Raw genomic sequence first — 57,671 nt, forward strand, 5'->3', positions numbered from 1 at the left:
AGGTACTTCCCGGATGAACCAGCGATTCGCTATTTTTTCGCTATTTTTTGGCGAAACCAACCGCAGTTATTCGCACACATGTGTGTAAAAGCGGAGGAACGCCAAACGCGGCTTGGTGCCTTTGACCGGCTCATCTTACAGAGGAAAACGCCCGAATGGACGCTTTTAAAGAGATGGTGGGCAGGAATGGATTCGAACCATTGAAGGCGTAAGCCAGCGGATTTACAGTCCGCCCCGTTTGGCCACTTCGGTACCTACCCTCCTTTTGGAAAAGGGACGTGTCTTATACGATCCTAAGCCTTCCGGCACAAGGATTTTTCGGCATTACTTTAAAAAAGTCTGCGGAAAAGTTTTCCAACCCGGCCGGGCTTCGGGTCGCCCTGGGTCGCAGCTTCTCTCGGGACGATCTGAACGGACTCCAGCACAACCCGGGTCACGGGGGCGTCGTTGGTGTCGGTGTCTCCCCGACTGATGCTCTCCAAGGCGTCCAGTCCCTCGATGACGCGCCCAAAGACGGTGTACTGGCCGTCCAGGGATGGCGAGGGGTTCAGGGTGATGTAGAACTGGCTGCCGTTGGAACGGCGCGCGGGGTTGATCCGGTCGGGCAGACGCGCGGCGGCTACGGCTCCGGCGATGTGCTTGCACCTGGGTTCCAGCGGAAGGGTGTAGCCCGGGCCGCCGGTGCCGATGGCCGGGTTCCCTGCCTTTCGGCTCAGCGGATCGCCCATCTGGACCATTTGCCCCGGGAAGATCCGGTGGACGGCGGTGCCGTTGTAGAAGTGCGAGCAGGCCAGTTTTTTGAAGTTCTCGACGGTGACGGGGGCCGCTTGCGGGTAAAACTCGAAGACGACCCGCTTGAGCTGGCCGGCGCTGCGGAAGTGCAGGACGGCTACGTCGTCGGCGCGAACGGTTCCGGCGCTTCCGGCAAAGGCCAGCGCGGCGCAGAGGGCAAGGAGGCAGGTTTTCATGGGAAACAATGGGGGTGAGGCGTGGGGAGCCAGTGGCGGCTACGGGTTGTAGCGCTTCATGACGACGGAGAAGTCGAGGTCGGCCCAGCCTTTTTCGATCCCCTCCTCCATGGCGGTGGCGGTGGCTTGGGTGACGGGGACGTCGAGTTTGAGCTCGGTGGCGTTCTCCAGGCCGAAGTGGACGTCCTTGAGCATGTGCTTCAAGGAGAAGTGGGTGTCCTCAAAGTCACCCTGCAGGAGCTTGGGGAACTTCAGGTCGGTCATGCCACTGCGGGCACCGTGGTGCTCCAGGGCTTTGACCATGATCTCGGGGTCCATGCCCTCGGCTTTGACGATGGCGAGGGTCTCGGCCAGCACTTCGATGGTGGCGGCTGAGATGACGTTGGTGAGCACTTTGACGAGCGCGGCCTGGCCGATGTCGCCGATGCGCACGATGGCTTTGCTGACGGGCTCCAGGATCGGCTTGACGGCCTCAAACGTGGCGTCGTCGCCGCCGATGAAGTAGACGAGCTGGCCTTTGTCGGCGGCCCCCTTGGTGCCGGTAAACGGGGTGTCGAGGAAGCGGGCGCCGCGGGCCTGGACGATTTCGGCGGCCTTGAGGGTGGCCTCGCGCCCGATGGTGGAGCTACAGACGACAATGTGCCGCGCGGTCAGCGAATCGCCCATGGCTTCGAGGACTTCGAAGACGGCCTTGGGGTCGGCCACGAAGAGCTGGATGACGTCGCTGGCCTGGGCCACCTCGGCAGGCGAGCCGAGGAAATTCGGTTCAGTCTTGGGGGTGCGGTTCCAGACGGCAACAGGGAACCCGGCTTCGCGGAGGTGGGCCGCGATGCGCGAGCCGATGATGCCCAGGCCGAGAAGGCCAACTCTGATGCGTTGTTTTCCAAACATAATGAATTCTCCTTTTCTAAAAAAGGTGCGGGCGAGCGCGGGGAGGCGCTACTGCACAAACTCCAGCTCGACGGGCGCGGGGATGATCCCGGCCTCGGCGGCGCGTTTGAGGAAGAGCGCGATGGCTTTGCGGCCCGAGTCGCCGTAGTCGAGGGTGTAGTCGTTGACGTACATCCCGATGAACTGGTCGGCGAGGGTCGAGTCCATGTCGCGGGCGTGGGGCATGGCGTGCTCCACTCCGGCTTTGCGGTGTTCCAGGCCATAGCGAACGCTGGCTTCGAGGATGTCGGAGACTTCCTTGCGGACGGCGGGCGGGATGTCTTTGCGGATGACGTTGCCGCCGAGCGGGAGAGGCAGGCCGGTGTCGGCTTTCCACCATTCGCCGAAGTCGCGGATCTTGGTAAAGCCGTCGCGGGCGTAGGTGAGCTGGCCTTCGTGGATGATGAGGCCAACGGGGCTCTCGCCGCGGCGAACGTGGTCAAAAATTTCGTCGAAGGGAACGACGACGGTCTCGACGTCGCCCAGGTAAAGGCGCAGGGCGAGGTAGGCGCTGGTCATTTTGCCGGGGACGGCGATGCGCTTGCCCTTGAGCCAGGCGCGGATTTCGTCATCGGAGGCGTTTTCGGGGAGGCCATCGCGGTTGGTGGCGATCAGCATGGGGCCGTAGCCGTCGCCCATGCTGGCGCCGCTGGGAAGGAGCGCGTATTTATCGAGCACGTAGGCGTAGGCGTGGATGGAGATGGCGGTGATGTGGAGTTCGCCGCGCGTGGCCCGCTGGTTGAGGGTCTCGATGTCCTGGAGCGTATGCTCGAATTTGTAACCGTGGGTGTCGATCTTGCCCTGGGCAAGGGCGTAGAACATGAAAGCGTCGTCGGGGTCAGGCGAATGGCCGAGCGTAAAGGTCTCCGGAATGGACATAAGGGGTACAGGATAATCCAAAGGCGGCGCGGGTGGCAATGCCGGACTCAAAACCACGCCGCCAAGCCTGCCTAAAGGAAATGTTTGCGCACACCGCCGGGCTTCGTGGTATTTTACCGGCTCCGTGGCTCTGTCTTTGATTGATTTGGTAGCCCAAACACCACCGATTGCCGCCAAGTTGCGCGCTCTCGGCCGGGGGAGTGTTGTCTTTGATCACGTGGACGAGGCGGCCCAGCCGTTCGTGGCGGGGCTGGTGGCAGCCCATGCAAAACCGGCTCGCAAAGGCGGCAACTGCCGGGTCTGGATCGTGACGCCCGGGGTGCGCGCCCAGGAACGGGTCCACAACGAGCTTTCCAACTGGCTCGAGGAGGTGACGTTCCTGCCGGAAATGGAGATCGCGCTGGCGGAGAACGCTCTGCCCGATCCCGAAATGGCCGCCGACCGGCTCCAGGCGCTGGAGCAGATCCGGGGGGCAAAATCAGGGGCCATTGTGCTGACCGCAACGGGGCTCGCCGACTCAGCCCCCTCTCCGGACGGCCTCAAAAAGCTGACACTAGAGCTGAAAAAAGGGGAAGCCCTCGGGCTAGAGCCGCTGGTCGAGCGTCTGGCCGCCGCCGGGTACGAACGGGTGGCGCAGGTAGCGCTGCGGGGGCAGTTCGCGGTGCGCGGGGGGATTGTGGACGTTTATTCGTGGCAACACACGCTGCCGCTGCGCGTGGAGTTTTTCGGCGAGGAGATCGACTCACTCCGGTTCTTCGACCTCGATCAGCAGACGGCCGTGGAGCCGGTGGACGAGGCCAGCCTCCTATTGGGGGAGGCCTCGGAGACGCGCCAGTGTACGGTGCGGGATTATTTCAAGCCCGGGGACCTGCTGGTGGATCTGCAAACCGGGCTGGACGATGCCGAGGTGCTGATTACGGCCGACGCCGCACCGGGGGGCCGGGTGGAGGATTTCGAGGGGGCGTTTTTCGATCACGGCCTGGGCGAATTCGAGGCGGGCGACCTGGTGGTGGAGGCCGGGAAGAAGGATCAATTCCTGCGGCAGCTCGGCACCTGGCTCGCCGACGGCTGGCAAGTGGCCATCTATTGTAATAATGAGGGGGAGGTGGAGCGCTTCCGCGACCTGCTCCCGGAAACGGAGCTGGACCACCCCGCGATGTCGCTCGTCATCGGGTCGATCGCGCGCGGGTTCACCTGCCCGGCGGCAAAGGTGGCGGTGCTTTCGGACGCGGAACTCTTTGGTCGCTACCGCAATACGCGGGCCCGGCGGCTGGCCCTGCGGCGCGCGCGCGATGCGGCCAATCGGTCGCAAATTGACTTTTCGGATCTCAACGACGGCGACTACGTGGTCCACCTGGAGCACGGCATCGCGCTCTACTGCGGGCTGGAGAAATTCGCCAAAAACGACGGCACCGAGGAAGAAGTGCTGGTTCTGGAGTTCGCCAACGGGGCCCGGCTTTACGCGCCGCTGGAGCAGAGCTACCTGGTCTCGCGCTACGTGGGCGTGGGCAAGCGCAACCCGCAGCTCAGCGAGCTGGGCGACGCTAAGTGGGCCCGGGCCAAGTCGCAAGCGCAGCGGGCGGTCTTCGACTACGCCGCCAAGCTGCTCACGCTTCACGCCGAACGCGAGACGGCGGTGGGCTTCGCCTTCCCGCCGGACAACAAGTGGCAGAACGAATTCGAGCGTTCGTTCGTCTACAAGGAAACGCCCGACCAGATCACCGCGATTGCCTCCACGAAGGTCGATATGGAGACCGAACGCCCGATGGACCGGCTCATCTGCGGCGACGTCGGCTTTGGCAAAACCGAGGTGGCCATCCGCGCGGCCTTCAAGGCGGTGATGGGCGGCAAACAGGTCGCGATCCTCGCGCCGACAACGGTGCTCGCCCAGCAACATTTCCAGACGTTCCGCGAGCGGATGAGCGATTACCCCGTCACGGTCGAATCACTAAGCCGCTTCCGCACCGCGCAGGAGCAGCGCAAGGTGGTCGATGGGCTGCGCGAGGGCTCGGTGGATATCGTCATCGGCACGCACCGCTTGATCTCGCGCGACGTGGCCTTCAAGCGCCTCGGTCTGGTGGTGATCGACGAGGAGCAGCGCTTCGGCGTGTTGCACAAAGAAAAATTTAAAGAGCTCTTCAAGCTGGTGGACGTCCTAACGCTCTCCGCCACACCGATCCCGCGCACGCTCTACCTTTCGCTGATGGGCGCGAAGGATATGTCGATCCTGGAAACCCCGCCGCAGAACCGCATCCCGACGGAAACGGTGGTCTGCGGCTACGATGAGCGAATCATACGTGATGCGATCCAGCGGGAGATGGCGCGCCAGGGGCAGGTCTATTTCCTGCACAACCGGGTCGGCACCATCGAGTCGATGGCAGCAAAGCTGAAGAAGCTGATCCCGAAAGCGCGCGTGCTGGTCGGCCACGGGCAGATGCCGGAGCACGAGCTGGAGGACGTCATGCAGAAATTCGTCGCGGGCGAGGCCGACGTACTACTTTCCACAACGATCATCGAGAGCGGCCTCGACATCCCCAACGCCAACACGATCATCATCGACCGCGCCGACCGCTTCGGGCTGGCGGATCTCTACCAGCTCCGGGGCCGCGTGGGGCGAGCCCAGCAGAAAGCCTACGCGTACCTCATGATCCCGCGCGACATGATGCGCACAGAGGCGCGCAAACGGATCAACGCCATCCGGCAATACTCCTCGCTCGGAGCCGGGTTCAAGATCGCCATGCGGGACCTGGAAATCCGCGGCGCGGGAAACATTCTCGGCACCCAGCAGAGCGGGCACATCGTCGCCGTCGGCTTCGATCTTTACTGCCAGCTCCTCAAACAAGCGGTGGCGAAATTGAAGGGGCAAAAATTCCAACCCCGCGTGGAGTTGCCCATCAGCCTCGACTTTGCGGCGACCAACGAGGCGGAGTGGTTCAAGGAACCGGAAACGACCGCGCCCGCCTTCCTGCCCACGAGCTACATCTCCGAGCCGCAAACGCGCATCCAAGCCTACCGCGCCCTGGCGGAGGCAACGACCCAGGAACAGCTCGATCAACTGCGCGCCACGTGGCGAGACCGCTTCGGACGCCTGCCAGACGCAGTGGACAACCTCCTCGCCCTTGGATCGGCGAAACTGGCTGCTGCGGCCCGAAAAATCACGCGGGTCGAAGTGCGCGACCGCAAGCTGATGCTAACGCGCGGTGGCGATTACGTCCTCATCGGTGGGAAATTCCCCCGGCTCGCGGCCAAGAACCCGACCGAAATGCTCCGCGAACTGCTCACGCTGCTGCGGAAGTTTTAGCCAGCGTCACGCCAGACTGAGGCTGAACCCACTACCCGCTGCCGCGCAATAACCTTTATCACTTGACCCGGGACAAAATCTCCCGCAAAGGTACATCTACATTTTAATTTTAACTGCGTAGGCAGATTGGGCATCCCTAAACCTGAGAATTTTAGACACCAATCGCTGCTTTCTACGCCGAAGAATCGGCGCGGTCTGTTGCGTATTGGTGTCGGGCTTCTCAGGGCCTAGGGACGCTACGCGGCATGGCCGCGCCCCTTTTTTTGCCCACGGCCCAAGGAAGTTCAATGTATACGATCATCTGCGCATGGTGCGGCAAAATCCTGAGAAACAGCGGCGAAGGAAGCCCCGTTACCTATTTGATCTGCACCCCCTGTTTCGATCGGGAAATGCAAAGCGAGAAAATCTCAAAACCCCGCTTTTTTCCGCCCAATATGTCTCCCGAGACAACGACCGCCAACAATACCCCTCATTGCGAATCTCATGATTCGTAACGAGGATTCCAAAACGGAAACTGCCCGAGGCGGCGCGCGTAAGCCGACGCTATCGCGCGGTAGCGCGAGGAAGTCCAGCGCTTGCGCTGGTTAGGTGGGCTTCACGAACACGCCCAAGAGCGGGCGGCGCGACGGGGTCGGAGACTCGAAGTCACTTACAAAACCCTCCGCAGTGCGGATTTCCACATGGCCCGCTCCCGGCCCGCCATAAACAATGACCGAGCCGACCGGTGCCTTGAAGGGATCTTGGATCGCCAGGCGGCGGAAGCCGTGGCGGTTGATCAATTCATCGCCCGCCTGCTTGGCAAGGGCGGTCTGCGGATAAGTATCAACCACGTTTGCAGCCAAAAGCGCTTCCTTCACATAACGCCAGCAAGCGCGAACCGAATGGGCCCGGGCACGGGTTTCGGCGATCTGCGCCGCCTGGATCATGCGGGCATCGTAGCGAACGCCGTCGGCTTTCGGGCCGAACCATTTCGAGAAAACAGAAGGAGATTCCTGAGCCGTGCGACGGTCGTAAAGCGAGGATTCGCCTGCGGGAATTGCATCAACAGCCCGCGTCGAAAGCCGAGCCGATGCGATGGCCTTGGAGCTGGTAATCACCGTTGGCTCCGCGTTCACCAGCAGCTTTTCTGCCGTCTTGGCGCGGGCGGAGTGACGAATCTTGGTGGGTTCCTCAGTCTTTGGCGCACTGACTTCGGCAATTTTCGCGGAAGCAGCCTTGGAAGCCCGGGATGCGCTGGGTTTTTTATGCCGCGTGCCCGATTCGGCGGACGCCGACGCGGACACGGAGGAGCGGTGATGCCGCTTTTTGCCTCCGGACGTGGTAGATTCTGCCTGCGCCGCAAGCGGCAAAAGCAAAACAAGGGCTAAGATGGCACGTCGGGAAAGCATGGGAGACGAAGTTGGGTAGAAAAGCGCATTGCGTGCCAAGCGTCAACTCGAAACCGCCCGAGGAGCGCATTTCCCCGGGAGGCCCCAGGGAAACCCGGAAAGCCCCCCGAGCCCCCCCCGGATTGCGAAAGTCCTTGTTCCCCCGATGCAATTCTCAGATGATTCTCGATTCTGACGAGCCACCTTGGGCCGACCCTCCACGTCCGCGCGTGCCGTCACTCTTCGGAATGAAAAACGCACAACCCATTCTTTCACTCGCGGGCCTGGAACTGGTCCGTGACGGCACCTCCATCCTCCGCGGCATCGATTGGAGGGTCGAACCCGGCGAACATTGGACCATTCTCGGCGCCAACGGCTCCGGCAAAACTTCGCTGCTCTCGGCCATGACCGGCTACGTCACCCCGAGCGCCGGGGAAATCGAGGTCCTGGGCCAGCGCTACGGCGCGTCAAACTGGCCCGAACTGCGCAAACAGATCGGCATCGTCAGCTCATCCGTGCGCCACCAGATGGCAAACGACGAACCGGTACTCCTGAGTGTGATCAGTGGAAAGTACGCAATGATCGACTACTGGGGCCGCGTCAAGACCGCCGACAAGGAGGAAGCCCGGGAAATCCTGCGCAAGATCGATGCCGAGCACCTGGCTGACCGCCCCTGGCGCGTCCTCTCGCAGGGCGAACGCCAGCGGGTGCTGATCGGCCGCGCGCTGATGGCCCGCCCGAAGCTCCTCATCCTGGACGAACCGTGCACGGGCCTCGACCCGGTGGCCCGCGAACATTTCATGGCCTTTATCAACCGACTGGCCGCCGCGCCCTCCATTTCGCTGGGCAGCATGGGCCGCATGGCCGCGCCGACGCTAATTTTGGTCACGCACCACGTGGAGGAAATCGTCTCCGGCTTCAGCCACGTCTTGGCGCTCAAGGCGGGCAAGGTGCTGGCCTCGGGCCCCCGCGCCGGGCTGCTAACCAGCGAGCTGCTCTCGGAGGTTTTCGGCGAACCGGTCCGCCTCGTGGAGCAAAATGGACGCGCCATGCTGATCGTGGAGCCCTCCGTCCGCCGGATCTTCCACGCCCGCAAGCAGAAGTAGCGCCCCTCGGCGGCGGGGCCCCGAGTTGACATTATCAGCAGCTTGGCTGTGTTTTTCGGTGACAGCCAGACGGAATCTCCGCATATATAGAAGACAGTTCGCCCCAGACCGGCCCTCAATGGCAGCAAACCCCAGAGGAATTATAAAAAAAGCGCCCTCTCCGCAAGCGCATGGAGGACCGCTCAACCGATTTGCCAAAGCCTTCCTATGAACCACAGAACCCTTGACGACGGAAATCTCGGCGCGCTCCTGGGCGCGTATCACGGCGACCCTTTCGCGGTACTCGGCCTGCATCCCGACGGCGACGGCATGGTAGTGCGCATCCTGCGCCCCGACGCGCGCGAAGTCGTGATCGAACCGGTAAACGACCCGGCCCACACCTATTCCGCCGTGCGGTTCCACGAAGCGGGCGGCTATTTCGAAGCGCTCATCGGCGATACCAAGGAACCTTTTGCCTACAACCTCCACTTCACCGGCCACAACAACGCCGAGTGGACCATTCGCGACCCGTATTCCTTCGGCCAGGTGCTGGGCGAGCTCGACATGCACCTCTTTGCGGAGGGCAACCACTGGGAGCTCTACGAAAAGCTCGGCGCGCACCTCATGGAGATCGACGGCGTCTGGGGCTGCCACTTCGCCGTTTGGGCCCCCAATGCCCAGCGCGTCAGCGTCGTGGGCGACTGGAATAACTGGGACGGCCGCATCCACCCGATGCGCAAGCACCCCGGCGTGGGCGTCTGGGAAATCTTCATCCCCGGCCTGGAAGAAGGGAGCCATTACAAGTTCGAGATCAAAGGCTTTCACGGCAACGTTTTTCTCAAAGGCGACCCCTTTGCCTTCTACGCGCAGCACGGCGAGGCCACGGCCAGCATCGTCTTCAACCTTGGCCGCTACCGCTGGGACGACGAGGCGTGGATGGTCTCCCGCCGCAACAAAGAATGGCAACGCGAACCGGTCAGCATCTACGAGGTACACCTCGGCTCCTGGGCCCGCATCCCGGAGGAGGGCAACCGGTCGCTTTCCTACCTCGAATTTTCCACCCGCCTCCTGGATTACGTCTGCGACATGGGCTACACCCACATCGAGCTGATGCCCGTGGCAGAGCATCCCTTCGACGGCTCCTGGGGCTACCAGGTGACCGGGTACTACGCCCCCACAAGCCGCTTCGGCAATCCGGACGAATTCAGGCATTTCGTCGACAAGTGCCACCAGCGGGGCATCGGCGTCATCCTCGACTGGGTCCCCGGCCACTTTCCGAAAGACGCCTTCGGCCTCGCAGAGTTCGACGGCACCAAGCTCTACGAACACGCCGACCCGCGCCAAGGCGAACATGCAGACTGGGGCACGCTCATTTTCAACTACGGCCGCAACGAAGTCCGTAACTTCCTCATCGCCAACGCCCTTTTCTGGCTGGAGCGCTACCACATCGACGGCCTGCGAGTGGACGCTGTCGCCTCCATGCTTTACCTCGATTACTCCCGCCAGCCCGGCGAGTGGATCCCCAACTGTTTCGGAGGTCGCGAGAACCTGGAAGCCATCGCGTTCCTCAAACAATTCAACGAAGTCAGCTACGGGCGCTGCCCGGGCATCGTCACCATCGCCGAGGAATCAACCGCTTGGCCGGGCGTCTCGCGCCCCACCTACCTGGGCGGCCTCGGCTTCGGGCTTAAGTGGAACATGGGCTGGATGCACGACTTCCTGGTCTACATGAGCCACGAGCCGATCCACCGGCGCTACCACCAGGGCGACGTCACCTTCTCGCTGCTTTACGCTTTCCACGAACAGTTTGTCCTGGTCTTAAGCCACGACGAAGTCGTACACGGCAAACGCTCCCTGCTGGACAAAATGCCCGGCGACGTTTGGCAGAAATTTGCCAACCTGCGCATGTTCTACGCCTGGATGTACGCGCACCCGGGCAAAAAACTGCTCTTCCAGGGCGGCGAATTCGGCCAGTGGAACGAGTGGAACTACAACCAGAGCCTCGACTGGCACCTCCTGCAATATCCCCAGCACGACGGCGTGCGCCGCCTCATCCAGCACCTCAACTACCTCTACAAGAAGGAACCGGCCTTCTGGAGCCAGGACGACAGCTATGAAGGCTTCGAGTGGGTCGACTTCCACGACGCCGACGATTCCGTCCTCTCCTTCGTGCGCAAGGGCTCCGATGGCAGCGCCATCCTCTTCGTGATCAATGCCACCCCGGTCGTCCGTCACGACTACCGCGTCGGCGCCCCCGGCGAAGGCTGGTACGAGGAGATCCTCAACACCGACGCCGAAACCTACGGCGGCAGCAACGTCGGCAACTATGGGGGCCAGGATGCGCAACCCGTTTGGTGGCAAGGGCATAGCCACTCGCTCACCCTCAGCCTCCCTCCCCTTTCAGTGAGCGGTTTTAAGCGGCATTCCTACCCCCCCACCCAAAATTCCGACATCGCGGAAATTGCCGAGAGCGAAGCGCAGGATAACGAGTGATATAAGGGGTTAAATTACCTCTCAAAAAAAATATTATTCCGATGAAAAATCCCGTTGCCAAAAACAAAGTCTGCGTTAACGTTCACGACGTAGCAGCATCTCTTCAAACTATGAAACTTCCCCGTCCCCCCAAGGGCTTCACCCTGGTTGAACTCCTCGTTGTGATCACCATTATCGCCGTACTCGCCGGCTTTGCGGTACCCGCTGTCACCAGCGCGATTACCAAAGGCCAGTTGATTCAGGCGGTGAACAACGCGCGACAAATCCACATCGCCACGATGTCCATGGCAAACGATGGCGCGGCAAACAGCGATTCCACGCTCGGCTGGCCGGGAGACACGGGGGTCACAGATCTCAATACTTTCGTCGCCTTCCTCTGCGGCTACGACTACCTCAAACCGAGCGACCTGAAAGTCTTCTCGGCGGCGGGCGTCACCGCCTATACGAGCGGCACGGTTAGCACCTCGGGGAGCACCCCGACGCTTTCGCCGTCCTTCAGCTATGCGACCAACTCGGCCTTCAACGTCTACAAGGTTGCGGACAACGACGCGGGCAACACGGTTTTCCTTACCACGAAAAACTACGACCGCACAGCCTCTGCCCTGAGCGATACCACCAAGCCTTTTGGCGAAAAGGGTTTTGTGGTGTGCCGCAAGGGTGGCGACGTTTCCATGTATAAGAAACAGCAGGTCAGCAACACCAACATGATTGGTGCCGTCACCACCGGTTCGACGACGGGCTATCTGCAATAAGCACTGCAGTCATTTTAAGCAAAACGCAGGTCTCCTCGTGAGACCTGCGTTTTTTTTGCACCCATCGCATCCCCAGGTGCCCAGAATACAAAAAACCCCAGGCCGAGCAGCGCACAGCCTGGGGTATCGGGTATCGGGTGGAGAAAACTACACCGGCACGGGAGTGCCGAAATCAGGGAAGCCGTCGAGGGTCCATCCAAAGGGCTGGACGCGCACATTGCGGTCGTTCCAGCCGTGGGTGCGCTGGGTCTTGGCGTGGTAGAAAATCAAATCGCCCACGCCCGGCTGCTGGGCAAAGCAACAGTGGCCGACGCCCCAGACCCGATCCGTGCGGGAAAATACCGGGCCGCGCTTGCGCCATGAACGAGGGTCCAGCAGCTTGCCGTCGTCGTTGCTCAGCAGGCCGAGGCAGTAGTCGGGCGTCCAGGAACCGCTCGCCGAGTAGATCACAAATGTGCGCGAGCCTTTTCTCAGAATTTGAGGGCCCTCGCAGAGCGGCAGCGCCACCCGCTCCCACGGTTCGGTGGGCTCGGTGAGGGGGATGCGCGAACCCATCAACCGCCACGGGTTTCGCATTTCTGAAATGTAGAGATTTTGCTGTTCGTTGGCATGGCCGGGCCAGCCGCTCCAGACAAAATAACGGCGGCCCTCTTTTTCGAGCACCGTACCGTCAATGGCCCAGCCTTCCGTCTCAAGCATGCCGCACGGTTCCCAGAGACCGAAGGGGTTGTTCGTCTCTGCGGAGAGCACCCACATGCGGTGGTTGGCGTTCTCACCGTCGTCCGCCGCGAGGTAGATGAACCAGCGGTCGTCGAGGCGGTGCATCTCGGGCGCCCAAAGATTGCGGGAATAGGGGCCGGACTGGGGGGCGGTCCAAATCGTGATCGGCTCCGTATTGCCGAGTTCCCCCAAGGCGGAAGCCGCGCGAAGCTGCAACGTAGTCTCCACCGCCTGGAGCGAGAACCAGATCCCCTCATGGCGTAGAATCCACGGATCGGCAGCAGGGGCAGGCAGGATCGGATTTTTTAAAGACTGGATTTTGAGGCAGGAATCTTGGGGACTCATCTGGGCTGATACACTGCAAAGCAGCCCTTGTACCCGGGTTCCAACGAAATCGAAAAAGCTTGCCGGGACCGGTTTTCGGCCGAGGCGTTTTACGCCATGCCGCACCACGACTTTTGACGATATCGCAACATACACGCCGAGGCATCCTCGACGCCGTCAGCCCGGTTTGTGTATTAATATTGTATTTCGCCAATCCTAAAATCCCAATTTGTTACGTTTTAGCACCCTGACGAAAAGAGAGACTACTTATTCCCTTTCCCCTAAAGTTACCGTTGTATAGGGGGGCCCCATCCACAATCGCGCTAATCGACATTTGAAAATCTGCATTTCTCGTAAACCATGAACATCAACTACAACGCACATCACGCGGCGCCTGGGGCGTACGGCACCTTCACGGTGGGAAACTTTCACACCCGGGGGGGCTTTGGCGTGAATGATGGGACCGCGCCCGGCAACCAGCAGGTTTTCGCTGGCTATACCCGCGATGGCGCGACACTGGAATGTCTGCCGTTCTTTGAACCCGAGGCCACCAGCGCAACCGCCGCCTTTCTCGGCGAACAGGAAGGAACGCAAACTTCTCCGGCAAAGTTGAAGCCATTTGGCGAAGCTGACCTCCAGCGCAAGCTTGGCTGGGCATCGGATGAATGGAACGCACCCGGTTTTCGGATGCGCATTGATTCTCCATTTGGGCCCATCCCTGACCCCGGGCACGCTACCAGAGAAGCCCTTCGCCAGGCACTGGTCCCTGCGGTTACCGTGGAACTTGAATGGGACAACTCCAGAGGAAACACGGAGCTGACGGGTTTCTTCGCCCTTCATTTTCCCAAATCCGGCATCGACTTGTTGCCATCTGAAAGCCACCTGGCCGGCTTCGAATTTCGCGGCTCGCTTGCGGTGGCAACGCCCGTCAGCCCGGATGTACGGGTGATCGCCGGGCCGGACTTGCACGCGGCCCTGGCCCAGCGCCAACCGCATCTTCTATTCCATACCGCCGGGTTGGCCCTGCGAGTACCGGCCGGAGAAAAACGCACTTTGCAGATCGTCTTGAGCTGGTATGTGCCGGGGCTGGTCACCGGCCGCCTTGCGGGTTGTTACTACTACACCCGTTGCTTCGATTCGCTGCTGGATGTAACCCAGTATGCTATAGCCCACCATGCCCAGCGCGCGCAATGGGCACGAGATCTCGACGCCAAGCTGGAGGCCCAGCCGCTCAACCCGTCGCAAAAATTCCTGATCGCCCACGCCACCCGCAGCTACTACGGGTCCTCTGAGTTGCTTGAAATCGACGGCGAACCCTTCTGGATCGTCAACGAAGGCGAGTACTGCATGATGAACACGTTCGACCTTTCGGTGGATCAAGTCTTCTTTGAAATGCGCATGAACCCGTGGGTGGTTCGCAACCTCCTCGACCGTTTTGTCCGGCACTACAGCTATGTGGACGAGGTGCGCGATCCCTCCAGCGGCCAGCTTTTCCCCGGGGGCATTTCGTTTACGCACGACATGGGCGTTAGCAACCGCTTTTCACCGCGCGGCCAATCGTCTTACGAGATTGCGGACAAAGACGGCTGCTTCAGCTTCATGACGCAGGAACAACTTTGCAACTGGATCCTATGCGCCACCACCTATGTGGAAGGCGATGAAGAGGATTCGACCAGCCCTGGCAAGGCGGCATGGTTGCGCCAGAATGCCGATATTGTGAAGGCGTGCCTGGAGAGTATGCTGCGGCGGGATCATCCAGACCCGGCGCAACGCAATGGCATCATGGGTTTTGACTCCTCGCGCTGCGGCACGGGCCAGGAGATTACCACCTACGATTCGCTCGACACCTCACTCGGACAAGCCCGCAATAACCTCTATGTTGCGGTGAAATGCTGGGCCACTTATCTTGGCTTGGCGCGGCTATTTCGCCACCTGGGGGATTCCACAAGCTCTGCGGAAGCGGAAGCTGGCGCACAGTTGGCCGCGAAGAGCATTTGCGCCGAATTCGACTCGGATCTGGGCTTCATTCCGGCGGTGTTTGAAGGCGACAACCAAAGCGCCATCATTCCGGCCATCGAGTGCCTGGTGTTCCCCCTCGAATGGAACGATGCCGATGCCGTCAGCCCCGATGGCCGCTTTGGCAACTTGATCCAAACGCTGGAGCGGCACCTGCACGCAATCCTTCGCCCCGGCCTCTGCCTATGTGATGACGGTGGCTGGAAACTCTCCTCCACCAGCCGCAACACGTGGATGAGCAAGATCGCGCTTTGCCAACACGTGGCGCGTAATCTTTTTCACATCGACCAACCCGCCGCCGATGCCGCCCACGAGAAATGGCAAAAAGAAGGCGATGGCTACTGGGCCTTCAGCGACCAAATCATCGACGGCGTTCCGCAGGGGTCAAAATACTACCCCCGCGGTGTTACCAATATTCTCTGGATGAAAGACGGAGCGAGGCCCCAAGCTACGGCATCCTAGAAGTGAAACGGGGATTCCTGTTGCGCCAAGGGGAGATCCAGCATGCGTCTTTGATGCGAGGACTCGAAGAGGGCCAGCAGGACTTCCAGCCCCGGGAGCACGGCGCTCGCGTCGAGTTCAGACGGTGCGCCGGTGGCGATCGCGTCCAGCAGGTGGAGGAGAGCCCGATCGACGTATAGGTTTTTGTCGATGTTGCCGTGGTGGAAGTTTTCGTCGGTTTTCAGAATGGATATTCCAGAACCATCTCGAAATAGCCCCCGTGCTACACTTGGTTCCCCGGGAAGGGGTGACAGGCGCAGTTCCGCAAACCCTTCTTCTCCGTTAATCCGGATAATGGGGACTCGCTCGGGCGTGTGGCTGCCCGTTTCGATGGTTAACCGGGCTCCATCGCTAAAGCGGACGGTGCCGATGAGTTGTTGCTCGGCGGGAACTCCTTGATACGGGTTGTCGGACCATTCCACAGCCCCCAAAACCTTGGTGGGAGTGCGTTCGCCGGGAACATTCATCATATTGAGCGCGGCATCGATAAGGTGCGGCCCAAAGTCAATGAGCTGAGGGCCGGGTTGAGTGATTTGCGCGCTGATCACCCGCCCGATGCGCCCGGCGGCGATGGCTTGTTTGACCCATTCAAAGGGCTTGCCAAAGCGCCGCTGGAAATTGACAAAGATCCGGGCTCCGTGGGTCTTGGCGGCCTCGATCATGCGACAAGCCGATCCCATGGAGATTGCAAACGGCTTTTCGACCCAGAGAGCTTTGGCTCCGGCTTCCAGCGCGGCCTGCACCATGGCTTCCCGATCGGGCGGGAACGCGCAGATGACCACAAACTCGGGACGCTCCTTCTTCAGCATTACCCGATAATCCTCGTAGCTGTTAACTCCGGGGAACTCGGCGACGAAATCATCCCGGTTTTTCTCCTTACGGCTGGCGGCCGCGACGAGTTGGATTTTGGCTTCTCCGGCGTGCCTCATGGCCCATCCGTGGGCGTAGGAGATGGAATGGGCTCCGCCGCGTGCCGGGCCCGAGGGGCCGCAACCGATGATCGCTGCGCGCATCTTAGTGGGCTCCTTTCCAATCGATGACGGCCGAGAGAACGCTCCGTTCGCGGAGGGCGGCATAAGCGGCCGGGGCCTCCTGCCAAGGGTAGATTTTATCGATAAAATGGTGGCAGTTGAAGCGCCCGGCTCGGATGTGTTCGATCACCCGCTGGCGTTCTTCGGTTCCACGGTCGCGCGGCGTGATGAAGGTGGCCGCTTCGCCCGGGAGGCAACCGTCGGGTTGCCACGGGAAGGGTTCCAAGTAGTTGGCCTGGAAGACCAAGCGGGGCCAGTTGGCTCCATAAAAGAGAATGGGCTCGACGGTGTATTCCTTGGCGTAGTTCTGCGGTTTTTTCCGCAAGAGTTTGAAGGCGGTGTTGGCTCCAGCAGAGGTCCCGGAAGCTTCAACGACAATGTCGGCTCCGCCGTTGCAGAGGTTTAAAAGGCGGGCAACGAAGTTTGGCTCGGCAGGGGAAACCGCATAGGCTGCTCCATTGCGCAAGGCGCGTTCCAGGCGGGCGGGCTCGAGGTCAGCCACAATAACGCGGCATCCGTGAGCCACCAGCCATGCGACGGAAAGGGAGCCGATGAGACCCTGGCCGATGACGATGGCCGTTTCGCCTGGTTTCGGGTTGGCGGCTTCTGCCCCACGCAGGCTGATGCTGGCGAGTTCCGTCAAAACATAATCGAGAGGGTTGGCATCCACGGGGAGGCGCACGGGGCGATCCGTCCCGGTGGCAGGAACCACCTGGAGACTGGAGTGGGAACCCCATAGCGCGGTTGCGTTAGCGAAGGGAGCGGTGTTTCGCGCGCTGACGAGGTCGCCCACGCGCCACCCCTCGGCTTTTTCACCAACGGAAACTACCTTCCCGATCGAGTTGTAGCCGGGGATATACGGGAACTTTCCCGCAGCTCCATAATGACCGCCCAACATCCGCAATTCGGTGCCTGGGGAGATGGCGGTATAGAGCGTTTCAAGGACCAGTTCTTCTGGGCCGCAGTTGTTTAAGACGGCGGTTCCGAGCCCGACCTTGTTGATTTCTTCGAATAGAACGACGTTAGCGGTGCGATTCATTGGCGCCTACGCTACGCTGACTTGCCTCATTCGGCTAGGGCCAGAATTTGGCTCTTTATTCCAATTTTCGGTTGTGGTAGGAATGCTGCGACAGACCTTGCTAAAGTCATGAATTCTTCCGCTTCCTCTCCGCTGGATGGATCTTTAGGCCGCCCTGTTCGCCTGGTTTGCATTTGGAAGATCGAAACGGGCCTTCAATATTGCGCGATGCATTCGCACCCGATGGCGGAACTGGTTTACCACTACCGCGGCTCGGGAATCACAACGATGGAGGACGGCAGGCAGGTTCATTTCGAACCGCACGGGACGGTGCTCTACCCCCCAGGGAGACCGCACGAGCAAACCATGGAGTCCCATGGCGAGGATATTTGCCTCCACTTCGATTGCGGCCAAGGAGCGAAGGCGTTAAGAGACCGGACCGCGGAACCGCTCTACGTCCCGCCGCTGCCGATGGACCCGTTTGTGCGAAGCGAGTTTCTGCAACTGGCCCGGGTGGGCTTCAACCGGGCGCGCCGTGTGGAGCTTAACCTGCGTACAACGGCGCTTCTGCTGCGGTTTCTGGATCTTAGCCGTCCCTTTGAAGAGGAGCTTTTACCTGATCCCGCAGAGATTCACGTGGCCCGGGCCCGCCAGTACATTCGCGAGAACTATCAACGCATCCAGTGTGTCGGAGAAATTGCCGAACATGTTGGTGTGAGCGAGGACTATTTACGGCACCTGTTTGCCGGGCGCGACCGTACCAGCTTGAACCGCTTGGTAACAGAAGTCCGGATCGAGCGGGCGAAGGAATTGCTCATCCATTCACGGTTGCCGCAAAAGGAAATTGCCTCCTTATGCGGCTTCCAGACGGAGCGATACCTTTCGGCCCGCTTTAAGCAGTGGACGGGGTATTCGCCGGGAGCGTTCCGGACGGCGATGGTCAAAAAGTGAACTCACCCCAATTGCGCGGTTCCGGTTGCAGTTCGAAGACCACGTCGTCCACCAAGCCGGTTTGCTGATTGGACCAGTAGGTGCGCAACCGGGTGCGGTTCCCGGCGGGATCGCCGTGGGTGACGCCGACATCGCCGCGCAGGCTCAGCTTGGGCGTGGGCTTGAGGCCGAGTACGTCCAGCGGGATCGCGGCTTCGACCAGGTAGCCTTTGCCTGCATCGACCGTTACTTTGATCTCGGCCTCGGCGACGACGTCAACCCAGTCCACTTGCCAGCCCTGGACCACGCCCGAACTGAAGGTGCGCGGTTTCTTTAGGTCGCTGACGAAGCGGTAGAGCACTGCGGTGGGCTTCCCCTTGTAGTTGCCGATGGAGAGCCGAAGATCGCCCTTTACCGCTTTGCTGCGTTTGGGGTCGGCTGCGGGATCGGTGCCGAGTTGGAGGTCAACCGTGTCGCCGCAAGAATACATCTGCGAGATGTCCTGAGCGCCGTTGACCCATGGGGTTGCATCCTTGACCTGCCAACCGATGTAGAGCTTGGCGTCATCGTAGGCCAACGCGGTGCGCACGCTGGCGTCCTCGCTCTTTTGGTAGGAAATGGGTTTGATCCCTTTGAAATCCTTCTCGAGATCGCCGCTGAATCCGACAGTCGATTTACTGATGGCCAAGGTGGCTCCACCCGCTGAGTCTTGCAGGGCCGCTTCGCGCATGGCGAGCGCCTTCGTGGTATCGGCCTGGCTGATCTGCACCTTGCCCCCGGGAATGGGGACGATCTTTTCCAAGCCGTTCACGGCAACATTCCACAAGCCTGCTTTGCCAGCCTGGATGTAGATTTTCCCGTCCTTGGCCTGGGTCAAGGAGCCGCCAAAATCCTCGCTGCCACCTCCCGGCGGCAAGTTGGTGAGATCGGAGCCGGGAAGCGGGTTTGCGGGCCAATTCCAATCGAAGACGTTGCCGCTAAACAGGCGGCTGACAAAGAAGCCTTCGGAACTGAGCACCCACCACTCACCCAGGTTGCCATTGATGGCCCAGAAGTTACCGACGCCCGGCAGATAGCCCGTGCCGACCGGCCCGAAGGCTCCACGAAAGAGGCCTGGTTCGGAGGTCGGGGCATTATGCGAACCATGCACCTGGAAGTAGGGGTTGGGATAGGTCCAGAGCAGTTTGCCGCTGGCAAGATCAAAGCAATGCCAGAGACGTCCCGCCGGGTGGTTTTTGACGGCAAGATCCATCAGGATCGTCTTGTTGTCGGCGCTGGGAAGCGCACAACCTTGGTTAAACTGATACCCGACGCTCATGGCATCCGGCATGGGGTTGAGTTTTGAAAGGTCGTATCGCGGAGCGCCTCCACTGGTGAACCCTTCCAGATGGAGCGCCTTTAACTTTTTGTCCTGCCAGTCAAAGGCATACAGAGTCATATCCGGTCCGAGGTTCATGGACCAGTCATTGCTGCCATCGGGGGAGAGGCCGCCTATGCGCCGCTGGATTTCCTCAGGTTGCACCTGGCCGTCGCCGTTTTGATCAATCCAGAGTTCCGTTGCGCCGATCTTGGCATCGGGTGCCTTCACGTCGTTGCGCATCGTGGCGCGCAGCGCGTAGCGGGCATCGCCCAGGCGCTCCCAAATTTGCATGGCTCCGTTGCCGTAACGCATGGTGTTGGTGAAGAGATAGAGCTTGCCGTTGGTCCCTTCGCGGAAGGTGGCAAATTCGTGATACTTTGTATCGAAAGTGCCGAGGCATGCGGCAGAGCCTCCCTTGGGGTCGATCCGCCATTCGCAGCCTTCGCCAACCATCACGTCGGGGTCGCGCGGATTGATCGTGCCGCCGCCCGCGCCGTAATGCGTGGGGCCAAAGTATTCCTTGAGAAGTTTGGTTTGAATGGGTGCGCCAGCTTCGCCGTAGGCCCAAACGCTCACCCGCTTCGGGTGGGCATCGTGTTCGGTCACCCAGAGTTTGCCTTTCGCATCGACCGCGATGCCGCTTGGATTCAAGATGCGCTTCGGTTGCCACGGACCGATTTGGCGGCCGCCCTTCTCGCCCACTCGGCCGATTTCCTTTCCGTTGGTTCCGAAGATGACGATTTGGCTTTCCGGGTCGCGGAGACCGACCAGGATTCGACCTTGCGGATCAATCGAGAGCGAATACGGATTGCGCAGACCGGTAATGAAGGGCCGGGAATCGCCGCTGTCGAGATTGACCGTGCGCACTTCCTCGCCGCAGATGACGTAAGCGGTCTTGGCATCGCGCACTTTGATGGCTGTCGCCATCGGTAGGGGCCAGTGTTTGAGCATCGCGCCGGTAGCTCCGTCGAGCACCACGAATTGATGATCGACTTTTCTCAAGGCCGGAGCCAAGCGCTCTTCCAATGCCCGACGATTGGCCAAAGCGCGTTTCGCTTCCCCGTCATTCGCAGCGCCGATAGTGAGAGTTTTGGATTTCAATAGACCGTTGAGGTTCTCAACGATTTTCATTTCGTCCTCACGCCGCATGGCCGTTTCGCGTCGTTGTTTACCCGCCAGGTAGCGCTCGATGCCCTCCTGAACGCCGGGCCGGAGATCGGCCAGGACCACCGTCGCCAGCGAGGCATCGGCGGCGACCTTGCTCAACAGAACCTGCCAGTCCGCAATCTCGTCCAGGAAGATGGTGCTATCGCCGGTGGTGCCGTAGAGCAGGCCGTCGCGGGCATCGAGTCCTGATAAGCGATCCGCGCCGAAATTCGCGCCAAACACATCCTCCTGGCTTACGATGTGGTTCTTGCGGTTTTTCCACGGTTGATACGCGCCGGTTTGGGCGTCGACCCGGCTGATCAGAACCGGGGGCTGCTTGTTAAGCCAGCGGGACTTGGCATGCACGACGTAGACGATGCCACGATCCACGGCGATGACCTCGGGGTCCGCGCCGCCTGTGGTATTCTGCAAACTCCAGATCAGCTTGCCATCGAAGTCCGTGGCAATCAGATGCCTGCCGCCCTCGGCTCCGTTGCAGGCCAGATACATGCGCTCGCCGTCCGTCACCACCGCGCTTGGCACGCCGTGGTCGCCCAGCCAGAAGTCGTACGGCGTGGCCCACCAGGGGGCTCTGCCGCTAAAGGAGGCCCAGCCTCGCAAATCCAGAGTGACCCCTGGGTGGGCGATGGCCTTCCATGTATAGTCTCCCGCGGGAACCGGCTGCCCTGGAGTGCGGTAGGTAGGATCGGTGAGCCCGTCCCATTGCACCGTGACTGGCCCTTTTTCCCGGGCATCCTGATTGAGAAGGTGGCGCACAACCACCCCGTTGGGGTCCACCAGATTCAGCGACACGTATCCGCTGAACGGCATATCGAATGTGATCGCTTTAAACCCTGGCCATTCGAAGCGCCGCACCAGCCCCGTCCAATCGACCGTCGGCAGGCCTTCACGCATGCTTACCGGAAAAGTGCGACCGTCGCCCACCCGAACCGGCTGGGGATCAACCTTGCCTTTCGGAACCAGCGTCGCCCATCCCCAGTCTTTGTAGGCATTGAAGGTGAAGATCTTGTTGGGTCGCTTTACATCATCGGCAAAGATGTCTTTGATGGTGATTCGCCCAAAAGTTCCGGCGGTAAAATTGGGCTCGATCGTGATCTTGAAACGCTCGCCAACCTTGGGCGCGCGGCCTGCCGGGCTGAGCATTTTCCAAGGCAGCGCAATCTCTTGCGAATAGCCCTTGCCATCGGCATCAATATGGAAGGCCATCTTCCCCCCGAGCTCGCAGGCGTTGTCCAAGGCGGGCATCATATTGTTGTCCTGTGCTCCCTCACGGGCACCGGGGCTGCTCCGCTCGATCACCGATAGGCCATGGTTGTCGCGCCATGCGTCCCACCATGTGATGGTTTTTTCCGGCGTGTCGGGAAAGAGGATGCAACGGAACTGGAGGCAATCGCCATTAAAACCGTGCCCCCCAAGGGACTCGGGGTTATTGAGCGGAGTCGGGTCCTTCCAGCGCGCCAGCAGGTAGAGATTCTCGCTATCATACATGGCGTGGAACCAGACCGAAGAGTTATCGCGCAAGTGTTCCAATTCGCCGCAGGCAAAAATGCCGCCGCTGAGGTCCCAGTCGTTCGTCTGGCCATCGATGGCAACCGGCCCGGGCGTTGGGAGAACGCGCAAGCCCTGGTTCTCGGTTTCAGTGGCGCATAGCGTGGATGCGGCGAACGAGCAAAAAAGTGCGGCTAGTAGTAGACTAGGTTTAGGCATAGTGAGGGGAACGTGAGTAAAAAATTGGAGGTTGAAAATGAACTATTCACCAGCGGTGCAAACGCTTTCGATATGGAGTTCGCCATCGGCGTTATCGGGGTCGAGCACCGGAGCGATTTCCAGCGTGTGTTTGCCAGGGGCCAGTTTATCGGCAATCTTAATCCACGAGAAAAGGTGGACGCTGGGATCTCCGTTGGCGAAAGAAACCTTGTTGGGCCAGAAATCAAAGACCTTCCTGCCATCCCTCTTGTTTTCCGTGACGTAGGGGACCGGCTTTCCATCAATGGTCACTTTAAAGGCGAGGCCGTTGCCAGCTTTTTCGCCAAATAGACCTACAAATGTACCGGGGAACTCCATCTTTAGCGGCTCGATTTCCGTAGCCACTTTGGGCTGCCCTTTTTCTTTCCCGCCGCAAACCGCCACATCCGTCATCCATCGGCTCGAAAGGCCGTCGTACCAGGCTGAAGTGCGATAAGTGGTGCTCTGCCGCCAGCCTTTAGGCAACGGGTTCTGCACCAGGACGGTCCGCGTGACTTTGGAAAATTGGTCGGAAAAAACCGGCTTCTCCGGAACCACGCACTGGCGTCCGTCGGCGATGGCTTTCTCCAGTCCATCGCGGATGGCCTCGAAGAAGAGTTGATAGCCATAGTCGTAGGGATGGGCTCCGTCGAGGGGCCAGATTTTGTTCTCGGGTACCTTGCCCGAACGCACCAGTTCACAAACCGAGGCCGCGACATCGCCTACTGCGGTCTGGTAAGCCTCGGCGAGCCGTTTGTGAGCTACATAGAGCGGCCGTTGGTAGGCTTCGGGTGCGCGGAAAAACTGGAACGTCATAAACTCCTGCATGACCGGGATGCCCGCTCCGATCATTTTCCGCAAAATGCCTTCGTAACACGCGAGCACCTCGATCTCATCGCCCGGACCGTCGTTGACGGTGAAATCGTAAAATACCAAGTCGGGTTTCTTCGCGAGCACGTCGCGCTGTAGTCTGAACATCCCGAGGTTCGATCCTGTGCCGCCAATGGCCGAGTCATAAAAGTGGAAGGGCGTGTTGGGATATTTTTTGCGCAAATAATCCATCATCAACCCGCGCCAACTGGTGGTTTCGGGGTCGCTGGCATTGGCTCCGAAGGTGAGAGAGCCTCCGAAAAAGACCACCGAAAGCGGCTCATGCGCCCGCGCCTTGCGATCAAATTCGGCGAATGAAGCGGAGAGAGCCCCAGAGGCATTCACGAAGTTGAGAACCAGGAGGATACAGGCAAGAAGATATTTCATGACTCAGAGCGAGAGTTCAGCAGGGGTAAAGGAGAGGTTCAATGTATACAGATTTGATCCAGTGCTGAAAGGGTGGCATGAGGTTGGACATTTGAACGATACATCTTAATACTGCAAAAATCCCGGGGCTAATTAACCTAACCCCAGTCAGCCCATATCCCAGGAGCATTCCATGAAAATCGTGAGCGGCCTTAGCGAAGGCCAAGTTCTTCAACGCCTCGGCAAGCGGGGAGCCAATGTAAAAATAGCAGGAGTCAGTCCCGGAATGGACGGGGTGATTTACGCGACCATTTCCAAACGCAAGATACCGCTGAGCGATTGGAACAAACGGCGCGTGGGCCGGGCTTCCCGAGGTTCGTTTTCCGTGGAGCTTTCCGCCATTCCAGCCGGAGGGCCGTACCGGCTGGAACTCCAATGCGGAAGCCGGAAAGCCTCGGTGGCTAGCTTCTTTGTGGGGGATGTCTGGATCATGGCAGGGCAAAGCAATATGGAAGGCGTGGGTAACATTAGTCAACCCGCCAAGCCCAATCCACTCATACGGGCTTTTTCCATGCGTCGCGAGTGGCGCTCCGCGACGGACCCCCTCCATGTGTTGAACGAATCACCGGACCATTGCCACAACGACGGAACGCAGCAGCCTCGGGAAGAGGGAGAGCGGTATCGGGCAAATGCAATGCGGGGAGCCGGCGTCGGAATCCCCTTCGCCAAGGAGATGCTGAAGCGCTCTGGCGTTCCGCAAGCGCTGATCTGTACTGCCCATGGCGGAACGAGCATGGAACAATGGGATCCCTCGCTAAAAGATTCGATGTATGCCTCCATGCTCCTGTCCGTGCAGGCGACGGGCCAGCCGGTGGCGGGCATGCTCTGGTATCAAGGGGAGAGCGATACGTCGCCGCGACAGGTTGCGGAATTCATGGAGCGAATGAAGAAGTTGGTGGCCGCCACTCGCCGCGATTTACATCAGCCTGGGCTGCCCTGGGTTATTGTTCAAATTGGCCGGACCAGCGGCGTGCGTGCGAATTTCCAACCGTGGAACGACGTGCAGGATCTTCAGCGTTTGATGTCGCACCATATTAAAAATCTGGAGACGGTAGCTGCGGTCGATCTGGAACTGGACGACGCAATCCATATCTCGACGAGAAGTTTTCCAACCCTTGCCTTGCGAATGGCCCGGGCGGCCGATTTCCTAGTCTACGGCAACCAAAAGGAAGGTCCCGCACCGCGACTGCGCGCGGTGATTGCCGGGGGCACTTCCAAAGCTGCCGACGCGGAACCGGGCCTGGGAATTGATGTGATTTTTGACCATGTTGGCAAGGGACTCCGATGCGAAGGACCTCAGCCGCGCGGGTTCGTTTTAATCGACGCGCAAGGGAACATCTGGCCGCAAATTTTCAAAACAACGCTCCATGGCAACATCGTGCGTCTATTTCTCGCTGCCGGACTACCCAAAGGAATGCGCCTGCATTACGGCTACGGCCTCGATCCGGATTGCAATATTTCCGATTCGCGGGGATACGCGCTGCCGGTATTCGGGCCTGTGGAATGCCAAGTCGCCGGAGCAGATGCGCCCTTTGTCACCACCTGGCAAAGAACGGGTGTGGTTCAGGTTGCCAAGCCTTTAAAAGATATCGCTTGTCCCGACTTGAAAGCGTTTGAGACCACGGTGAAAACGGCTGGCAAGGATGGGTTTGTTGAGGATCATGCCGCATGGATTGGGCATTCCGGCCATGCCTATTTCTGGAGCCAAATTGAACTCGCCGAGCCCGCCAAAATCGAGTTCCTGCTGGGGTACGACGGGCCGTTCCGGCTGTGGCTCGACGGCAAACGCTTTTTTGATGCCCTGCATGGTTCCAACCCCTGTCTGCCCGACGAGGGGTCGAAAACCATTTCATTGAAAGCCGGAGTGCATCAACTGACCGTGGGGATGGATACCAATGGAGGGCGTTCTTGGGGATTCTTTATGCGCCTCCACCGCCTCGATGGTTCCCAGAACGCCCTACGCTATTAATCCGAAATTGCTCTACTAATGCGGGCGTTGTAACGGATTTTGCGGTGGCTGATTATCGGTTCGGAATGGCGCCGCGGGCAGCCCTTCCTTGTTGTACAGATTGGCCCATACCAAACTCGACCACGCGAAACGCACAAACGATGGCTCGGATATTTGCTGACTGGATATTACCACATCGTTGCCGTCGATCTTGGCATCGGCCGGAACGTAATTTCCGTCGGCCCCTGCTATCTCGAACCCGACGATCTTGTCCGTAGGCCATGGTTGGGCTGTAGGGTCAATCCACGGCGGACGGCTGATGACGAGGCCGCTTCCGGTGTGCGTGAAGCTGACGCGAAGGGTATTGCCCTCGACTTTGGATGCGGCGTAAATCGGCCCGGAGTAAACCAAGTCCTGGCCGTAGGCAACCTTCTTGGCGGCCAAGGCCAGCCGCAAGCCCACGTCGAGCTTGTCGATGGGATGGAAATTTTTGAGGCTGTGATAATCGCCGAGATCGACCGCGGAAGCCATGGCGGTATTGGGTAGTGAAAGGGTCTTCAATTGGGACTCGCGCACGGAAGGCCAATCCTGCCCGATGTCCAAGCTGGCCAGCTGCACAAATAAGAACGGGAAGTCCCCCTGCGCCCAGTGTTCGCGCCAGTCGGTGATCATCCTGCTGAATAACGTCCGGTACCCAGGCCCATTTTCGGCATTGGCCTCTCCCTGGTACCAGATCGCCCCTTTGATGGCATAGGGAACCAGAGGTGCGATCATCCCGTTGAACAAATTCGACGGCCCACCAGGCCCGCCGGTGGGATCTTTCGGAAGAACGGGCTTGGGCGCGGCTGCGGGAATGGGCGGCTCTGGTTGCCCGGCTAGTTTGGCGTTTTTGGATGCCTCCAACCAAACTTTTAAGGCCGCCTGATACTTGGGATCTTCCTCGGCCTTCCACTTGGCCATATCGGCTTCATAAGCGGCCATCTGGGCCGGATATTCCGGGGCGAGTTTGGGATACTGCGCAGCGTTCGCGTTATATCTGGCAACGTAGTTTTGGAGCGTAGGCTCTTTTTGCAAACCCTCCAGGCTGGTCCACGACTGAGCGGGGCTGCCGCCCCAGCAAGCTTCGATCAGGCCGACCGGACGCCCCAATGAGGAGCGCAATTCACGCCCGAAGAAATAGCCGACTGCCGTGAAATCCTTTGCCGTTTCGGGTGAGCAGACCTGCCAGCTTCCCTCCACGTCGCTTTCCGGTTGAAGCGCTGTTTTGTGCTTAACCAAAAAGAAGCGAAGCTGGGAGTCGGTGGCCTTGGGAACTTCTGCCCGTCCATTGAGGGCCTGGAAAAGAGGGAACTCCATGTTCGACTGGCCGGAGCAGACCCAGACTTCGCCGACCAGCGCGTCGTTGAAAGTCAGCGTATTCTTGCCTGTCACCGTCAGCGTTACGGGGGGCGTCCCGCTGGGCAGCGCTGGCAGTTTCACCAGCCACTTGCCGTTAGCGTCCGCTTCCGCGCGGGCGGTTTCCTTACCAACGGTCACCGTCACCTTTTCGCCCGGGTCAGCGGTGCCCCAAACGGGCAAAACTGTCTCCTGCTGCAGCACCATGTGATCGCCGAAGATCGCTGGCATTTTAACGTCGGCTTGCACTAATCCGGGCGCCGTCAGCAATGCAGCGGCTGTCCCGTAACCGGCTATTTTTCGATAAATCATCATTTGTGTTCCCCTATCATTAATGTGGAGGTGGTCCGCTAATCTTTAGTTTCCAAAGAACGGCAGGATCGGCCATGAGACTGGCACCAAAGAGCTGTCCGCCGTAAATCAAGTCGCGCCGAATCAACAATTCATTCCACCCCGCTTGGAGGGAGAGCGGCTTGGAGTTGTCCAGCCGGATCTTGTTCTTTTCCTTGGTTTGAGGCAGCGGTTTTCCATTGAGCTGCCCGCTGATGATGTCCAGCGCGCGTGCGTCGTCGTAGGCATTTAGCAGCACCTCCGCGGGTTGAGGTGTGTAAATATGAGTCAATAAGTACGTGGTTCCTTCGTCGTTATAGGAGGTCCAATTGAGAACCGTTTTGAAATCAACCAAGTCGGTGCTCAGATGCACGGCTTTCCACGTCGCCGTCCGCCGGGCTGCTCGCGTCTGCGTTAGGTCGCCTTCATAGGTTGCGGCCATGTTGCGTTCGGTGTCGGGCGGAAATGCCGATTCACAGAGCGTTTTGACAACCATTGGGCGATCCTTGAGGAGATCAAGTTTGGTAACCTGCGGGAACCCGAACGGCCCGATGGCCATCCACGATTGGATGGCAAGTTTGTTTTCGATGGGCAAACAATAGACCGGTGACCAACTGCCCGGGTAAAGGCGCGCCTCCGTCGGCTCGTCAAAAGTCTCCCTGCTTGCGGAGCCGTCGACGTTGCTCCACCAGAAACGGTTTACGCCGCCAAGATTCGCATCGAAATTTCCCAATGAACGCCAACCGCATAAAGTCTTTACACCCGGCAGGGCGGTACGCGGAATGGCCGCGGCTAGGACAAATCCGTTGCCATCCTCGTCGATTTTGTAACCAGAGCTAACTCCCGGAACGACGGCAACATGGGCAAATGTGACACTCCCCACCGGGGTTTTGTAGGTCTGCGGATTGGCCACTTTGTCCGACCATTTCGGGTACATACCGAGGATGATCGGGCCGGTTGGATCTCCCGCGCCCGGCAGCTTGAAGATGCCGAAAACAAAGCGGACATCGCCAGGGCGTCCGTCTGGTAAGCCAGGTCCAGGAATGGCCTCAGGGTCGCCTTGAAGATAGAGGCCTAAGGTATCGTTTCCCTGGTCGTGGGCGAAAATGTGTTGGGGAAGTTCCAGCGGTTTGGCGACAAATGCGTGCCCCAGCCGCACATGCCAGCGGATGAAAAGATGCTCCGGATCGTAATAGCACCGCGCTTCAACGGTTTGTTCGTTGCCTGCGGAAAATACTACTGGATCACATGCTTCCCAGCCCGCCATGGAGCCATCGAGGGCGGGCCCGCCGCCAGGAGCAGGATAGAACCGGGCCACCCGCGAAGCCGCCGCGCCACCGCGGATCGTCATGGCGACTTCGGGCGGAGAATCGATCTGTTTGGCGGCAAGCTTTACGGTCTTATCGAGAGAGATCAGGGGCTTTACCGGATTTTCTGTAGTCGTCCATCCTTTAGCTTCATAGATGAGGGGCACGGTTTTTCCAAGTGCTATGTAAACTTTGCCATTATCCTGGTTAACGTAATTGTATCCGGCGAAAAATTCAGCGGGTTGCCAATACGCGCCCATTTGATCGTGCGAAACAAAATGGGAATCGGGGAAGAGCGTATCCACATAGAGCCCCTCCTCCGTGTAGAGCACATAGCCCGCCCGGGAATTATCAACCAACCCCACCAGACCGTTGATCGGAGGATTGACAAAAATCGGGCCATAAACTTCGCCCGAAACGGCGTTGCCCCGGATCGCCATCCGGCCCACCCTCCAGCGTTCGGTGTAGCCGCCTTTCCCATCGGGAACATAACGGGAGAGTTTAAACTGGGTGCCGAAATTGGCGGTTACGTTCGGGCCGCTTCGTGCAGAAACGTAGACGTCGCCATTCGGGGCGTTGGTTACCGAGGCCCAGTCACTGCTATAGCTAACGCCCACTTCATTTCCGCCACGGGTGGCGGTAACGGTTCCCGCTTTCTTGGCTTCGAAGGTGGGATCACTGAGCATTTTAGTCCAGCCATTGGGATCAAAGATCGGGGTGCCGTGGCTATCGAAGCTGGGCGCAGGAAGCCGCCAGATATCATTGGTTCCCCGCCCCATGCAGAGGAGAGAAAAGTCCTCGGCCCATGATTCGCCGAAATAACGCAACGTCCCCTGCGGCGGTGTCGTTGGAAACGGCAGGTATTCGTCTTCCTGCACCTCGCCGTCGGCATTGAGATCGCTCCAAAGATAACAGACCCTCTTGCGATCTACGCGCTTTTGAAAAATACCGGCGCAGGCCCTCCACTTTTCGCCTTCCAAGTGGTAAATGGCATAGCCCTTCCAGAAAGCCAGGTAGAGCTCATCGCCACGATAAATCAGGCGAGGGCAGGCCAGTGGCTGAAGGAGCTTGCCGTCGAATTCGCCACTGCCGTTGTGGGTCGTTCCCACATTGGTCCAGACTGCCTCGGGCGTCCACTGGCCGGTCACGTAATCGATTTTCCACCGCACCAATGTGTGGCCCTGGCCGGGAACGTAGAGGCGGTCGGGGTGCCGGGGATCGACCGCATAACCGTCGTTCGCCCGGGTTTGTGGCACGACCCATTGCCGGATCATTTTGCCGTCGTCGCAGCTCCATTCGCTCAAGCGGTTGGGGCCAGATTGTTCCACCACGAGCAGGCGATCCTTACCCTGGGCGTCGGTCCAGCAGGCAAGCTTTTCGGGAGCCATGAAAGATAGCGGATCATATGTGCCACCCTTTTGTGCATCGAGCTTTCCAAAGGTAAGGAGCCCCTTTCCGTGGGCATCAAATTGGTAAACATGATTCGCGTCGGAGTCGCTGAGGTAAATCCGATCGTGGCTGTCCACCTCGACGTCGAAAGGCTTCACCCCGGCGGGAACCGTGAAGAGCCGTGAAGGCTGGGCCTTATCCCAGCCCGCTCCAAGCGGAATGGAAAGCACTTCAAAGTCCGCCCCGCCGCCGCCGTGCAGGATGTAGAGCTTGCCATGGCGGGCCACAACGCCCAAGGGGCGCTGGATTTTCCAAGTTGCCAGAATGTGAGCGTCCACGCCATCGAGCGCTCGCACTTCGTCGATGAGGTCGCTGTCGCTTTCGACGTAATCGCGCCCACCCTTAACAATGCGGCCGCCTTCCGCGCTGAAAACAACCGTATGCCCGAGATCGTGATCCGGCCATGCGGCAAGCGCCTTCACCCAGCCATCGGGCAAGTAGACATTGTCGCGCGCGGCTTTTTGCTTGCCGAAGGGCTTGCCATCGGCGCGGCCCACGAATCTTTTACCCGCCTCGTTGCAGAAGCTCCAGATGACTTCCCCGTCGGTGCAGGTCGAACTGCCTCCGGCAAATACGGCTGAACTATAACCGGTGATGATTTGGCTGTAACCGATCGGTTTGGTAAAATCGGTGAGGAAGTAGTTCCGCCCATTTTCCAAGTATTGAAAATAGACCGCGCCCTTGCCGCTGGGGGCAACATCAACATCGCGCAACGGCCCGCCGCAAGGATCGCCCTCGATTTTGCCGGGCAAGGTGTCCTCGGAGGGCGACTGATTCCAGGATGAGCCAGCGGAGGCGAGTTTGGGAACGATGGTGTGGTAAAGCCCGTCAATCTCCCATTTTTCCGCGGGCATGAAAATTCCCTTTAGGGCGTAAGTCCCCGGGGGCACCGGCATGTAGTTGTCATCCAAACCGTTCCATGTTTCGGTGAACCGCCCTTGATTCTCGGTCGTTACCGTGCGGACTACTCCCGCGGCAAAGGTGCTGATGATCCAGTTCGGATCTTTGGGATCGACCGAGGCAAGGGTCACCCGGTAGGTCTTGGGCAGCGGCCCCGTCGTCGGCAATTGGTAGTGAACTTCAGCGCCAACCGATTTTGCGGCAGCTTCTGGAATATCCACGGGAGCGCCTAGCGTCTTCTCAAGGCAGGAGGCGGCAAGGAGAAGCAATAACGGGAAGCAATATTTCAATTTCATCGAGGCAAATCAACGGGAAAGGGATTCGGCTTGGGGCACGGGGAAGCCCCCGCTTCTCTTTTTCCACAGGAGATACACTTTCCCGTAAGCTAATGCGGAAAGCAGATAGAAAAAGGCCGTCCAGAGGTAGCCCATGCGGTTGTTCTGCAAACGATCAAAGAGCATTCCCGTGAGCGGGCCAGCGAGGTTGCAGATGACTTGATAGAAAACAGCTTGCGCGGAACAAAACTGCCCCAGTTTTTCCCTCGGAAACACTTCCACGGTAAATGCGCCAACGATGATCCCTAGAACAAACTGCACGAGGTTATTCAAGCAGAACGCGATCAGATAGCTCCACTTGTCATGGATGAAGAAGTAGCTCCAAAAAACAACGATCGTTAAAAGCATTAAGGCTGGCGCCATCAGCCGCACCGGTTTCAAACGGTCGGTGAAAGTCCCGATGGAAAAGCCAAGCAATAAGCCGAAACCGGTGGTCGCCATTTTGGCCCAACCATCCACCCACCCAAGCGTGGTGAGATCCAAGTTTAAATCGTAGTGGAGATAGTTGAACTGGTACCATCCGCCGTTGTTGCCGAGTTGCCAGAAGAGCGATGCGCAAAAAATCCAGAGATAGAAAGACTCGCTAAAGCATTCGACAAAGTAGGCCCGAACGGGAGCAAGAATGCTGCCTTTAGTATGGACCTCCGGCGGCGGGTATTCGCCTTCCTGGATTTTCCAAACCGAGAGAAGATAGATGGCAAGAGAGAAGAGACCGGTGCCGACGTAAACGGCCTTCATGTGGTGATCGGCGAGGCCGAAGATAAAGAAGCTCCAGAGAAGGCCTGCGATCAGAGCGACGTTGGCTTTCAGCGAATTAAACCGTCCCAAGACGCTCTCCGGCACCACATCCCAATAAAGATAACTGAATATAGCCAACACCACGGCATTAAACATTCCAGCAACCAAGCCGCAGACCCCGATGAAGAACGCCGGACCGTTCATCGGAATTTGCCTGAAGAGCCCCGCCATGAAGGGGAACTGCTCCAGCCAGCGGAAGAAATCCGGCATGAACGGAATCGCCATCAGGAATACGGCAAAAATCGGCGTGGCAATCAAGAGGAAGGGTCTGCGTCGGCCATAGGGGCCGCGATGGCGGTCGGACCACGTGCTGACCCAGGGATTGATCCACGGCGTGATAAAGCCGCCAATGCTCCCCAAAAGCGCCATTTGCGTATAGGTCGCCCCGTGGTCGCGCATCATGACTTTATTCAAGCTGCCGATCGACTCCATCAGCGTGATCCCAAAATCGTTCCACATCAGCCAGACAAACAAGACGATCAACTGCCGTTTGTTGTAGACGAGGGTGCCGACTGAGTAGATGGGCTCGGGTGCAGCCGTACGAACCGGATCAGCAGGGGGGAGGTGGTGAGTCAAGTTCATGACGCTTATCAGCGTAAGAGGTCTGGGGGGAATGCGCGTTGGGTAGATGAACGATTAAAAGCGCTCAGTCGTCGTGAATGCGAAGGCAGCTGCTTTTCCAGCATCTGGCTCGGCTGCAGTCCATCCGAGACTGACTAGTTTTTCCAGAACTGCTTTGGCAAGGACCAGTTCGCCACCGGGACTGAGGTGAATGCCGTCAACGGGACTTGCAAGACAGGCAAGGGAGAGCGTTTGTGCAGCGGTGTCAAATGCGCCTTTCAAATTCAAAACGGGGCAGCCGGTTTCCCTCGCCACTTCCTCAATGACCGGGTTCCCCGCGTCGCCATGAACCCAGACTTTTTCCATATTCTCCGCCCGCGGCGTGGGATATTGAAGCAAGAGAACTTTGATTCCCGCAGTCTTGGCTTGGGCTACGATATCGGTCAAATCCGTTTTGAAAGTGCGCGAGGCTTCCGCTTTGTCAGCGTTCTTGTCGAAATTATTTGTGCCGATGAGGATGACTACAATATCGGGCTGCGCTTGCAATAGCCGCTCATCCAGATGCCGAAGAACTCCCGAAGAGGTGTCGCCAGCCACGCCCCGGTTCAATACTTCCACACGGTTGAAGCCTAGCGACGCCCCCAGACCGAATTGCAGAAGATCCGACCACTTCACGTATTTATCCAAATAGGCCTTTCCGTCGCCCGGCCCGGTAATGGAATCCCCAAGACAAACAATTTTGATTTTACGCTGCATATAAACTCCGCTGCTAGTGTGCCGTGAGAGAATAGACCGAACCACCTTGCAGTTGCCAGGAACCTTGCGAATTTCCTGTTTCGCCTGTTTCCAGGTTCGTGATGCAACCGTGATAGGTAAACTCGACGTCCTCGAAGGCCCAGACGATCGCCGGTTTCCCGGCCTCGTCCAGCCAGAGCACAAAACGGCCCCCCGGCTGCAAACGAAGCCGATGCATCCGCGGGAGGGCTTGGTTATAGAGGTGGTTGACGCGGCCATACGCTTCGGCATATTTGCCTCCGGGAAGGCGATCTTCCGGCGAGGAATCGACGGCCCACGAATTTCCGCCCAAGCCGGGAGGGCAACGATGGGCGGCCATCCAAAAATAACGCTCCGCGCTCAGCTTATCCGGGGCGACGGGGTTCTCCTGTGATAAAAACGCGGGACTGCAATCCATCAACGCGAAGGCTTGGTCACCGGTTACGAAATCGGACCATAGTCTCCGCCGGAATTTATCATTGCAGAATCCAAACAGGCCAACCTGGCTAACCCCAAAAATCGTAATCACTTCCGGCCGCTGCATAAAGCCCTGCTTTTGCAGTTCCCTTTGCATTCGGAAGATATCGTCAGCCTGTGGCGCTTTGTCGGGAGCGCCCCAGTCCAGGCAGGTCACGCCAAGGTTTTGATACGAATCCCAGAAAATGCCAGAGATCCCTGTCTCCTTTTTAACGTCGATAATCTGTTTTAAAAACCATTGCCCAAACTCGCTCCGAATACGACCGCTCCAGAGGGTATGGTAGTCACCATCCCACGGGTCGCCATTGGCTTCGTGAAGCACCCAATCCGGGTGTTCCCTCCAGATCGGAGATCGTTGGGAGAGATGAAACGAAAACCACTGCATCATTCTCAGGCCAAGGGCCTGGGCTTTGTCGTTGAGGCGTTTCATCACCTGGGCGCCACCGAATGCCTCGGCGAATCGGAAGGAATACGGGCAGCACATGTTCCCTTCAATTCCGGGCGTCAAATCGGAGGTGACGCTATCCCAAACGCCATGCACAAAAACTTGGCGGAAACCGAGCCGCGCATATTCAGCTAAATTATTCTCCAGTGGTTTCGACCACTCTGTCATTCTAGCTTTCAGCCCCTTGTCCCAGAGAGGAACGCCGGAGGTGGGCTGGGGAATTTCGAGATCGAAGTCGTATGCCGCCAAAATCCGCCGCCGGACTTCGGTAAAGCAATCCAGCCACAAATTGCGGACCTCATAGCACTCCAGAGACCGGGGAGCTTGGTAAACGAGCAGTTTCCGCTCGGGTGCCTCGGCTTCTTCCGATAGCGGAAAATAGGGGCGGTCCAAATAATGGATCACGTTTTCGTCACCAAACTTTTCGAGTCGGGTGCGGGTAAGCCCAGGCCGTTCCGCAAACAAACAAAGCGCCGTTCCCTTCTTCGCCTGGAAATCGCAAATCCCCGCTCCGGCGGCCCGGGGGAGCATATCCATGGGATAGCATCCACCCCACCCGCCCTGCTCTTCCGTAAAAAATTTCTCGATCGTCGAAAATGCGCTCTTCTCCTCAACCATTTGTTCCAACTGGATGGTTGATACGTCTTGCTGAATGAGCGTGCCCCCCGCCGCTTCACCCTCGATCTCCCAAGTCGCTGTTTCCAAAATCCAATGAATGGGATAACCTTTGCACGAATAACGGATCTGCATGGAAAGCCCATGCCATTGATTTTCGTAAAGCTGCTCCGTAATCGGGCAAAACCGCCAAACGAATGTCGCAACCGGGGCCGCGACATGCCGCGCTTTGATCCGCGCTTCCCCCATGGCATCCGCAGCTTGCGCCCGCGGCATCCAGATTCCCTTCGAGTGCAAAATCAACTCCACTGCGTCGCCAGATTCACGCACGTCCTCCAACGTAAATTCTTCAAACCGAACCGCCTCATCAAAGTGCTCACTCTCCGTATACAAAGTCCATGGCAGGCAATCGGATCGCAATTGAGTTCCCCGGAATGATACGGATCCGATGCCGCGAAATTGTTTTCCGGAGACATCGAGATTCAGAGAAATCCCGTTCGAAAAATTCAGGACGTGTTTCATTGTTTCCTCGATTATCGCCGTACCATTTTGAAACAGTGAGACAAACGGTATGTAAACAGAACGGCTCGAATGCCTTTCGACTGCCCTACCAAGAAAAACAAAACCAATTCCTTATTTCGTGCCGGAGGAGGAAGGGAGCGGTGCTGGCAATTCGACATGCACCATGGGCTGTTTGGCTTTGGGTAGCCAGATCGTTACCTTCTGCGGTACCACTGTCCCATCGGGCTTGGGCGGCGGCGGTGCACCGACCGAAATCAGCACGCCGAGTTGCAACCACGAGTTGGGGAACCGGGTCGTTAAAATGGAATTGGATCCGTAATAGGGGGTCGTAGGAAGATCCGGCGAAGCTGAAAATGACTGGTTCGTGCTCTCGTCAATCAACTTCGCAGAGCTCAAAGAAAACGGAAGAGGAGGGAGTTCTTCGGAATCTGCCGACTTGGGCCTCGGTTCTCCCAAAAAAATCGGCCCGCCTGCATTGGCACCCACAACGATCCTGACTGCGAGCAATATATGCGTTGCGTCAATGCGATTGATTCCTGTGATTTGAAACTTTGTGCCTCGCCACACAGTATCCGTTTCAGCCAGTACGCGCACTGGCGAGCCGGGGTCAGCGTTGAGCGATTGCCCCGCCGCGCCCATCAAGACGAGAGCTAAGAAGAAACTGCCGATCTTAATCATAAAAATTAAAGCTAATTACGAGAGACTGATAGGACGCGGTATTTGTAATGCAATGGATACGTCATGGCCGGATGATTGGCATTGGATCCTGTATCCACAACGTCATCAGGCGTTCCGACCGTATTGTCGTTTCCCGGATTCGCCAGGTTACCCGGGACGCCGTCTTTGCCCAGGTCCAAGTAACGCTCAATCACAAACTTCATTCTGCTTTCAGCCAGGACCGTGTCTGTCGATTCGCCTACGCCGTATTGAGTGTTGGTTCGCCTCTTTTTGATCGTCTGCCCAACCGTCCATACCGTGTAGGTGTTGCTCCGCGTGGAGAGATTCCCGATAATTTGGCGGATCAGATCGTTCCGCGATGAATACGCTTGGGACGAGCCATTGTTCAACAAAGCTGAGCCAGAATAAAGCAGGTTAGCCACCGCCGGAACGTTGCAGATCTCTCCGGGCAGTTTTAAGGGGCGTCCCAAGCTTGCTACATAGGTATCGATCGCCGTCGCAATCGCCTTTTCATCGACCACAGCACTGGATTGGGCGGCCCCAGACGTATAACTGGAGGACGTGGAAAGCCCCTTCATTACCCCCTCCAGAGGTGTGGTGCGCAAGGCTGTCCCGGGATTGGATTCAGAGAACGGAATAAGGGCGCTGTTGGGATTTAGACGCCCCGAAGTCGCCCCACCCCAAGTCAATTGAATGCTGGGCAGAGCGGTCGCGCCTTGTTGATAGGCGGGTTGGTAGGCTGCCGGAACGGTAAATAAATCAAGCATCGCCCAGTCGGGATAGCTCGTCCCGCCCGCCGTCTGCTGGCCCGGGTCGTTGGCTGGCGCAAAACTCAGCAATCGAAATGGGGTTCCCCTTGCCACGACATTGGAGCCGGAAACGGTGGGATCGTATGCTTTGTCTGGCATGAGGCCCGTATGAATATATTGCAAGTACCCGCTGGAAGGGAACCGTTGACTCTTCGGACTGACATTAATGTCCTGATTCGGCAGCCAAAAACCAGAGGGGTCGCCGTTTGGCGCTTGAGAAATCGTGTTCAAGCCATTTTGATAGCTGGTGGCTTGGTGTCGTGGATTAACACTCAAGGTGATTTCTGAAGCCGGAGGATTTACCGTGGTAATCCAATCTGCAGGGAAGTTGTTTACTAGGGGGTCGGCAACCTGCATGTGAATCGTTACAGTGCCCGGAATAGGGATTGTAAGGCCTGCGGGTATTGGAATAACGGCTTTAAGAATGTCCTGCCGAATATTGCTAACCGTTTCGCCCGTAAACTTGCCGCGAATACTCTCCAATGGAACGTTGGTATGCCAGCCCCCGTTGCCATTCGCAAGCCAGATAGCCAATCCTCCCTCAATCTTTAACCCCGTGACGCCCTTCTTTATTGGATAAGCGTAGTCGCAATTGTAATTGCGGAGAGCTCGATAAGTACCAGGGCTCCACGGGGATGTACTGTCAGCTATCGGATACAGCATATAGAATGCAGAAACCGGACCACGTGGGACAGAGGTTACATTCGTACCGCTTTGGATCACCGTTTCCATCGCTCCCATATAAACCTGTTCGTTTGGTGGCTTCGAGGCGTTATAGTAGCTGCTATTGGTGTCTGTGCAGATCGTATAGGGATGATATAGGGCGGCTTTCGCTTGATCCGGGTCCTTGATAAGGCGATTATTACCCATCAGATCGACACCTGCCGAGAGGCCGTCTTGATCCAAAATTCTGAGCATATTGTCCGCCCAGCTTCCTCCCAACACAGAATCTCCCACGGGCAAATTTGAAACCGTACCGGTAGCACTTACCCCGTTCGATCCAGTGTAAGTAACAACCTGCGAGTTTGAATTCAATGCCGGGATATCATAGACATTCAGGTAGTCTCTAATATTTGATCCCGCCGACATAAAGGAGTTGTTCGCATTGGGGCCAAAATACAAATTATTCACCTTCATATCCCTACCCTGGAATTCTTTGGGAAAATAGGCTTCAACCGATATTTGAATTGAAACTGTTGGGGCGGGGTTTCCATCATTGGCTTGGATGGTCATAACAACCTCGGTTATGGATATCCCTCGTCCTGGGGCATTGACCAATTTTCCACTCAGAAACCCCTTGGGTAAATAAAAGGTATCTGAATAGGTCTTGCCGTTGTCTGTGAATATGCCATTTTTGAGATAATTAAGAATTTGCAGAGCAATGGAATCAATCTGGCGATCCGTGTATTTTCCCGCGAATCCTTGCGTTCCCGATCCAAAATCCGGCCATGTAATTGCATGGTTTTGGCTGTTTTTTCCCTTCAAATAGTTCGCAATCCGCATGCCTAGCGCATAGTCAGGGTCCGTGGTGTTAAGTAGACTAATGCTTTGGCTTTGAAAATACTGCGGAAGTTGCTTGGTGGTTGAGGCACCTCCCTGAGGCGTGTAGGTGTAAGTCGGTAGCTGATTGGCCAAAGGATATACTTGGGTGAGAGGACCTCCCGGCACGGGCAAAGAATTCGTGCCGCCTGAAAGCACCGCTGTCGTATTATACGCCCCAAGCATCGTATTTTGCGGGGTGCTGTCGGTCGAGGTAGTCACCAAATAAATCTTGGGTTCCCCAAAGATATTTAACTCCGGAGCGCGACTATAGGTTGTGATGCCGAAGTTATTGTCGGTGTAATAGGAACCGGTTCCGGTGACTTGAAGAATTTCGCTTGGGTCGTTGAAAGCGCGTCCGCTGGTGCCTGTGTTGGTCCGCATCCCCGTATAGGTGGCGATAGCAGTCCCTGTTGCCAAAGACATCTCGGAACTGCCGCTCTTTAGCGCGAGCAGCGATACCGCGGAGGGATTACCCGCACCGTACCAGGAAGTCCCGCTCTGGACCGTGCCGTCAGCCGTGTTGATGTTGAGTTTGGCCGTTTCGTCGTCCACCCAAAACGCATAGCGTCCAATGATCTGGTTATTGACGCCGGCCCCTTGGGTTGGGTCCTGCAATACGTTAATCCATTTTACTTTCATGGCCGGAACCGCTCCGCTGGCGACGGCCTCGGGGGATGCAACCGGGTATTTCCCGCCAAACGAGGGTTGGTTTAAATCGACGGCATCGGTGTCAATGCCGCCCGCCGGTTTCCCTGAATGAAGGTCACGGGAAGCGGTGGTATTGACGCTTCCATCACCATTAAACACGGTGATTCGCCCTGGTTGCGAAGCCCAGAAGGTGTTGCTTGTTCCAGTGGTCGTTGCTTCGCGAATGAGCGACAACGCTTGATCCGCAGCCATTTCGGCGAAACTGCGCGCGCAAGCTGCTTCCACATTTGCATTTGCGGAGACTCGTTCAGGCATCATCACGCTGAACATTCCCACGGCAAGAATGGTGACAAGGGCAAGTAGCGTCAGAGTGATAACAATCGCCGATGCGATCTCCTGTTTCCCGGCGATTGGGTTCCGACGCCTGGAGGATGGCAGCGCAGTCAATGGGGGGTATCTCTTCATGAGGTGCGCTAATAGGTGTCTGTATTAAGAAAGACGGTGGTTGAGAAAACTTCCACTCCGGGTCTGATTGAAGGCGGCAACTGATTGACAAAGGATAACACGCTTCCGCTCATATTTTTGTCTTTATTCAGATCCGCGGGTGTCATGACGGTGGCGACGAATGGTGTTTTGATTTTTTGCGCTGTATTGGAATCAACCACAACGATGGTGATTTCAATGCAGGGGGGAACTGCCGGTGCTTGATGCACCAACAGGGTCGTGGGGTCAGTATAGCCTTGCGACGAATCAAATGCGAATGGGTTTCCAGCCTCGAATGCCTGCCCGTTGGCATTTACTGTAATCGGCACACCGTCTTTGTTTAGGCATCGTACAAAAAGAGCGATGACGTTGTCAGCAAGCCAGCCATTCCAGGAGGGGGCCGTTGCAGGAGCGACGTTAAGGACATTGGCAAACCAATTGGAGCCGGAGTAAATGAGGAAATCGCTACTTTTGCTCGGGTCCGCATAGAACCGGCTCAGATTTGCCGTGGCGACACCGGGCTTGCTAGTGGTATCCCAACGAACAAAGTAGCCAACTTCCGCGATGGCGCCACAGCTATCATTGACGGCGATCGGTGCCTGGAAAAAAATCGCGTGGGGATTTAAACAATCCGACGGAATCGCCTCCTTGTCCGCGATTTTTGTCAAATTAACCGCCAATTGCAAATTTCCAGAGCCGCTGACGCTGGCCAAGGGATTTGCAGGAACCGGTATTCGGATCATCTGAATTTCCCGGGCCATCGACTGCAAAAGTGCGCGCGCCACAGTCCGGCGCTGATTTTGGGAATCGATGCGGGTCCAGAGTTTTCCCACATGGCTGGCCATTGAACTGAGCACAACCACCAACACGACCAAAACGGAGACAGCAGCCAAGATCTCCACCAAGGTAAATCCGGGCGGAGTGGCCTTCAATCGCGACGAAGAGAGATGCAATTGGCCCATGGTGATACAATCAACGCCTCCTAAAAATCGTCATATTTCGCGAGGCTAGTAAAGACCATTTTGTGTTGCCGTTTCGCAGTTGGCGCCGCGATGGGCCAGGAGAAATCAAGGCGAAGATAAACCATACCGGACGGCTGCTGGGGCGAATTTTTGATCGTAACGGTGCAGCAATAGACCGGAAGATTGGCACTTGCCGCCGTAGCGTTAGTGATCGGCGCGCCCATTGCATCACGGCAAAGGGCACCGCTGGCGGCAAAAAAGTAATCTGGATCGGCATCGGTGTATTTTGGCGCACCGCTCCCAGTGCCGATCACCATTGAATATCCGATCGCATGCAGTTCGGTAATCGTAGTTTGAGTCATGAGACCCAACGCCGTGTCATCCCGTGAGGCAGAGTCGCTCTGCAATGAATACGAAATAACACTGATCACGCCAATCAGCCCGACGGCTACGATGCCGAGGGCAAGAACCACTTCAACCAGACTGAAACCGCACTGTTTGATAAAGAGTTTCACAAGTTCTCTGAAGGGACGGGGGGAGCTCCGTTTCAGGGACGAACCACTTTGCTCCGGCCGGAGGCGTTTAGTACAATTTCAAAATAATTGGCAGGCCTTCCATCGTTGTTCTTTAAACCATGGTACCCGATGCTTTCGCCAGCCCGCATGCCCGCGACAAGCCGAAGCTTGCATGGAACGGGAGGCCCTTTCGCATCCTGATAAAGACTGCCATCCGGCAGGAATACAATGTAACCATAGCCTGGCGTTTTTCCAGGACGGTAGGTCACTCCCTCATAGACAAGGTTAGGGAGCGAATTATTAAGGTCAGGTGAATAATCAGGCAGGAAAGCTCCCAAATAGTTTCCGGAACTGTCCGTTTTATCGCTCAATATTCCCTCGGAAAGAGATTCCCATTTTGATATCTGCTTCCAAACACCGGCCGTTCCAGAGCTTTCAGGGAACCAGCGCATTGCGGTAAAATGCTGGTTCGCCGCATTATCCCCTGCAAGCATCGCGACGGCCACCGGCTGTCGGGACATAATGGCCGTTTGTCTCCATGCCTCCATCAACCCGTCCAAACGGACACCGGTTGTTCCAAGGAGCACCGCATCCGAATTCCGCAACGACGGAGCCAAGAACGTCAAAAGGAGAACAATGATCGATACGACGCTGATGAGCTCAACTAGCGTGAATGCCTTTTGCCTATTCATAATGAGACGGGCTCTATTCATTCCAGATATCGAATCAACGTCCATAGCCCTCCTTCAGACAGACATGCCCCCTCCTGAAGCGGCGCTGCCCCGTTGCAACCGCGATAGAAACGGAACGGTAATGAAGATCATAGACGGAATATTGGCGAAGAATTTCCCTTGGGCCAACGGAAACAGAATTGACACGATAGAAGCGGTTGCAGGTTATAAATCCCGCACCGACCCCATGATGACTTGAGGATAAAATTCCGCTTCAAATGTCAGCCTGGTATTCTCTTGTTTTTGCGTCAGATTACAAAGGTCTTTAACGACTTCCTTGGCAACTACCTCGGGATCCAGTTCCACGACATCAACCCTAGCCCGTTTGGTAATCAGCCGTGGAACCCGTACCGAACCGCGGCAAAAAGCGACCCGGGCGCAATCCAAAATGTTTTCAAGGAGCTCGGGATATCCGTTGCACAAGGCATCGGCGGTTTGCGTATCCATGAAGGCGAGCACATCTTTTCGTTCCGGAGAATGCTGCTCAAGGAGGGACAGGCTAAGGGAGCTTTCGGTAGCCTGAATCGGGACCATTTCCATCCCGAATTCCTCAAGGATCGGCTTGAGTTGCTTTAATGCGCGGAGGGAGAGGAGGTGTTCCGGGGTCGGCACAAAAATACGTCCAATTCCATCGGCAGCCCACTGCTTGGCCATGGCTCTGTAGGCAATTCTCCATTCCAGCAAATGCGTGCGGGAAGGAATCCCCAGGGGCATCTCTGATGGCTGTAAAAGCACCAACCTAATTCCCTTGTCCCGCAGAGACATCAAAATATGACTGCTCAACGGATGTGGCGAATACCAGATGACTACATCCAAGTTGTGCCGTGCTAGCCGGGTGGTAAAATCAGGATCGCACTCTTCATCAATCCGGAAAAAAATGGAGTCCGCCACAAATCCCCTGCTCCGCAGGCTTTCCTCCATCGCCATTTGAAGGCGGCATTCAAAGGGCGAAGTAATCAGCGATTGCAGGCGGATTGGCAGTCCGACCACCGCATGAACTGGTTGCTGGGGAGTAAGCTTTTTGCCAGTCAGCATCGTTCGGGAACCGCGAACCCGCGAGAGAATCCCCTCGCGGTCCAGCGTCGCATAACTCAACGCAACCGTGCGCAGGGAAACGTTGAAAAACGACGCGATTTCACGAACCGTGTAAAAGATCAGCGCTTCATTTTGCTGCAATCCCGTGCAACATTCACGAATGAGATTGGTAATGATTCGCTGATGATTTTCGCCTGCTTCGAATTTCGTAAACGAAGGAAAAACCTCTCTGAGGGGAGGGAGCTTTATCGTGTTTTGCTTGCGAGGCATGGGGGAGTTCGGATGAAAACAGTGGCAAAAAATCAAAGCCGATATACAATTTGAGCATTGGATTCTCTATTTAGCTAGCATTATCGCCAACGCCCCCGAGTTTCCGATTCAAAATCATGGACCCCAATCCAAAGCATCGCCATTCGGCAATAGATAGCCTGACAATTCCCGAGAGTATAGAGCCCGAAAAATACGGCGAACCCGAACAACGGAGAGTCATTCTTTATTCGGGCGGCGATCCCAAAACGAAAGATCCGACATTTTATTATCTCAACTTATTCTGGAGTTTATTGACGCTTGGTCAGGAAAAGAAGGTCAAGATGATTCCCTTGATCGACCGCAGGCCGGAAAACCAGCGCATCCTTCGCCCTGCTTTATTCGACAAGATTTTGGAAGATGGGGCCGTCGATGGGATTATCGGGATTAAGCTCTATGACAAAATGACGGATTGGATGCAGGAAGCAGGCGTCCCATTCTCAGCGGCGACGGGAAGCAGCACCACTTTTGTTGACATGGATTACCGTCAGTTGATTACGGATTCCTTTCACCGCCTCGCCGAACTGGGGTGCCGTTCCGTCGGCCTGATGCTCCCGCAATATATGACGAGCGCAGATTTCCTGGAGCACGTAGCTGGCGTGGCCGAATCGGTAAATCTTGAAGTGAAATACGAATGGATCCTAGTTTCATGCAAAAGCCAGGAACTAAGAGGCTACAATCATTTTAGTTCTCTATGGGAACTTGAGCAGCGACCAGAGGGGTTGGTTGTCTTTCCGGATTTGGTGGCGCATGGAGTGGTGTCGGTCATACTGGAAAAGCAGATCAAAGTTCCGGAGGAGATCAAACTCATCCTTCACCGAAATGCGGAATCGCCCTATGCTGTTCCGCTTCGATGCGATTGGGTGGAAAACAGCACCGATGACCTTGCCCAGGCTTTGTTTCAAAACATGGAGGCCCTTTGGGCTGGGAAGCCCATGGAAAGAATTCGTATTCCCTTCCGCCTGGTTAAAGGGGCTTAAGAAAGCTGTGTTGGGGGTTGCGGCGGGAGCGGTTTGCCACGGTTCCCACGCATTTTCCAATCAGCATTTCAGGTAGGCCAACAGATCGCTGATTTTCACACGCGCACCACATGTCACGAGGTCGCCGCCGCCGTAGTAAAGCTCCACGGTGCCATCGCCGCGATCAATCGTTCCATTATGGAAAACGATATTGGGCATAAATCCACCCGCGATTTCGTAGTCGGCTTTTGGAATAAAGAAGGGTTCTTCGGGGCGGGCAAGAACGCGCCACGGCTGTTTGAGATCCAGCAGCATTGCACCAAGGCAATAGCGAGTGTTGTGATCCGCGGCATGGTAAAACGCGAGCCATCCATGCTCAGTTTTGATCGGCGCTGAACCTGCGCCGACCCGCTCACAATCCCAGTGACCGAGACGCGGTCCGGCGACAAAATGATGCCGTCCCCAGTCGAGCAGATCATTGGAAGACGCGAGCCAGATGGAAGGAAGTCCGCAATGTTTTACCGCCGGCCGGTGGAACGCATAATAGCGACCATCGATTTTTTCGGGGAACAGCGCAACGTCTTTGTTATCCGGCCCAAAAACGATACCTAACCGCTGGAAAGTTTTGAAATCGTCCGTACGCGCAAGCGCTGTGACAACACCTAAAGGTGACGCCGCAGTGTAGTTGATATAGAAATGCCCATCCACGAGCGTAATCCGAGCGTCTTCAATTCCAAAGGCTTCGTAAGGCCCGCATGGGTACATCGCGGGATGCGGCTCCGCGACGAAATGAACCCCATCCTGGCTGGTCGCGATTCGCAAATGACTGAGGCTGGTGAGGAAGGTTTCACCTTTATAAGTAAAGGCGCGCGGATCGCCTATTTTTACATCCGGATCGTCGATGCGAAATCGCCGAACCACCATCTTGCCGCTATCGGGATCAACCACAGGCGTGGCAACATAGCCCTCTTGGGGAATGGGAGTTTCCGCAACTCGCATCAAAAGCAGACGACGCCCTTCAAAGATCGTTGCCGCCGGATTAAAAACGCAGAGGACTTTGAAATCCGGGTGCGATGGTTGAATATCGGCGGGAGAAAACAAAGGATTGTTAGGGAACCGTTGAATCATCGTTTCACAAGAAGTTAATTGCATTCGTCGCGCAAATGGCACCTGAGATGCTTCATTTCTAGGCCCCGAGAGCAACAGCTACACGGGAAACAGTTTTGTCACAGTAAAATCGACCACGCAAAGCCCCCAGAATCAGTTTGGATCCACCCATCGACAGAATAAATTCTGTTTACCTTGGAAGCAGCAAAGCGAGCGGCGATTCTTTTCCCAGTCAAATACGACACGAATAGCAACACAACCCCTGTCGGCCATTCTACAAAATCCCCGCTATTATGAATAATCATTCATTTGGTTTCCCCTCGTTTGAGAATTTCAAAACCCCCATCGTACTAGCATCGATCGTGCTGCTCGGCGCTTACTCCGCAAACGCGGACTCCACCTGGATTGGCGCATCGGGAGCGGATTGGGGTAACGGCGCAAACTGGAGCGGTGGCATTCCAAGCGGAGTCAATGCCACTTTTAATACCGCTCTCACCTCTGTCGTAAATACCGGTGCTGTCAGCGTAAAAAATATCACATTTGATACCAATGCGGGAACCGTATTGGGAACCTTCACCGTAGGGGCATTGGCGGGTGGCACTTTTTCACTCGCTCAGAGCTCGATCACCCAGATTACTGCTTCGATCGCCGGATCTAATAAGACCATTCTTTTCAATGCCCCTATCACCATCGGTGGTGCTGCGGCGGGGACTCATACCTTCCAAAATCTCAGTGCGGACTCAACCAATACGTTGAACTTTGCGGGGCCGATTTCCTCTACCGCAACCACTTCTGAAACGCTCATCTTGGGTGGAGTGAACACGGGCAACAACACCATCAGCGGAGTCATCAGCGACGGGACCCCGACGAGCGGGTTAAGCATCAGCAAACAAGGAGCTGGCACCTGGGTTTTATCGGCAGCCAACACCTACTCTGGAGCCACAACCGTTGCAAAAGGCACGCTGGTTTTGGACTTTTCCGCCTCGGGCGCGCCCTCTTCAAACATCATTAAAAGTGGCAATGCGCTAACCCTTGGCTTTGGGGGGACAACCTATGATGGAGGCACCCTGCTCGTAAAGGGGAAGAGCACTGGCAGTGCTCAGACGCTTGGCGTTGTGACTCTTACTGGTCACATTGGCAGCACTATTGTTCTTGATTCGAAAGGGGGAACCGGCACGACACTTACCATCGGGAGCTTCTCCCGCAACATTGGTAGCACATTATTTATCGATGCAAGCTCGGCAAATACCTCAATTGCAACTACGCTATCTGCCGCAACACTCGGCTATGCAATTATTAAGGACTCCACCGGCATCGGATTCGCACGAGCAAACGGTACAAATCTTGTCCGTTTAACAGGCCAAACGACACTTGCCGCGAACAGCAATAGCACCGCCACCGATTATATCACCTCTGGAAATATAGTTCATACCGGAGCTTCTTTAGGCGTAAGCACTCTCACAATTGATACGACCAGCGGAGCTGGATCCCTTAACCTTAGCGGCGGCACATTGGATGCTGGCCAGATGGGTATTCTCTCCATCGGCGCTAATTCATATACAATTTCGAACGGCGCAATTGGACTTTCGGGCAAAGAGATCATCGTTCATACGATGGGCACCGGGGGGCTCACGATCAGCGGCTCCATTAGCATCGGAAGCACTGGACGTCTTATTAAGAATGGAGCGGATACCCTTACCCTCTCCGCCGCCAACACTTATTCGGGTCGCACCGATGTTTTGCAAGGCACACTGAAAGCAGGCATCGCTTCCGTGCAGGGAGTTAGTGGTGCCTTTGGGTGGAAGTCAGCTATTATATTGAATAATGCGGCAAATACGAATCTCGACATCAGCGACTTCGATACAACGATCGGCTCGCTATCAGGTGGCGGGGACCTGGGCGGCAATGTCATCCTCGGCTCGCATACCCTTACGCTCGGAGAAGATAACACCGGCCCCACCTTCTACGGTGTCATTAAAGGAACAGGTGGGCTGACGAAGATTGGTACGGGCTCGCAGGTATTTGGTGGCATCAATACCTATACCGGAACAACGACAATCAACGCGGGTACAATCCAGGCTGGAATCGCATCGGTGGATGGGGTTGGTGGTGCGTTCGGCTTGAATTCAGCAATTCAGTTGGCAAATGTTGCGGGTGTGGGAATGAACTTGGCCAACTTCAGTACTTCCGTTGGATCCCTCTCGGGCGGTGGTGTAACCGGCGGTAGCACCACCCTGGGAAACGCCACTCTCACCACGGGTGGAGACAACACCTCAACCACCTATGCAGGTGTTATCTCTGGAAACGGTGGATTGACCAAAATTGGATCTGGCACGCAAACTCTTGCCGGCACCAGTAACTATACCGGCGTCACTGCCATTAAGGGGGGCGTCTTGAACGCGACCACGTTGGCGAACGGCGGTGCAAACAGCGCCATTGGCGCATCTGGAACAACCGCTTCCAACCTCGTGCTCGACAGCGGCACACTCCAATATACCGGCGCCGCGGCAGCAAGCACCGATCGCCGCTTCACCCTTACCGAGAAAGGCGGCGGAATCGACGCATCCGGCGCGACTTTAAACTTCGCCAACACCTCTGCGGTAACTTTCACCGGCAACGGCTCCCGCACGCTGACCCTCTCCGGCACCAGCACGGGCAACAATACCTTGGCCGCAATCCTCGGCGATGGCACGGGCGGCGCTACCTCTCTGGCCAAGAAAGGCACGGGCACCTGGGTGCTCACCGGGGCAAACACCTACACGGGGAATACCATCGTCGATGGAGGGGTCTTGTCGCTGGCCAATACCAATGCCTTGGGGACCTCCGGCACGATAGCCTTCAGCGGCGGCATTCTCCAATATAGCGCCAGCAATGTGGTCGACTATTCAGCCCGCATCAAAGGCAGCACGGGAACGATGATCATCGACACGAACGGGCAGTCGCTTTCCTACGCCACGGCACTGAATAGTTCCAATACTGGAGGCTTGAAGAAGCTGGGGGCTGGCACGCTAACCCTCGCCGGGGTGAATAGCTACACCGGCGCAACTGAAGTCTCCAGCGGAGCCCTGGCTGTGAATGGTTCGCTTGCCGAGGGAAGCGCCGTCACCGTCGACGCTGGCGCCACCCTCAACGGCACCGGTTCCATTGGCGGAGCGGTCGTTAATAGCGGCACCATTGCGGGCAGCTTGACCTTCAATAACGATGTGACGATTAACAACGGAGCCTATGCTTCCGCCAGCGCCTTCAATGCCAACATCACCAACAACGGCTCGATCACCGGAGGCCTTACCGTCCAGGGCGGGAAAACCCTGAGCGGCGGCGGCTCCGTAAGCGGCGGCCTCAATGTCCATGGCGGCAACGTGAACGGCTCCAACCTTTCCGTAACGGGGGCAACCGTCTTTAGTGGCAGCAGCAACCTGGCTGGCTCGATGACCTCCTCCGGCGGCATCAGCGTCGCCTCGACGGGCATCTTGAACGTCACTGGCAGCACCAGCAGCAGCGTGACTGTGAACAGCGCAACCTTGAAAGGCAGCGGCTCCACCGGAAACGTCGTCCTCGCCAGCGGCACCTTGAACGGGACACTATCCACGGGAGCCATCAGCGGCTCCGGCCTCGTCTCTCCTGGCAACAGCCCCGGCATCTTGACGGCAACCTCAGTAACCTCCAGCGTTGCCACCGGGTTCTTGAGTTTCGCATTTGAGTTGACGACAGGGGTGCCGGACTACACCAACGCGACCAGTAGCTTGAACGACGTACTGCATATTACCAGCAGCAATGGGCTTACCCTTGAGGCGGGGACCTCGATCAGCGTCTACTTCTCGAATCTCTCGCTTGGATCCACGAACAAGTATGCCGGTGGTTTCTTTGTAGACGGAATGTCGACCAGCAACTTGCAGAGCGTCGTATCTAACGCCACGTTTAGCTATTACGCAATAGATGGTAACGGCCTGACCAACAACCAGGGCGACACCCTCTTTAATGGCCTTTACTACACAACGTTGGATTCCTCCAAAGTATCCTACCAAGCCGTAGACGTAACAGATGCCATGTATGCCAAAGGGCCAGCAAGCGGCAGCGTCATGGAGTTCACCGTTGTCCCCGAGCCAAGCACCTGGGCGATGCTGATTGGCGGCGTGGGAATGCTGGGTTTCTGGCAACGGTCCCGCCGTCGCCTGGTCAAGTAACAAGAATCAAAGGGCAGCTTACACGATGCCGCCGTAGCGTTAGGGGCGCTGCGGCGGCTTTTTTAATGGCGGTATCTGGACCTGGCGGTAATATCTACTTTAAGGCAACCAGAATTCGCAATGTGACCATGAACACGCGTCAAAAACTAGAGATCTATTGTTTCGGAGAAGTGCTTGGTTTGATCGCCAACGGTTCGGAGGGGCGTCTCGCGGATGCGCACCAAGGGCTTTTAAGTTTTGCAGGTTCAGAGTCGAACGTTGCCTTGGCGTTGGCTCGGCTCGGGCATCGGGTTTCCTATGGCTCAGCGGTGGGAAACGATCCTTTCGGATGGCGCATTTTGAAGTCGCTACGAGGAGAGGGCGTTGATTGCGACCTCGTCGCGGTGGATTCCGAATGGACAACAGCTCTCATGCTCCGCGATCGCCCGGCATGGGGAGAACCCTCGGTCTTTTATTATCGCCGCCCATCGGCTTTCGGAGCCCGTTGCGCGGAGATTGCAGAGAAGGTTCCGGTGGGAAAATCGGTGCTGCTTTTTTTGAGCGGCATCACGCCCGCTCTCAATCCGCAATGCCTTCAGGCAACCTCGGATTTGCTCCATCGCGCGAATGCCGCAGGGACGCAGGTTTGGTTTGATATCAATTTCCGATCCAAACTGTGGACTTCCGGGGAAGCCCGAGCCTTTGTTCAAAAACATCTTCCCTATATGCATGGGGTGTTCAGCAGCCGGGCCGAAGCCGAGATCGTTTTCCCCGACTGTAATGCCGCAGATCTGGCGCAACGCTTTCTAGATTCAGGCGTCAGGGAATTAGTGATCAAGGAGGGCAAGGATGGGGCGAGTTATCATTCACTCGAACAGAAAATCTCACGCGAGGTTTTCCCAATTCCTCGTGAATTGGATCCCATTGGTGCGGGAGACGCTTTCGATGCGGGCTTTTTGTCGGCGCGCCTCGATCAACTCTCGTTGGAAGAACAGATTGAAAGAGGCTGCGCCTTGGGGGCTATCGCCTGCATGAACTACGGCGACTGGGAAGGGAGTCCCACCCGGCCTGAGTTGCAGCGCTTTCTGCAAGGCGCCACGGCAAGCCTTCGTTAAGCGCGAGCCTTTTGAATGGCCGCGACGAAAGCAGCGGCGGTTTCAGAAAGTTTCTTCCAATCTCGATTTTTAAGGATCTCTTTGTTTACAAGACTCGAACCGACGCCCAGCGCCACGGAGCCTGCTTTAATGAAAGCATCCACCGTCGCGACAGTCACGCCGCCCGTCGGCATAATTTGAAGGAACGGCATGGGGGCGAGGATATTTTTGATGTATTGCGGCCCGAGTTGGTCAGCCGGGAATATTTTGACGAAGTCTGCTCCGGCTTCGTGCGCGCTAAGCGCTTCCGTGGGGGTGTAAACCCCGCTGGCAATCGCCTTGCCATAACGGTTGCACATCATAATGACTTCCCGACGGGTAGTGGGCGTGACAATAAATTCCGATCCCGCAAGAATCGCGGCACGACAAGTCTCTTGGTCCAACACACTCCCCGCACCGATCAGGATTTTGTTGCCAAAGCGATGAGCAACTTCATGAATGACTTGAAGCGCGCCCGGCGTGGTCATCGTCACTTCCATCGCGATCACGCCCCCTTCGCAAAGAGCCTCGGCCGCGCCCAGTATCTGCTCGGAGGAGTCGGAGCGAATGATGGCAACAATACCGGGATGAATCATGCGATCGATAATAGCGAACTTCGTCATCCCATTAACTTATGATGGCTCTATAGGAAAGGTGAAGAACTATAAGTACTTTTTTGCGGACCCATATTTTCCTGTGGATTTTTTAACAGCGCAAACCTGCGTCGCCGTGCGGGTGCTCCCTTTCGCGTTGGCGGAACTGTCCCGGAGCCAAGCCTTCGAGTTCGCGGAAACGACGCACAAAATGCACCGGGTTGCGAAACCCGCTTTGGAAACCCACAAGCGATACGGGCAGTTCGGTACCGATCAACAAGGAACGCGCAAAGTCTAGCCGGATTCGCGTCAGATAGTCGTGAAATCCCTTGCCGGTAGCCTGCCGGAAAATTCGGGAGAGGTAAGCGGGCGTCATGCCAAACTGCACCGCCGTTTCTTCGCACCCGATGTTGTCCTGAAAATGATGTTCCAGCCAACAACTGATCTGCTCGAACCGTTGAGCGGCCTTTCCGCCAACCTCGGGCGGAGCCAGCTGGCAATCGGGCACCGAGAGCTCCACGAGGGCCCGCGCCAGGTGCAACGCCGCTCCGCAGAGACTCTCGGCCCGATCCCGACGGTTCAGGAGATGGATGATCTGGTCGATCGGCTCCGAGCATCTGCGCCCCGTGTGGTGATAACTAGCGACCGGCCGCCGGGCAACATCCTGTTGGTTATAATACGAAACCCGTAAATATTTTTTGTTGGGCACAATGCAGAGCATCTCCGTTCGGGTATCCCAAGCATGCCGTTCCCATGAACCCGGCGGTGCAAAATACGCGTCCCCGGGTTTCATCACCAACTCGGCGGGGCCTGTTGTCAGCGGCAATTCGACCCGCTTGCGGCCCGAGAGAATGAGGTCCAGGCGCGACACCGGCAGGATATAGCCTCCGGAGGGCACATCCGGGCCAGGAGTACAAAAGAAAAGACGGCGAGGAAACTCGTGCGCGGCTGCCTCTCGCAGTTTTGCCAAAATCAGCTCCTGCATTTCGGAAGGGCTCATGGATCGGTTTAGTATATAAATATCCAATTTGATCTATATCCAACAGAAAAAAATGCGGTTTTAGTATATTCATGAACGATAGCGATCTCGCCCTCCAGCCCGTTGCGCCCACCCCGCTTCAAGCCAGACACCAGCCGGAAACCCGCCGATTCCAGGGAATTCCCGGTATCGAGCGAACCCCCTCCGGGCGGCTGTGGGCTACTTGGTATGGAGGGGGCGGGGACGAAGGACCGGATAACTATGTGATCCTGGCAACGAGCATCGACGGCGGTGAAACTTGGTCAGAGGAACTCGTGGTCGATCCGCCCGCTGATGTGCGTGCATACGATCCGGTATTATGGATCGATCCGCAGGGACGCCTCTGGTGGTTCTGGGCACAGAGCCAGGGGAAAAGCACCTACGATGGCCGCGGCGGGGTCTGGGCCGTGGTCTCAAGCGACGTGGAGCCCCCTGTATGGAGTCACCCGGTGCGCTTCGCCAACGGGGTGATGATGAATAAGCCGACCGTTCTAGCCAATGGCGATTGGGCTTTGCCGACCGCCGTATGGGATAACCTCATCGGCAGCACGACCCCGCCGGAGCTTTTGCCGGAAAAGACGTCTAACCTCACCATCTCCACCGACCAGGGCAAAACTTTCTTCCGTCGCGGCGGTGCGGATGTGCCATTGCGGAGCTTTGATGAACACATGATCGTCGAACTTAAAGATGGCCGGTTGTGGATGCTTGTGCGCACGAAATACGGCATCGGTCAGAGTTTTTCTCGCGACGGCGGCGTAACGTGGACTCCCGGTTGCGCCACGCCCCTGGGCGGCCCGGACGCTCGCTTTTTCATCCGGCGCCTGAAGTCCGGTCGCCTTCTACTGGTCAACCATGTCGTCGATGTCGAACACCCTCGCGACCGCAAGAATCTGACCGCCTGGCTCTCCGAAGATGAGGGCCACTCCTGGCAGGGCGGCCTCCTGTTGGACGAGCGTGAATTGGTTTCTTATCCTGATGGCATTCAGGATGCCGAGGGCAACATCTGGGTTATTTACGACCACGCGCGCTACAAGGGAGGCGAGGTTCTCATCGCGCGCTTCCGCGAAGAGGACATTCTGGCGAAAGCTTGTGTTTCGCCCGCAGCTCGGTTCCGCATCCCGGTCAGTCATTATCCGTTCCAGGCGCAGCCCTGAGCCACTGATTCCGGGTTGTCAATTTTTGTCAAACACGACAAAAGCCACCTAAAATCAGTCTCAAAAGCCTGGGTTGAAAAAGTGCGTAAGTAACTTTCTAAAGCTACTTACGCCTTCTTCCGTCAGAAGCCGGAAAAGTGTTGCCGTCCGGCAGGAGGGTTCGCCCCCTGCCACCCCATCTGTTTTATTTCCCCAGGATCTCCCGGAGCACGTAGGGCAGGATGCCGCCGTGGCGGTAGTAGTCGACCTCGATGGGGGTATCAATCCGGACGATGACCGGGACGTTCTCCTTGGAGCCGTTGGACCGCCGGATGACCAGGGTCACGGTCTGCCTCGGAACCAGGCTCTCGCCCAGCCCAAGCACGTCGAAGGTCTCGGACCCATCAAGCTTGAGGGTCTGCGCGTTCACGCCTTCTTGGAACTGGAGCGGGAGCACCCCCATGCCGACGAGGTTGGACCGGTGAATGCGCTCGTAGCTCGCAGCCACAACGGCTTTGACGCCCAAGAGCCGCGTCCCCTTGGCTGCCCAGTCGCGGCTGGAGCCGGTGCCGTATTCCTGTCCCGCGATGATAACCAGCGGGGTCCCCTCGGCCTGGTACTTGACGGAGGCATCATAGATAGGAAGCTGTTCGCCGCCCGGGTAATACTTGGTCACGCCGCCCTCGACGCCGGGAACCATGAGGTTCTTGATCCGGACGTTGGCGAAGGTGCCGCGCGTCATCACACGGTCATTGCCGCGACGGCTGCCGTAGGAGTTAAAGTCCGTGGGGGCCACGCCGCGCTGCACCAGGTAGCGGCCCGCGGGCGCGGTTGCCTTGATCGCTCCGGCAGGCGAAATGTGGTCCGTGGTGACGGAATCGCCAAAGATGCCCAGCGGCCGAGCGCCTTTGATATCGCTAATCACCCCGGCCTGCATCCCGAACCCGTTGAAGAAGGGCGGCTTCTGGATGTAATCGCTCTTCTCATCCCACTGGTAAACGTCGCCCGTGGAGGAGGTGATCTCGTTCCACTTCGGGTTCTGGTCGGCAAAGCCGGTGTAGAGCTTGCGGAAGACCTCGGGCGAAAGGGCGCTCTTTAAAGCCGCGCCGATTTCGTCGAGGGTCGGCCAGATTTCGCGCAGGTAGACAGGCTTGCCCTCGGAATCTTGACCGAGCGGCTCGTTCTCAAGGTCGATATTGATACGGCCCGCCAGCGCGAAGGCGACGACCAAGGGCGGCGACATGAGGTAGTTCGCCTTGATGTTCTGGTGGATGCGGGCCTCGAAATTGCGGTTGCCAGAAAGGACGGCGGCGGTAACGAGGTCGTGCGCGAGGATGGCCTCCTCAATGCGCGGATGGAGCGGACCGGAGTTGCCGATACAGGTGGCGCAGCCGTAGCCGACGACCTGGAAGCCGAGCTGGTCCAGGTACGGTTGCAGGCCGGTCTTGGCGAGGTAATCGGTCACCACACGGGAGCCGGGGGCGAGCGAGGTCTTGACAGCCGGGTCAACACGCAGCCCGCGCTCGACGGCTTTCCTGGCCAGCAGGCCCGCGCCGATCATGACGCTCGGGTTGCTGGTATTGGTGCAGCTGGTGATCGACGCGATAACGATGCTCCCGTTGCCAACCTGGCTTTCGCCATGGGTAAAGGGGTTGACGGCCAGCTCAGCCGAGGGCGTGGTGGTGGGCCGGTTGGAAACCATCTCCACCTTGCTCGCCGGTTCGCCTTCCTGGGGATGGTTCTGTTTGTCGTCGGTGGAAGTCTGGTGCAGGCGGGTCTCCAGCGGCTCGCCGTTGAGGGCCACCGGGACGCGGAAGGCGAGGTCGGTGACGGGCTTGCCGTAGCCGCCTTCGGCGAGGGGCTTGGCGAAGATCTTGGTGAAGCTCTTGCCGAGGTCGCCGAGGTTGACGCGATCCTGCGGGCGCTTGGGACCGGAGACGCCGGGGACGACGGTGGAAAGGTCGAGCTCCAGGTCCACGGAGTAGTCGATCTCCCCCTTCTTGGGCATGCCAAAGAGTTCCTGGGCCTTGAAGTAGTTCTCAAAGGCGGCGCACTGCTCTTCGGTGCGACCGGTGGAGCGGAGGTAGGCGATGGATTCGGCGTCGACGGGGAAGTAGCCCATGGTGGCGCCGTATTCCGGGGACATATTGGCGATGGTGGCGCGGTCGGTCAGCGGCAGGGAGGCGGCCCCCTCGCCGTAGTATTCGACAAATTTGCCGACGACTTTCTGCGCCCGGAGGAGCTGGGTGAGGTGAAGGGCCAGGTCGGTGGCGGTGACGCCCTCGCGCAGGCGGCCGGCGAGGTGGACACCGACGACCTCGGGGGTCAGGAAATAGACGGGCTGCCCAAGCATCCCGGCCTCGGCCTCGATGCCACCCACGCCCCAGCCGACGATGCCCAGGCCGTTGATCATGGTGGTGTGGGAATCCGTGCCGACGAGGGTATCGGGGTAGTAGACGCCGCCGGTCTGGAGAACGCCCTTGGCAAGGTACTCCAGGTTAACCTGGTGGATGATGCCGATCGAAGGCGGGATGACGCCGAAGGTCTGGAAGGCCTGCTGGCCCCACTTGAGGAACTGGTAGCGCTCCCGGTTGCGCTTGAACTCCATGTCGAGGTTCAGCTGGAAGGCTTCGGCAGAACCGGCGTAGTCGAGCTGCACGGAGTGGTCCACGACGAGGTCGACCGGCACGAGGGGCTCGATCATCTTCGGGTCGCGCCCCAGGGCAGAGACGGCGGTGCGCATGGCGGCGAGGTCGACCAGGAGCGGCACGCCGGTGAAGTCCTGCAAAACGATGCGGGCAACGACGAAGGGGATCTCCTCCGCGGCTGGGGCCTTGGCGTTCCAGGCGGCGAGCTGGCGCACAGCTTCTTCGCTCACTTTCTTGCCGTCGCAGTTCCGCAGGACGGACTCGAGCACCACGCGGATGCTCCGGGGCAGGCGCTGGATGCGGCCGCCCAGCTTTTCATTAAGGGCGGGCAGCGAATAAAACGATCCGGTGCGTCCGGCTCCGAGTTCAAAAGTGCGCAAAGTTTGGAAAGCGTCGCTCATAGGTATCAAAAAGGTTGGTTCCTCCCCGTGGGATCGCTCTAGAAAAGCGAACCTGGCCCCGACCCGCAAGAACAGTATTCGCGGGAGACCCCCGTTTTCGCGTATTTTTGCCCCGTGGGGACCTAAATCGGCCTTTTTCCCTTCCCCGGGCGACCGTTCAAGCTTGCGCTTTTTCTCCGGTTCGGGACGATGGGGGACGCATGAAATGGTATTACATCGACGGCCCTCGTCGCGTGGGACCGATTGACGAAAACGAGTGGGCCGAGATGGTCCGCACCGGAAAAATCCGTCCCGAAACTCTGGTTTGGCACGAGGGGATGGACAGCCGCTGGCTTCCGTTATCAGAAATCCCCCCCGAAGACCCTGAAGACGCCTCCCAGGAAGAAGCCCCAGAGGAATCCGAGGAACCTGAAGCATCCGACGAAGACCTCGAACCGGAAACGGAGACCCCCGAGGCCTTTGTGGAGCGCGTAACGCCCCGGGACTACACCATCCGCGTGGGCCAATGTGTGGCCCAGGCCTGGTCGGTGTTTATCGCCCGCATCGGGGTGCTCGTGGGAGCAACGTTCGTGGCCGGGGCGATTTTCGCCGTTTCAGCCGTGGTGCCGGTGCTCGACTACCTGGTGCCGCTACTCCTGCACGGGGTGCTCATGGGCGGGCTGATGTTGATCAGCCTGCGCGCGCTGCGGCGGGAGCCGATGGAGATCGCCGATTTGTTCGCGGGCTTCCACCAGCCGGTCTTTATGCAGCTGGTACTGCAAACGCTGGTCAGCTCCACCATCTGGCAGCTCTGCTTCATCCCGGCCCTGATCGCGATGAAAATGATGGGGGTGGACCCGGAGGCCGCCATCAACGCCGCCCGCAACGGAACCTTTGAGGCGATCACCACCGATCCGCAGACGGCCATGGTACTTTTGCTGGTACTTATGACCTGCTCCATCCCGGCGGTTTACTTCGTTTACTGCTGGATGTTCTCGGTACCGCTCATCATCGACAAGGGGCTGCCCTTCTGGCCCGCCATGCAGCTCAGCCGCCGCAAGGTGCTCCAGCATCCGTGGAAGGTCGGCGTGCTCTCGATGGTCGCAGGG

The 57,671-nt window shown here is 57.7% G+C and carries 37 protein-coding genes and 1 tRNA gene (1 of these 38 running past the window's edge); 13 read left to right on the forward strand and 25 right to left on the reverse strand.

Features of this window, described 5'->3' with window-relative positions; translation table 11 throughout:
- On the forward strand, positions 1-204 hold a 204-nt coding region (locus B2828_RS01215), incomplete at its 5' end, for a hypothetical protein (protein ID WP_479631853.1).
- Here B2828_RS01215 and B2828_RS01220 read toward each other — a convergent pair.
- The 4 genes from B2828_RS01220 to B2828_RS01235 form a co-directional block, all read right to left on the reverse strand.
- Positions 175-260 (reverse strand) — tRNA-Tyr (locus B2828_RS01220). The two genes, B2828_RS01215 and B2828_RS01220, sit on opposite strands and share 30 nt — an antisense overlap.
- Positions 261-329: 69 nt before the next feature.
- Positions 330-968: a peptidylprolyl isomerase gene (locus B2828_RS01225; RefSeq protein ID WP_479631854.1), complete on the reverse strand. Its 639-nt coding sequence runs from the start codon at positions 966-968 to the stop codon at positions 330-332.
- 39 nt (positions 969-1,007) lie between these two features.
- Positions 1,008-1,859 carry an NAD(P)-dependent oxidoreductase gene (locus B2828_RS01230; RefSeq protein ID WP_479631855.1) on the reverse strand — a complete coding sequence of 284 codons (852 nt, stop codon included), beginning with the start codon at positions 1,857-1,859 and terminating at the stop codon, positions 1,008-1,010.
- Between the two features lie 48 nt (positions 1,860-1,907).
- On the reverse strand, positions 1,908-2,777 hold the full coding sequence (locus B2828_RS01235) for a menaquinone biosynthesis family protein (RefSeq protein WP_479631856.1): 870 nt from the start codon (positions 2,775-2,777) through the stop codon (positions 1,908-1,910).
- 178 nt (positions 2,778-2,955) lie between these two features.
- Between B2828_RS01235 and mfd the strand changes: the two genes are divergently transcribed.
- The gene (gene mfd, locus B2828_RS01240) at positions 2,956-6,078 is read left to right on the forward strand and encodes a transcription-repair coupling factor (RefSeq protein WP_479631857.1); all 3,123 of its coding nucleotides are present in this window, start codon (positions 2,956-2,958) and stop codon (positions 6,076-6,078) included.
- Between the two features lie 584 nt (positions 6,079-6,662).
- On the opposite strand, the gene B2828_RS01245 is transcribed toward mfd, so the two are convergent.
- Entirely contained in the window at positions 6,663-7,361 is a 699-nt protein-coding gene (locus tag B2828_RS01245; protein ID WP_479631858.1) for a hypothetical protein, read from the reverse strand.
- Between the two features lie 332 nt (positions 7,362-7,693).
- Here B2828_RS01245 and B2828_RS01250 point away from each other — a divergent pair, with 332 nt between their 5' ends.
- The 3 genes from B2828_RS01250 to B2828_RS01260 all read left to right on the forward strand — a co-directional run bounded on the left by B2828_RS01250 (position 7,694) and on the right by B2828_RS01260 (position 11,775).
- On the forward strand, positions 7,694-8,551 hold the full coding sequence (locus B2828_RS01250) for an ABC transporter ATP-binding protein (RefSeq protein WP_479631859.1): 858 nt from the start codon (positions 7,694-7,696) through the stop codon (positions 8,549-8,551).
- Between the two features lie 207 nt (positions 8,552-8,758).
- Entirely contained in the window at positions 8,759-11,023 is a 2,265-nt protein-coding gene (gene glgB / locus B2828_RS01255) for a 1,4-alpha-glucan branching protein GlgB (protein ID WP_479631860.1), read from the forward strand.
- 110 nt (positions 11,024-11,133) lie between these two features.
- Entirely contained in the window at positions 11,134-11,775 is a 642-nt protein-coding gene (locus B2828_RS01260; protein ID WP_479631861.1) for a type II secretion system protein, read from the forward strand.
- A 147-nt stretch (positions 11,776-11,922) separates the two neighbouring features.
- Here B2828_RS01260 and B2828_RS01265 read toward each other — a convergent pair whose 3' ends face one another.
- A complete protein-coding gene (locus tag B2828_RS01265) occupies positions 11,923-12,840 on the reverse strand; it encodes a glycoside hydrolase family 43 protein (protein ID WP_479631862.1) in 918 nt (305 codons plus the stop codon).
- A 339-nt stretch (positions 12,841-13,179) separates the two neighbouring features.
- Between B2828_RS01265 and B2828_RS01270 the strand changes: the two genes are divergently transcribed.
- On the forward strand, positions 13,180-15,297 hold the full coding sequence (locus tag B2828_RS01270) for a glycoside hydrolase family 52 protein (RefSeq protein ID WP_479631863.1): 2,118 nt from the start codon (positions 13,180-13,182) through the stop codon (positions 15,295-15,297).
- Here B2828_RS01270 and B2828_RS01275 read toward each other — a convergent pair.
- Both B2828_RS01275 and B2828_RS01280 read right to left on the reverse strand, forming a co-directional pair.
- Positions 15,294-16,349 carry a Gfo/Idh/MocA family protein gene (locus B2828_RS01275; protein WP_479631864.1) on the reverse strand — a complete coding sequence of 352 codons (1,056 nt, stop codon included), beginning with the start codon at positions 16,347-16,349 and terminating at the stop codon, positions 15,294-15,296. The genes B2828_RS01270 and B2828_RS01275 overlap by 4 nt on opposite strands.
- 1 nt (position 16,350) lies before the next feature.
- A complete protein-coding gene (locus B2828_RS01280) occupies positions 16,351-17,406 on the reverse strand; it encodes a zinc-binding dehydrogenase (RefSeq protein ID WP_479631865.1) in 1,056 nt (351 codons plus the stop codon).
- Between the two features lie 108 nt (positions 17,407-17,514).
- Here B2828_RS01280 and B2828_RS01285 point away from each other — a divergent pair, with 108 nt between their 5' ends.
- On the forward strand, positions 17,515-18,336 hold the full coding sequence (locus B2828_RS01285) for a helix-turn-helix domain-containing protein (RefSeq protein WP_479631866.1): 822 nt from the start codon (positions 17,515-17,517) through the stop codon (positions 18,334-18,336).
- On the opposite strand, the gene B2828_RS01290 is transcribed toward B2828_RS01285, so the two are convergent.
- Positions 18,326-22,549, reverse strand: a complete 4,224-nt coding sequence (locus B2828_RS01290) for a hypothetical protein (protein ID WP_479631867.1) — start codon at positions 22,547-22,549, stop codon at positions 18,326-18,328. The two genes, B2828_RS01285 and B2828_RS01290, sit on opposite strands and share 11 nt — an antisense overlap.
- A gap of 42 nt (positions 22,550-22,591) precedes the next feature.
- Positions 22,592-23,824: an SGNH/GDSL hydrolase family protein gene (locus B2828_RS01295; RefSeq protein ID WP_479631868.1), complete on the reverse strand. Its 1,233-nt coding sequence runs from the start codon at positions 23,822-23,824 to the stop codon at positions 22,592-22,594.
- 172 nt (positions 23,825-23,996) lie between these two features.
- Between B2828_RS01295 and B2828_RS01300 the strand changes: the two genes are divergently transcribed.
- A complete protein-coding gene (locus B2828_RS01300; protein ID WP_479631869.1) occupies positions 23,997-25,832 on the forward strand; it encodes a sialate O-acetylesterase in 1,836 nt (611 codons plus the stop codon).
- A 15-nt stretch (positions 25,833-25,847) separates the two neighbouring features.
- On the opposite strand, the gene B2828_RS01305 is transcribed toward B2828_RS01300, so the two are convergent.
- From B2828_RS01305 to B2828_RS01355, 11 genes are all read right to left on the reverse strand, one after another.
- Positions 25,848-27,521, reverse strand: coding sequence for a sialate O-acetylesterase (locus B2828_RS01305; RefSeq protein WP_479631870.1), 1,674 nt, complete (start codon positions 27,519-27,521; stop codon positions 25,848-25,850).
- 16 nt (positions 27,522-27,537) lie between these two features.
- Complete coding sequence (locus B2828_RS01310) at positions 27,538-31,488, reverse strand: NHL repeat-containing protein (protein WP_479631871.1); 3,951 nt, start codon at positions 31,486-31,488, stop codon at positions 27,538-27,540.
- A 9-nt stretch (positions 31,489-31,497) separates the two neighbouring features.
- A complete protein-coding gene (locus tag B2828_RS01315; RefSeq protein ID WP_479631872.1) occupies positions 31,498-32,907 on the reverse strand; it encodes an MFS transporter in 1,410 nt (469 codons plus the stop codon).
- Positions 32,908-32,961: 54 nt separating this feature from the next.
- The gene (locus B2828_RS01320; protein WP_479631873.1) at positions 32,962-33,642 is read right to left on the reverse strand and encodes an SGNH/GDSL hydrolase family protein; all 681 of its coding nucleotides are present in this window, start codon (positions 33,640-33,642) and stop codon (positions 32,962-32,964) included.
- Positions 33,643-33,655: 13 nt separating this feature from the next.
- Positions 33,656-35,047: a hypothetical protein gene (locus B2828_RS01325; protein ID WP_479631874.1), complete on the reverse strand. Its 1,392-nt coding sequence runs from the start codon at positions 35,045-35,047 to the stop codon at positions 33,656-33,658.
- A gap of 783 nt (positions 35,048-35,830) precedes the next feature.
- Positions 35,831-36,397: a hypothetical protein gene (locus B2828_RS01330; RefSeq protein ID WP_479631875.1), complete on the reverse strand. Its 567-nt coding sequence runs from the start codon at positions 36,395-36,397 to the stop codon at positions 35,831-35,833.
- Positions 36,398-36,408: 11 nt separating this feature from the next.
- Positions 36,409-39,843 (reverse strand): hypothetical protein, encoded by a 3,435-nt coding sequence (locus B2828_RS01335; protein WP_479631876.1) that lies wholly within the window; start codon positions 39,841-39,843, stop codon positions 36,409-36,411.
- 26 nt (positions 39,844-39,869) lie between these two features.
- On the reverse strand, positions 39,870-40,841 hold the full coding sequence (locus tag B2828_RS01340) for a prepilin-type N-terminal cleavage/methylation domain-containing protein (RefSeq protein WP_479631877.1): 972 nt from the start codon (positions 40,839-40,841) through the stop codon (positions 39,870-39,872).
- 20 nt (positions 40,842-40,861) lie between these two features.
- Positions 40,862-41,356, reverse strand: a complete 495-nt coding sequence (locus tag B2828_RS01345; protein ID WP_479631878.1) for a prepilin-type N-terminal cleavage/methylation domain-containing protein — start codon at positions 41,354-41,356, stop codon at positions 40,862-40,864.
- 32 nt (positions 41,357-41,388) lie between these two features.
- Positions 41,389-42,093 (reverse strand): prepilin-type N-terminal cleavage/methylation domain-containing protein, encoded by a 705-nt coding sequence (locus B2828_RS01350; RefSeq protein ID WP_479631879.1) that lies wholly within the window; start codon positions 42,091-42,093, stop codon positions 41,389-41,391.
- A gap of 159 nt (positions 42,094-42,252) precedes the next feature.
- Positions 42,253-43,392 carry a hypothetical protein gene (locus tag B2828_RS01355; protein WP_479631880.1) on the reverse strand — a complete coding sequence of 380 codons (1,140 nt, stop codon included), beginning with the start codon at positions 43,390-43,392 and terminating at the stop codon, positions 42,253-42,255.
- A 116-nt stretch (positions 43,393-43,508) separates the two neighbouring features.
- Between B2828_RS01355 and B2828_RS01360 the strand changes: the two genes are divergently transcribed.
- Positions 43,509-44,408 (forward strand): substrate-binding domain-containing protein, encoded by a 900-nt coding sequence (locus B2828_RS01360; protein ID WP_479631881.1) that lies wholly within the window; start codon positions 43,509-43,511, stop codon positions 44,406-44,408.
- Between the two features lie 60 nt (positions 44,409-44,468).
- Here B2828_RS01360 and B2828_RS01365 read toward each other — a convergent pair whose 3' ends face one another.
- Positions 44,469-45,539: a glycoside hydrolase family 130 protein gene (locus B2828_RS01365; protein WP_479631882.1), complete on the reverse strand. Its 1,071-nt coding sequence runs from the start codon at positions 45,537-45,539 to the stop codon at positions 44,469-44,471.
- A gap of 248 nt (positions 45,540-45,787) precedes the next feature.
- Between B2828_RS01365 and B2828_RS01370 the strand changes: the two genes are divergently transcribed.
- Positions 45,788-49,678 (forward strand): autotransporter-associated beta strand repeat-containing protein, encoded by a 3,891-nt coding sequence (locus B2828_RS01370; protein ID WP_479631883.1) that lies wholly within the window; start codon positions 45,788-45,790, stop codon positions 49,676-49,678.
- A 128-nt stretch (positions 49,679-49,806) separates the two neighbouring features.
- Positions 49,807-50,772, forward strand: coding sequence for a sugar kinase (locus tag B2828_RS01375; RefSeq protein ID WP_479631884.1), 966 nt, complete (start codon positions 49,807-49,809; stop codon positions 50,770-50,772).
- Here B2828_RS01375 and B2828_RS01380 read toward each other — a convergent pair.
- On the reverse strand, positions 50,769-51,413 hold the full coding sequence (locus tag B2828_RS01380; protein WP_479631885.1) for a bifunctional 4-hydroxy-2-oxoglutarate aldolase/2-dehydro-3-deoxy-phosphogluconate aldolase: 645 nt from the start codon (positions 51,411-51,413) through the stop codon (positions 50,769-50,771). The genes B2828_RS01375 and B2828_RS01380 overlap by 4 nt on opposite strands.
- Before the next feature lie 82 nt (positions 51,414-51,495).
- On the reverse strand, positions 51,496-52,383 hold the full coding sequence (locus B2828_RS01385; RefSeq protein WP_479631886.1) for a helix-turn-helix transcriptional regulator: 888 nt from the start codon (positions 52,381-52,383) through the stop codon (positions 51,496-51,498).
- 71 nt (positions 52,384-52,454) lie between these two features.
- Here B2828_RS01385 and B2828_RS01390 point away from each other — a divergent pair, with 71 nt between their 5' ends.
- The gene (locus B2828_RS01390; RefSeq protein ID WP_479631887.1) at positions 52,455-53,555 is read left to right on the forward strand and encodes a sialidase family protein; all 1,101 of its coding nucleotides are present in this window, start codon (positions 52,455-52,457) and stop codon (positions 53,553-53,555) included.
- A 184-nt stretch (positions 53,556-53,739) separates the two neighbouring features.
- Here B2828_RS01390 and acnA read toward each other — a convergent pair whose 3' ends face one another.
- A complete protein-coding gene (gene acnA, locus B2828_RS01395) occupies positions 53,740-56,583 on the reverse strand; it encodes an aconitate hydratase AcnA (protein WP_479631888.1) in 2,844 nt (947 codons plus the stop codon).
- 200 nt (positions 56,584-56,783) lie between these two features.
- Here acnA and B2828_RS01400 point away from each other — a divergent pair, with 200 nt between their 5' ends.
- A protein-coding gene (locus tag B2828_RS01400) for a GYF domain-containing protein (protein ID WP_479631889.1) crosses the window boundary here: on the forward strand, positions 56,784-57,671 show its 5' portion. The gene runs 138 nt beyond the window's last position; the window shows 888 of its 1,026 coding nt (coding positions 1-888); its start codon is at positions 56,784-56,786; its stop codon lies beyond the right edge, outside the window.

This window comes from Spartobacteria bacterium UBA695 (assembly GCA_002298145.1).
Classification (GTDB): domain Bacteria; phylum Verrucomicrobiota; class Verrucomicrobiia; order Chthoniobacterales; family Chthoniobacteraceae; genus UBA695.

Excerpts from the sequence above, each read along its gene's own strand:
- B2828_RS01225 (WP_479631854.1), bottom strand. The coding sequence starts at position 968 with ATGAAAACCTGCCTCCTTGCCCTCTGCGCCGCGCTGGCCTTTGCCGGA.
- B2828_RS01230 (WP_479631855.1), bottom strand. The coding sequence starts at position 1,859 with ATGTTTGGAAAACAACGCATCAGAGTTGGCCTTCTCGGCCTGGGCATC.
- B2828_RS01235 (WP_479631856.1), bottom strand. The coding sequence starts at position 2,777 with ATGTCCATTCCGGAGACCTTTACGCTCGGCCATTCGCCTGACCCCGAC.
- B2828_RS01250 (WP_479631859.1), top strand. The coding sequence starts at position 7,694 with ATGAAAAACGCACAACCCATTCTTTCACTCGCGGGCCTGGAACTGGTC.
- glgB (WP_479631860.1), top strand. The coding sequence starts at position 8,759 with ATGAACCACAGAACCCTTGACGACGGAAATCTCGGCGCGCTCCTGGGC.
- B2828_RS01260 (WP_479631861.1), top strand. The coding sequence starts at position 11,134 with ATGAAACTTCCCCGTCCCCCCAAGGGCTTCACCCTGGTTGAACTCCTC.
- B2828_RS01265 (WP_479631862.1), bottom strand. The coding sequence starts at position 12,840 with ATGAGTCCCCAAGATTCCTGCCTCAAAATCCAGTCTTTAAAAAATCCG.
- B2828_RS01270 (WP_479631863.1), top strand. The coding sequence starts at position 13,180 with ATGAACATCAACTACAACGCACATCACGCGGCGCCTGGGGCGTACGGC.
- B2828_RS01275 (WP_479631864.1), bottom strand. The coding sequence starts at position 16,349 with ATGCGCGCAGCGATCATCGGTTGCGGCCCCTCGGGCCCGGCACGCGGC.
- B2828_RS01280 (WP_479631865.1), bottom strand. The coding sequence starts at position 17,406 with ATGAATCGCACCGCTAACGTCGTTCTATTCGAAGAAATCAACAAGGTC.
- B2828_RS01285 (WP_479631866.1), top strand. The coding sequence starts at position 17,515 with ATGAATTCTTCCGCTTCCTCTCCGCTGGATGGATCTTTAGGCCGCCCT.
- B2828_RS01290 (WP_479631867.1), bottom strand. The coding sequence starts at position 22,549 with ATGCCTAAACCTAGTCTACTACTAGCCGCACTTTTTTGCTCGTTCGCC.
- B2828_RS01295 (WP_479631868.1), bottom strand. The coding sequence starts at position 23,824 with ATGAAATATCTTCTTGCCTGTATCCTCCTGGTTCTCAACTTCGTGAAT.
- B2828_RS01300 (WP_479631869.1), top strand. The coding sequence starts at position 23,997 with ATGAAAATCGTGAGCGGCCTTAGCGAAGGCCAAGTTCTTCAACGCCTC.
- B2828_RS01305 (WP_479631870.1), bottom strand. The coding sequence starts at position 27,521 with ATGATGATTTATCGAAAAATAGCCGGTTACGGGACAGCCGCTGCATTG.
- B2828_RS01310 (WP_479631871.1), bottom strand. The coding sequence starts at position 31,488 with ATGAAATTGAAATATTGCTTCCCGTTATTGCTTCTCCTTGCCGCCTCC.
- B2828_RS01315 (WP_479631872.1), bottom strand. The coding sequence starts at position 32,907 with ATGAACTTGACTCACCACCTCCCCCCTGCTGATCCGGTTCGTACGGCT.
- B2828_RS01320 (WP_479631873.1), bottom strand. The coding sequence starts at position 33,642 with ATGCAGCGTAAAATCAAAATTGTTTGTCTTGGGGATTCCATTACCGGG.
- B2828_RS01330 (WP_479631875.1), bottom strand. The coding sequence starts at position 36,397 with ATGATTAAGATCGGCAGTTTCTTCTTAGCTCTCGTCTTGATGGGCGCG.
- B2828_RS01340 (WP_479631877.1), bottom strand. The coding sequence starts at position 40,841 with ATGGGCCAATTGCATCTCTCTTCGTCGCGATTGAAGGCCACTCCGCCC.
- B2828_RS01350 (WP_479631879.1), bottom strand. The coding sequence starts at position 42,093 with ATGGACGTTGATTCGATATCTGGAATGAATAGAGCCCGTCTCATTATG.
- B2828_RS01355 (WP_479631880.1), bottom strand. The coding sequence starts at position 43,392 with ATGCCTCGCAAGCAAAACACGATAAAGCTCCCTCCCCTCAGAGAGGTT.
- B2828_RS01360 (WP_479631881.1), top strand. The coding sequence starts at position 43,509 with ATGGACCCCAATCCAAAGCATCGCCATTCGGCAATAGATAGCCTGACA.
- B2828_RS01365 (WP_479631882.1), bottom strand. The coding sequence starts at position 45,539 with ATGCAATTAACTTCTTGTGAAACGATGATTCAACGGTTCCCTAACAAT.
- B2828_RS01370 (WP_479631883.1), top strand. The coding sequence starts at position 45,788 with ATGAATAATCATTCATTTGGTTTCCCCTCGTTTGAGAATTTCAAAACC.
- B2828_RS01375 (WP_479631884.1), top strand. The coding sequence starts at position 49,807 with ATGAACACGCGTCAAAAACTAGAGATCTATTGTTTCGGAGAAGTGCTT.
- B2828_RS01380 (WP_479631885.1), bottom strand. The coding sequence starts at position 51,413 with ATGACGAAGTTCGCTATTATCGATCGCATGATTCATCCCGGTATTGTT.
- B2828_RS01385 (WP_479631886.1), bottom strand. The coding sequence starts at position 52,383 with ATGAGCCCTTCCGAAATGCAGGAGCTGATTTTGGCAAAACTGCGAGAG.
- B2828_RS01390 (WP_479631887.1), top strand. The coding sequence starts at position 52,455 with ATGAACGATAGCGATCTCGCCCTCCAGCCCGTTGCGCCCACCCCGCTT.
- acnA (WP_479631888.1), bottom strand. The coding sequence starts at position 56,583 with ATGAGCGACGCTTTCCAAACTTTGCGCACTTTTGAACTCGGAGCCGGA.